Below are 57,671 nucleotides of genomic sequence, written 5' to 3' on the forward strand. Positions count from 1 at the left end.
GAAGAACAGTGCCCACAGCGTGGACCACACCAGCCAGATCGTAGCCATCCGCGGATCGCCGCGGGTCCACGCATCCCAGCCCACCGGCAGCGCAGTGATCGCGACGAACAGGCAATACCAGCCGAGTCCCGCGCCGCGCAGGCCGAACCAGTTCACCGCCGCGACATAGAGGTAGGTGAAGGCAAACAGCAGGCCGGAGCCGACGGCGAGGAAATCCGCCGGCGTCACCGCGCGGCTGGCGCCGAGTACGCCAGCCAGCGCGGAGAGCAAGCCGACCAGCAGGTTGAACACCGCGGCGTCTTTGGCCTCGATCCGGCCGGCGAGCGTGAGCCCGTTGATGGCGAGCACGAAACCGACGAAGAGAAGAACAACGCCGAACATGGGGTTTCCTTGCGCTGGGACGGGGTGCGGGGTGTGGGATTCGAGGTTCGAAACAGCGTGAAGGCCGCCAACTTCAGGGTAACGCCTGCGCCCCTTTGCCTGCGTGTCGTTCTGGCGGCTATCCGTTTTCGCGCAGCAGCTGCATCGGTGGCGTGCGGGTGACCTTGCGCGTGCCGAGCAGGCCGAACAGCATCACCGCAACGGCGCAACCCAGGGCGCCGAGCGCGAGCGGTGCGAGCGGTGACACGAAACCTTCGATATGGAACAGCGCGCGACCCAGCCACAGCCCGGCACCGGCGGCGCCGAGCGCAGCGGTGCTGCCGGCGATCAGGCCGAGCAGCGCAAACTCGCAACCGGCGGCGATGCGCAGTTGCGCGCGGCGCGCGCCCAAGGTGCGCAGCAAGGCCGCTTCGTGCCGGCGTTCCGCGGCACTGGCGGCCAGCGCCGCGGCCAGCACCAGCGCACCGGCAAGCAGGCTGAAACCGAGGATCCAGCGCACCGCGCCGCCGACACGGCCGATGATGCCGCGGATGCGATCGAGCACGTCGTCGACATCGACCAGGCTGAGGTTCGGGTAGTCGCGCGCCAGCCGCGCCATCGCCGGCGCGTGGCCACGGTCCAGATGGAAACTCGCCAGCCAGGTGTGCGGCAGGCGCACGGCGTGCCGTGGGTCGAGCAGCAGGAAGAAATTGACCCGGAACGAGCTCCAGTCGACGTCGCGAAAGCTCGTCACCGTGGCGTCGAGGCTGCCTTCGCCGACGTCGAAGCGCATGCGGTCGCCGAGCTTGAGCGCAAACAGGTCGCGCCAGGTGCGGTCCACCGATACCTCGGCTTGCCGTGGGTTGATATCGAACCAGTGGCCCGCCAGCACGCGGTTGGCCGGCGGCAGCGCGGCCGCCCACGACAGCCGCAGCTGGCGATCCGCCCACTCGTGGGCACGTGGGTCGGCAAGCTGCAGCTGGTCAACCGCCACGCCGTTGATCGCGACCAACTTGCCGACGGCCAACGGCATCATGTTGAGGTGCCCGCCACCGAGGTGTGCCACGGCCTGGGTGAACGCGTCGCGCTGGGTGTCCTGCAGGTTCAGCGCAAACCAGTTTGGGGTATCGGGCGGCAGCTCGCGGCGCCAGCCGTCGAGCAACGCCGGGGCCACCACGGCCAGCACCAGCAACGCGGTGAGGCCCAGGCTGAGCGCGGTGGCCTGGATCACGCTCAGGGCGCGGCGGCGTGCGAGCGCCGCCAGGCCCAGCCGCAGCGCGGGGTGCGCGCCGGGTGCCACACGCCGCGTCAGCCACAGCAGCGCGATTGCCAACGCGGCTGCCGCCACGGCGACGCCGAGCAGGCTGATGCTGAGGATCAGCGCCAGCTTGAGTGAATCACTCTGGCTCCAGATGAGGCCGACCGCGACCGCGGCCGGCAGCAGATACAACGCATCGAAGCGGCGCACGCGGCGCACCGCGCTGGCGCGGAACACCGCCACCGGCGGCACTTCGGCCAGCCGCAGCAGTGGCGGCAGCGCAAAGCCGGCGAGCACCGCCAGCGCCATGGCTGCGGCGCCGAGCGCCGGCCACACCGGCAGCACAGTGGGCAGCGCACCGAACAAACTGCCGGCAAACCGCCATGCGAGCTGCCCGACCGCCAGCGTGACCAGCACGGCCAGTGCCGTGACTGGCAGCGCGAGTATCGCGAGTGTGCCCAGCAGCAGCCCCAGCGTGCGCCGGCGCGAGGTGCCCAGCGCGCGCAGCAGCGCGACCTCCGGCGTCTTGCGCCGCGCGTAGCGCTGCGCCGAGAGGGCGATCGCCACGCCGGCCAGCAACGCGGCGAGCAAGGCGGTCAGGTGCAGGAATGTACCGGCGCGTTCGAACGCGCTGCGCATGCGCTCCCGCGTGCGCTCGGGCGTGATCAGCTCGGCGCCCTGCGGCAAGGTCTGCCGCTGTGCCCAGGTGCGCCATGCGCGTACCTCGTCCGGCGCGCCCGCCAGCAACAGGCGATGCGTGGCGCGGCTGCCGACGCCGAGCAGGCCGGCGTCCTGCGCATCGGCAAGGTTCATCAGTGCGCGCGGCGCGAGGGCGACAAGGGTACCGCCGTCGGGCTGCTGCACGATCCGCGCAGCGATGCGCAGGGTGCGGCCGCCAAGCTGCACGTCATCACCCACCCCAAGCCCCAGTGCCACCAGTGCACGATGGTCGAGATACACGCTGCCGGGCGCCGGACCATGGCCGATGCGCGTGGCGCCGTGCGCATCCGCCAGTGCGAGCTTGCCGCGCAATGGCCACGCCGCGTCGACCGCCTGCACATCGAGGAGCTGACTGCGCTCACCGGCAAACGCCACACTGGGGAAACCGGCGGCGCGGCTGGTGGCAAGCTGGTCACGCTGTGCCTGTTCGGCGAACGTCGCCGGCAGCGCCTGCGGGGCCGAGATGCCGATGTCGCCGCCGATCAGCTCCGCCGCGCTGGCCAGGATGCCGTTCTCCACCCGTGCCGCCAGCGTGGCGACGATGCCCAGCGCCAGTACGGCCAACAGCAGCGACCCGGCCAGCGTGCGCAGTTCCGGGAGCCGCCATTCGCGGCGCAGGTTGCGCAGGGACAAGCGCATGAGGTTCATGGGTGTGCTCCGGCGGCGCAGGCGATCCGTTCCCGTGCCGGATTGCACGCTTCTGCTTGCAAGCGGGCAAGCGGGTGGAGCTGTCGCCGCTGGTGCGGCGGGTGCGGCATCAGGGCGGTTTCGTGCGCCCTGCGGGCGCGCGAGCTACTTCTCTTTTGCTTGCCCAAAAGAGAAGTAGCCAAGAGAAAACGGCACCCCGCGGCGGCGCTTTTTGCCCATCCGTGGGCAAAAAGTGCGTGAGGCGGGGCCGGGCTTTTCGAGCGGGCTCCTGCCCGCACGAAAAGGCGAGGCCATCCCTGGCCTCGCCCCTGCGGGCTTTTCCGACCCCGCCTCACCGCCGCCGAGGGGCCCCAGGAAGAGCGGCGCGCGTCGTGCGCGCCAGAAGAAGCCAAAGCATCGCCCCTCCCGCAACTGGTGGTGCGCGGCTGTTCTGCTTTGGGCGCGCGGACGCACGCCTGCCCTTGTGGGGCCCCTATGGCGCGGCGGGTGGGCGGCGGGTAGTCCGCAGGATGGCCCGCACGGAGGCGGGCCAGTTTTCCGCCGGCACAGGGATGTGCCGTCGGAAAACCCCGCAGCCCACCCGCGCACCCGGAGGGCAGGATGCCCGGAGGGCGCGCCATCGGGGTGGCTTCTCTTTTGGCTACTTTTCTCTGGCCATTCAGAGAAAAGTAGCTCAGACGCCCGCAGGGCGTTCGAAACCGCTCTGATACTACGCATCGCGCCAGAGCCAGGTGGAAGCCCGCGATCGTTCCGCCAGCGACCCATTGGGATGAATCCCGGTCTGCAAGCGGGCGATGGGTGACGCGGAGGCGGTTGTTCCGGTTTCGAATCCGGCTGGGCTGCGTCACCGGTGAGCGCACGCTCATGCGCCGACCGTCGCCGCGGTTTCCACCACGCGGCCTTCGTGCAGCTCGATGTGCCGTGCGCAGCGCGCGGCGAGCTGGCTGTCGTGGGTGACCATCACCAGCGTGGTGTGGTGGTCGCGATTGAGCGCAAACAGGAGGTCGGCGATGTGGTGGCCGGTGCGCTGATCCAGGTTGCCGGTGGGTTCGTCGGCAAACAACACGCGTGGCGCGTGCACGAACGCACGTGCAATGGCCACGCGCTGCTGTTCGCCGCCGGAAAGCTGCGCTGGGTAATGTCGCCGACGTGCATCGAGCCCGACGGCGGCAAGCGCATCGCGGGCCTTGCGCCGCGCCTGCGCATCGCCCGCAAGTTCCAGTGGCAGCATCACGTTTTCTTCGGCCGAAAGTGCGGGCAGCAGATGGAACGACTGGAACACGAAACCGACCAGCTCGCGCCGCAGGTCGGCACGCGCTTCTTCATCCAGCGTTTCCAGCGCGTGGCCGGCAAGCCGCACGTGGCCGCTGCTGGGCGTATCGAGCCCCGCGAGCAGGCCAAGCAGCGTGGTCTTGCCCGAGCCCGATGCGCCAACGATGGCGAAGCTTTCCCCGGCCGCAACGCACAGGCTCACATCTTCGAGTATCGCCAGGGGGCCCTCGGGGCCGATCACCGACTTGCTAACATCACGGGCTTCGAGAATGGCTGGAGGCGTGTCGCGCATGCGTCGGTTCCTGATCGTGTTGCTGTGGCTGGCGGGCGGGGCCTTTGGCGTGCAGGCCGCGGGCGCGCGGACGGTGCTGGTGCTGGGCGATTCGCTGTCGGCTGCGCACAACATTGCCGTCGACCAGGGCTGGGTGCATTTGCTTCAGGCCCGATTGGCGAAGATGGGGCCGGGATGGACGGTGGTCAATGCCAGCATCAGCGGCGAGACCTCGCTGTCCGGACGCAATCGCCTGCCGGCGCTGCTTGCTACCTATCGCCCGCAGGTGGTGGTGATCGAGCTGGGGGCGAACGACGGCCTGCGCGGCCTGCCGCTCGACCAGCTGCGCGACAACCTCACCGCGATGGTCAGTGCGGCGCAGGCCACTCACGCCAAGGTGTTGCTGCTCGGCATCGAGCTGCCACTCAACTACGGCCCGCAGTATCGCGATGGCCTGCGCGCGGTCTATGCCGACCTGGCGCGGGAAAAACACGCGGCACTGCTGCCTTTCTTGCTTGAAGGCGTGGCGCTCGATCCGGCCCTAATGCAGCCCGACGGCCTGCACCCCACGGCGGCAGGCGAGCCGAAGGTGCTGGACAACGTGTGGCCGCTGCTGCAGCCGCTGTTGCGCTGACGCGTCTTCACGCGCGGCTCACCTGGCCTCCGTTTGACTTTCTTCACATTTGTGAAGCCAACGCGGAGAAGGCACATGAGCGGACGCGAAGAGCAAGCCGGTTTGATCCTGCTGGTCGAAGACAACCGGCAGATCGCCGAAGCCGTCGGCGAGTTTCTTGAAACCCGCGGCTACTCGGTGGATTACGCGGCCGATGGCCCGAGCGGCCTGCACCTGGCCGTGGCCAGCAGTTATGACGTGATCGTGCTCGACCTGATGCTGCCGGGGCTGGACGGCCTGGAGGTGTGCCGCAAGCTGCGCCACGACGCGAAAAAGTCGACCCCGGTGCTGATGCTCACCGCGCGCGACACGCTGGAAGACAAGCTCATCGGTCTCGAGGCCGGCGCCGACGACTACCTCGTCAAGCCGTTCGAGGTGCGTGAGCTCGAAGCGCGCCTGCGCGCGCTGATCCGTCGCGACCGCCGCCAGGTGTCGGCCGAGGTGTTGACCGTGGGCGACATGACGCTGGATACCGCCACCTTGCGCCTGACCCGTGCCGGGCAGGAGCTGACGGTGTCGCCGATCGGGCTCAAGCTGCTCGCGATCCTGATGCGCGAGTCGCCGCGCGTGGTCAGCCGGCGCGATATCGAGCGCGAAATCTGGGGCGACATGCTGCCGGATTCGGACACGCTGCGTTCGCACCTCTACAACCTCCGCCGCATCATTGACAAACCCTTCCCGCGGCCGCTGCTACATACCATCCATTCGGCCGGATATCGTCTCGCGGATCTCGATGCGGAAGTGGCGACGGCCGTCCAGACGGCATGAAATGCAGCAGATGGTGATGAAAGCAAGGGTGGAACGACGTGCGGCCGCGTGTCACGACGGCGTGTTTTGCCACCGCATTGCCTGGGTGTTCGCGCTGCAGCTGGCGCTGACCGTGGCGCTGTGCGTCGCGTTGGCGCGCGGCTGGCTGCCGCTGCCGCTCGTGCTTGGCGTGCTGGTGCTGGCGACGGTGGTGGCGTGGCGGGTGGCGCACCGCGCGTGGCTGCCGGTGCGCACGCTGGCCGGGCTGATGCGTGGCTGGCACGATGGCCAGTCCGACCCGTCAATACTGTGTCCCGAGCGTTTGTCGCGGCGCACCGATGCCGACCTTGCCGCGCTCACCGAGGCATTGCATGGTTTTGCCGCACGCATTGCCGATTACGGCACGCGCGAGCGCAACTTCACCCGTGATGCCAGCCACGAATTGCGCACGCCGCTCACCGTCATCCGCACCTCGGTCGACATGCTCGGCAGTGAGGACGGCATCAGCGATTCCGCCAAGCGTTCGGTGCGCCGCATCCATCGCGCCGCGCGCGAGCTGGAAGCCATGGTCGACGTGCTGTTGATCCTTGCGCGCGAATCCGACCCCGGTTGTGCGGGCGAGCGCTTCGTGGTGAACGACGTGCTGCGCCGTGAGTTGGATACTGCCAGCGAGCTGTTCACCGACGCCGCCATCCACTTGCGGCTGGATGAGCCGGCGCGGTTTGCGCTGCAGGGTTCGGTGCGTGCGTTTGCGGTGCTGTGCCGGCAGCTCATCCGCGACGCCTGCCGGCAGGCGGTATCCGGCCACGTGGTGGTCACCGTACTGCCGTCCGCATTGACCGTCAGCCACGATCCGCAAGCCGTCGCGCCACCGGTTGCGGCCAACGCACCCGCGAGTTTTGAGCTGGCCATCGCACAACGCATCAGCGCGCGTTATGCGTGGCCGCTCGAATTGCCCGCGGCAGGCAGCGCCGCGGTGACGCGCGTGCAGTTTCCCGACTCGCTGCCGGCGGCGGCGTAAGGTCGCGCGGCCTGTGGAGCTGGGAATGGGCAATCGAGAATAGGGAATGGGCAGGGCGCCTTGAGGTGAACCCTCATTGCGGTGCGCCTTTCTGATTTCCTATTCCCGATTCCCAGTCCTAGAGCTTCACCGCGAACGCACAGCCGGTTTTCGCCTTCACGTCGTCGAGCGTCGTGCCGGGGCTCAGCTCGATCAAGGTCAGGCCGCCCTTGGCCTTGTCCACTTCGAACACGGCAAGGTCGGTGATGATGAGGTCGACGACTTGCTTGCCGGTGATCGGCAAATCGCACTGTTCCTTGATCTTCGGCGAGCCGTCCTTCGCGCAGTGTTCCATCAGCACCACCACGCGACGCACGCCGGAAACCAGGTCCATTGCGCCGCCCGGGCCCTTCACCATCTTGCCCGGCACCATCCAGTTGGCGAGGTCGCCGTTGCGCGAGACCTCCATGCCGCCCAGGATCGACAGGTCGATGTGGCCGCCGCGGATCATGGCGAACGAGTCCACGCTGGAGAAGAACGCCGAGCCGGGGATGGTGGTGACGGTCTGCTTGCCGGCGTTGATCAGGTCGGGGTCGACCTGCTCCTCGGTCGGGAACGGGCCGATGCCCAAGAGGCCGTTTTCGGACTGCAGCACCACGTCGATGCCGGCCGGGATGTAGTTGGCCACCAGCGTCGGGATGCCGATGCCGAGGTTCACGTAGAACCCGTCGCGCAACTCCCTGGCCGCGCGCTGCGCCATCGCGATGCGGGTGGGGTTGGCCTTGCCGGTGGATTGCCCGGCCAGGGTCTTGATCTCGATCCGCTTCTCGTACTTGGCGCCCTGCACGATGCGGTCGACGTAGATCCCCGGCACGTGGATGTTGTTCGGGTCGAGCTCGCCGACCGGCACCAGATGCTCCACTTCGGCCACGCAGGTCTTGCCGCAGGTGGCGATCATCGGGTTGAAGTTGCGTGCGGTCTCGCGAAACACGAGGTTGCCCATGGCGTCGCCCTTCCACGCCTTGACGATGGAAAGGTCGGTGCGGATGGCTTCCTCCAGCACGTACTCCTTGCCGTCGAACACCTTGGTTTCCTTGCCTTCGGCCAGCTTGGTGCCGAACGAGGTGCGGGTGTAGAAGCCGGGGATGCCGGCGCCGCCGGCGCGCAGCTTCTCGGCCAGCGTGCCCTGCGGGGTCAGGTGCAGCTCGATCTCGCCGGCCAGCGTCTGGCGCTCGAACTCCTTGTTCTCGCCCACGTAGGAGGCATACACGCGCTTCACCTGATGGGTCTTGAGCAGCGGGCCCATGCCGAAGTCGTCGACGCCGGCGTTGTTGCCGACGATGGTGAGATTTTTGGTGCCGGCATCGAGCAGCGCGCCGATCAGGTTTTCCGGAATGCCGCACAGGCCGAAACCGCCGGCGGCAATCGTCATGTTGTCGAACAGCAGGCCTTCGAGCGCTTTCGCGGCGGAGGGATAAACCTTGTTCATTGCCATGCCTTCGTGTGCAAGGGAATAGGCTTGCAAGGATACGACGTATCGCATCGGCGCCGCGTCGTACTTAAGGGGCATGGCTGGTGGTGATACCCGTCACCGGCCGCGGATATACTGCGCCCGTGTCCTGGAGAAGCTGCGTGAACTTGCACCGCGTGTTGCTTGCCGTCGTGCTGTCGGGAATCGTTGCCGTGAGTGAAGCCGCCGTGCCACCGGTGCTGGTGATCCACGGTGGTGCCGGGGTGATCAAGCGCGATTTGACGCCGACCAAGGAAAAGGCGATCCGCGCCGCGTTGACGCAGGCGCTCGAAGCGGGCTACGCGCGGCTCAAGGCCGGCAAATCCGCGGTGGGCGCGGTGAGCGCCGCGATCGTCGTGCTCGAGGACGATCCGAACTTCAACGCCGGCAAGGGGGCGGTATTCACCCACGACGGCAAAAACGAGCTCGACGCGGCGATCATGGATGGCGAACGTCGTCGCGCCGGGGCGGTGGCCGGCGTGCAGCACATCAAGAATCCCATCCTCCTGGCGCGCGCGGTGATGGACAAGACACCGTACGTCATGCTCGCCGGCAGCGGCGCCGAGGATTTTGCGCGCAGCATTGGCATGCCATTGGTGGATGCGGCGTATTTCCGTACCGATGCGCGCTGGCAGCAATTGCAGAAGGCGCGCAAGGAAGACGCCAGCGGCAAACTGCACGCCGACGAGGGAACCGCGAAGCATTTCGGCACCGTCGGCGCGGTGGCGCTGGACGTCCACGGTCATCTTGCCGCCGGCACCTCCACCGGCGGCATGACCGACAAGCGCTGGGGCCGCATCGGCGATTCGCCGATCATCGGCGCCGGCACCTACGCCAACAGCGATTGCGCGGTGTCCGCCACCGGCTGGGGCGAGTTCTACATCCGCACCGTGGCGGCGCACGCGATCTGCATGCGCGTGAGCCAGATGCGCATCCCGATCCAGCGTGCGGCCGCGGTGGTGGTGAACCAGGAGATTCCCGCGCTCGGCGGCAATGGCGGCGCGATCGCGCTCGACGCACATGGCAACATCGCCATCCCGTTCAACACCGATGGCATGTACCGCGGCTGGATCGACGCCAGCGGCGTGCCGCACGTGGCGATCTACGGCGACGAGGACGACAGCACCGCCGAGCCGCCCGCGCCGGCCGCCAGCGTGCACTGAGTCAGCGCAGCAGTTTTTGCAGACGTGCGGGTGTCAGCTCGCCGCTGGCGCCGGCGCGCCGGCCATCGGCGTGGATGACCTCGGTGCGTGGCGTCTCGCCGCCCCATTGCGGATCGAGCAGGAAATTGAGGTGCTCGGGCGCCGCCTCGACATAGGCGCGCGCCGGATAGCCGTCCATATGCATCAGCTTCAGTCGCGCGGCGATCTGCGCATGCAGCGCGTAGCGGTCGGTGGCCACGGTGACGAGCTGGTAGTAGTCCGGTTGCGCCTGCACCGCCTTCGCCAGCGCCTGCATGTTGGCTTCGCAGTAGGCGCAATCGAGCGCCCAGATGGCAATGATGCGCGTGCCCTGCGCGGGCGGCTTGAGCAGGGCCGGGATGTCGCTGGCCGCGAGCGGCTGCAACGCGGGCGCCTGGGCCAGCGCGGGCATGGCGAGGGTGAACAGGGCGAGCAGCATCCAGCGGCGCATCAGCGTGCCCCCGTGTCGATCAGCTTGAAACCATCCGTGGTATTCCACGCTGCGTAGGCGTGGGCGCCGCGCAGCAGGATTTGCGGCGAACCGACGGCGTGGGTCGAGGTGGCGATCGTGCGTGGCGCCGCAAAGTGCAATCCGCCGTCGTCCGAGCGGCGCAGCATCAGCGCGTAGCCTTCAGCGTTCACCTGGTTCCACACGAGCCACACGGTGTTGCCATGCGCGGCAACATCGGCGTGGCTAGCGCCCGGCCCGCCGATTTTCAGCATGTGCCGCGGCGCATGGCCGGGATCGAGCTGGCCGTACCAGATCGTCGGTCCGTCTTTCGCTTCGTACCACACTGCGTGGCGCACCCCGTGCGCGTCGATCGCCAGACCCGGTCCGTGGTCGGGGCAGGCGGCCACCTGCCACTGGCTGAAGGTGGCGCGTTCGGCGTGTGCCGGTGCGGTGCCGGCAGGCAGCAGGGCAAAGGCGTGGTCGCGGATGTTGTCGCCGTAGATGCCGCGGAAGAACGCGGCGATGGTGCCATCCGGCGCCCGCGCCAGCGTCGTGCGGCAACATTCGCAACTGTGGTCCATCAGCTTGCGCTCGGGGGCAAAGCTGCGGCCGCCATCGCTCGATCGCGTGTAGTAGAACGCGAACCCCGCGTACGGCTTGCCGGCGGCTTTTGCCGCGGCGCTGTCGCGGCCGTCGATCCATGCCGAAACGATGTCGCCGTTGCCGGCCACCGCAAGCGAGTCGAAACCGCGCGTGGCCGGCGCGGTGCCGTGGTTGACCGTGATCGGCGCCGAGAAGGTCTTGCCGCCGTCGCCGGAACGCGCGAAGCGCACGTCGCCGACCCAGCCGGCGGCGGGCTTTTCCGTCCACTGCACGTAAACCGCGCCGGCCGGGCCGAAAGCGATCTTCGGCCGGTTTTCGCCGGTGGCGTAGACCGCCTCCGGCGCCGGGTTCACGGTCATCGGCGTGCCAAACGTTTTTCCAAGATCGGTGGAGCGCCGCAGCATCACATGCTCACCGTGGGCGCTGGCCAGCCATAGCGCGCCCTGCGCATCGAATGCGGCACTGGCGCCGAGCGCGGGGTCGCTGCCCATGTCCATTTTCATGGCACCGGCGTTGACGGCAAACGGCAGGAGACCAAGGCCAAACCAGAACCACGATCGGCGCCAGCGATAAAAGAATGAAGACATGACGGATTCCTCTGGGCGCGGTCAGTAGTGGTAGGTCGCGCCGACATACAGCGAGCGTGGCGCACCGGGGTTCAAGACGCCGTCAGTGGCGGTGACCCGATCGAATACACCAATGCTGGCGGCGTAGCGGCGGTTGGCGAGGTTGTCGGCCTGGGCGTATAGCTCCCAGCGACCTTGGCGCCAGCCACCGCGCAGGCCGAGCAGCGTGTGGCCGCCAACGCGGTAGCTGTTGGCGAAATCCGCGTAGCGGGTGCCGATGGCGTCGAGCGTGGGGCCGAGGAAATACCCGCCGGCAGTGCGCCACATGAGTTCGGCATGCAACGCGTAGCGCGGTGCCGAGGGCAGGCGATGGTTGCCGTAGTGCGGGTCGTGGCGGAACGAGAAATCGTTCCAGCTGGCGCTGACCAAGGGCTCCAGCCGGGTGCCGTTCGCGAGCGGCAGGCTGGCGCTGGCCTGTGCCTCGATGCCGGCGTGCACGGTGCGCGGCAGGTTCGTGGTGAGGCTGGTGCCGGGCGCGTTCGGGTTGTCGATCGAGAACACTTCATTGCGCAGGCGTTCGAGGTAGCCGGAAACACTCCAGTGCCAGCGTGGGCCGACACCGTGCCCGTCGCTGGCGGCGCGCATGCCCAGCTCGTAGCTCTCGCCGCGCGTGGCTTTGAGGCTGGTGGTAGGGCCGAGATCCATGCGCGCGTTGTCGAGGTCGAACGTGTTGGGTGATTGGTACAGGGTGCCGGCGCTGGCGTAGATCTGGCTGGCGGCGGTGAACTGGTGGATCACGCCCACGCGCGGATTGACGGCGCTGAACCGGTTGGTCTGGTTGCGCGGCGTGCGGTTGCCATGGTCGAAGCCGTCGACTTGGCGATCGATCAGGCGCGTGGTGGTGCCTTGCGCGCCGTACACCAGGGTCCAGCCCGGCGCAACCTGCCAGCGATCCATGGCGAACAGGTTGGCCTGGGTGGTGCGCTTGTTCACCAGCGCCTGCAGCTTGCCGCGGGTGCCGACCTCGTTCGCGTAGTTGCCGCCGCGGTTGGTGGTTTGCGCCAGGTTCACGCCGGCCACGATGTCGTGGTCGCCGGCATGCAGGTGGTAGCGCAGCATGCCGCCGGTGGTGCGTTGGGTGGTGTTGATGAGCAGACTGAAGACGTCCAGCAGCGGCGCATCCGGCGCCGGGCCACCGGGCACGTAGACATCGACGATCGGGTGGTACAACCGCTGCGCTTCGTTCGACACGCCGAACTCGAGCGAGCTGTCGTCGGTAAGGTTCCAGATGCCCTTGAGCGCGAGGCGCGCGGTGGTCACGTTCAACTGGTGATTGCCCAGCGCATAGGCCGGGTCGGCCTGCCACGGATCAGCGTGGAACTCGTCGCGCGTGAGCGCTCCCGGCAATTGCTGGCGATTGTTGATGTACGTGGCGTAGGCGCGCAGTTCGAGGTTTTCCGTGGCTTGCCAGCCGCCGTTGGCGTACAGGCTGTCGCGGTTCTGGTGGCTGTGCCGGCGATAGCCGTCGTGGTGCTTGGCATCCAGCGTGAGCATGCCGTCGTAGTTGCCGGTGACGCCGCCGGTGCTCAGTGTGGCCTCGCCGTTGCCGTGACTGCCGCCGGTGACCGACAGCGTGCGCGGGTCGCTGTTGAGCGCGGTGCGCGAAATGACGTCGATCGCGCCGCCCAGCGTGCTGGCGCCGTAGGTGAGGGCGTTGGCGCCATTGGCGACGATGAGGTTGCTTGCCATCCGCGGGTCGAGCATGCGGTTGTGGTTGTTGCCGTCGGCCGCGGAGACCGGCAGACCGTCCTGCAACAGCGCGACGCCGGCGTTGTCGTACGCAATCGAGTTGAGGTTGGAACCGCGGATGGACAGTGTGAGGTCGTCGCCGCCGGCATTGCTGTTGGCCATCACGCCAGGCACGTAGCGCAGCGCATCGGCAAGGTTGTTGATGGCGCGTCCCTTGAGGCTGGCGCCACTGGTGGCGTACACGCCACCGGGCACCTTGCGCGTGTGGGCGTTGGCGTCGCCACCATCGGTGCCGATCACGTAGACCGGGCCCAGTGTCACCGCCGAGTGCGCGTTGGCGTGGTCGCCCGCGCCTTGTGGCTCGGGGCTGTTCGCAGGCGTGGTGGCGGCGAGGGCGCCGCTGGGCAGCCCGGCAAGCGCCATGGCGACGGCCATGGCAAGCAACGACACACGCGGCGCCGCGCGAAAAGACTTCGACATGGAAAACTCCGAAAGAGATTTGCGTGCGCCACGAGCGACGCGCGCAGGGGTATCCGTACATTCAGAGCAGGGCGGGTGGCCCGCGGGCGCCAAGGCCGCGGTGCAGCCCCGCGGCAAAGTCGAAGTGGCGCGTGGCGCATGTCGGGCGATGGGCTGGTGCGATCGCCAGCAGCGCCACATACAGCGCCAGAGCCAGCATGCTGGCGAGCAGCGGGCAATACGGGCAGGTGCCGTTGTCCGGATGCGGGCCGTTGCCTCCTGGAGGCAACGGATGCCCGACGTGGTCGGCAAGGGCGACGGCCGCCGGCTGGTCCGGCATCGCCATTGCCGCGGTCATCGCCGCATGGCCGGACACCGTCATGGCGTGTGGCATGCCATAGTTGCCGGCACCCAGCACACCGAGCAAGCGGCCGGTGGTCGGCATCACCATCAGCAGCAGCATGGCCGCAAACGCGAGCCCCGTCAGCAGACGGCGCTGCGCATGCCGGCGACAAGCGACGAGGCGTTTCAGCGGACGGCGAAGCATGGGCTCGGTTGCGATGGATGGGGGTGCGGCATCGCCACCGCGGCCGCGCCAGCAGCGGACAGGGTTGCGATGACAGAACGTGTACGCACGCCAACTCCGAGAGTGAACGCGAGAAGGCTAGCAGCGCGGCCGTGAAGGAACAGGTGGCGTGATGTCGCGGCGCGCGCCGACGTGTGCGCGCCAGCGTGGATCAACTTTCGCTGTCGGGCCGCTCGCGCACCGGGTGCTTGCCGAGTTTGCGCTGCAGCGTGCGGCGGTGCATGCCGAGCCGACGTGCGGTTTCGGAGATGTTGCCGTTGCACTCGGTCAGCACGCGCTGGATGTGTTCCCATTCGAGGCGGCGCAGGGCCAGCGGCGCTTCCGGAGCATCCGGCACGTCCTCGTCCTCTTCGCCGTTGTCGCCGTCCAGCAGCACGCGCACCACGGCATCCGCGTCGACCGGCTTGGCGAGGTAATCGTGGGCACCGCGCTTGATCGCCTCCACCGCGGTGGCGATCGAGGCGTAGCCGGTGAGCAGCAGGATGCGCATGCCCGGCACCAGCGTGTGCAATTCGGGGATCAGACGCAGACCGTTTTCCTCGCCGAGTTTCAGATCGAGCACGCAGTACGGCGGGTGGTGGCGGCGTGCGAGCATGCGTGCGTCGCCGAGGTTGGTGGCGGCGATCACCTCAAAGCCGCGCGAGCCGAGTGCACGCGCAAGCACGCGGACGAAAGTGGCGTCGTCGTCGACCAGCAACAGGGTACGCGGCGTGGCGGTGGACAGCGGTTCGGTCATGGGGAAGCGTTCCGGCAGATGGACACCGCATTTTGCCGCATGCGCGCGAAGGCCGCGCGTATCTGGCGGTTTCAGGCTGGTGAGAAGCCATTCGTCTGATGCCGCCGTTGCCGACTGCCGCTGGCGGCGGCACGTCGCGCGAAAGCGGCGGTCGCCCGGCTCAGTGCGGCGAAACCACGTCCAGCGGCAGGCGCAGGCAGACCAGCGCGCCAGCATCGGTGTTGCGCGTGACCAGCTCGCCATTCAACCGCTCGGCGGTGGCCACGGCCAGCGTGAGGCCGATGCCCAACCCGGTCTGCTTGCCGGATGCGCCCAGCTGCGTGTCGTTGTCGGTGGCATTGAAACCGGGGCCGCGGTCGATCACGAAAAATTGCAGCCAGTCGCCGTCGCAATCCGCCTGCAGCAACACTTCGTGCGAGTCGCGCAGGGCGGAGGCGTCGGCGGCGTTGTTCAAGAGGTTGAGCAACGAGTGGCGCAGGCCCGGTGGCACATGCAGCGTCAGGTGGCCGGTGGTGTCGTCCACCTGCACATCGAGCTCGGCCTCCGGGCGCAGCAATTGGAAGCGCTCGGTGCAGCTGTGCAGGAAGTGCGCCACGTCGATCCGTTCCGGTTCCTGCGACAGTTGCGCCTGACCGAACGCCACCATTTCGCGCAGGATGTCGCGGCAACGGTCCACCTGGCCTTCAAGCAAAGCCAGGTCCTCGGCCAGTACCTCGTCGTCGGCATGCTCGCGGCGCAGTTCGGGCAGCAGCGTGCGCATGGTGGACAGTGGCGTGTTGAGCTCGTGTGCGGCGCCGGCGGCCTGGGTGGCAATGGCGAGGATGCCTTCGTCGCGCAGCGCGCGCTCGTGCACACGCTGGGTCGCCAGTTGCTGCCTGCGCAGCGCGCGCGCGAGGCGGTTGATGAAAAAGCCCAGCAACAGCGCGGTGATGACAAAGTTCACGCCCATGCCGATCACGTGCAGCGAGTAGCCGTCGTCGTACTCGCCGTCGAGCACCGGCAGCGGTACGTGCCAGCGCATCAGCACCAGGTAGGCGGTGCCGGCGATCGCGGCCACCGCCAGGATGGCGCGGATCGACAGGGTTGCCGCCGACAGTGCGATCGGCACCAGCAGCAAGGTGACGAACGGGTTGTTCGCGCCGCCGGTGAAGTACAGCAGTACGCCAAGCACCAGCGTATCCACGCCCACGTGCGCGATGGTTTCCGCCTCGCTTACCGGCCAGGCACGCGTGAGCCGCCATGCCGCGAACACCGCGAACGCGGCCAGCACGCCAATGCTGGCCAGCAGTTGCGGCAGCGGCAGGCGTAGGTGCAGCCAGAACGCACTGACCAGCACCGCACCGGTCTGCCCGGCGATGGCGCACAAGCGGAGCCACGCCAGTGCGCGCGCCAGCGCAAACGGGCCGATGCGGTTTTGCAGCGTGCGTCGCGCCGGCGAGCGCCGGGGCAGGGCAGCAGCGTTTGTGCGTGCGGTGCCCGGCATGTGGCTTATTGCTCGCTGGCAACGGCGGGCAGGCCTTCGGCGCCGACCGGCAGTTTGACCTGGCCGTTGGCGTGCGCCGCGTCCAGCTTGCGAATCAGGGGCAAGGCCGCCAGCGCAATCACGGTGCACCCCACGCCCGCGGCGCCGAGCCAGTTAAACAGACTGGTGTAGATCGGCATCATCTGCACCGGGTCGGTAATGGTCGCCGGCACGCTGGCGAACGAGGCGACGATGCCGCCCAGGTACTGCGCCACGCCGGACGCGACGTAGTACGCACCCATCATGAAGCCGCCCATCCGTGCCGGCACATAGCGCGCCACGAAGGCGAGGCCAAGGCCGCTGGTCAGGAGCTCGCCGAGCGAGGCAAAGCCGTAGCCCCACACCATCACCCACGAGCTGGTCTTGCCCGGCGCCACGGCGAAGTGGCCGGCCGCGCCGTAGATGAAAAAGCCCAGTGCCACGGCGAGAAAGCCGAACGCGAACTTCGCCGCGATCGAGAAATCGCGCTTGCGCCGCGCCAGCCGGGTGTAGGTGATGGCGAGGATCGGGCTCAGGATGAAAATCCAGATCGGATTGAACGCCTGGAACTGCGCCGGATCCCAATCCCACAGGTGGATGCCGAACACGTTGAACGCCGGGTCGACGCTGCGCAGCGCGAACAGGTTCAGCGAGGTGGACATCTGCTGGTAGAAGATGAAGAAGAACACCGTCTCGATCACCAGGATCAACGCAATCGCCAGCCCAGGCTTCTCGCGCACGTCGGATTTGCTGATGAGGTAGGCAAAGATGCCCAGCACGCAGGCGCCGGCGACGTACACGAACGCTTTTGCCACGGTGCCGTAGCGCAGGATGATGGTGGACAGAAACACCACCACCATGCCGCCAGCCAGAACGGCGAGGAGCTTCCACAGCTGCATCGGCTTCGCGTCTTCCTCGGTGCCGATGTGGTTCAGCGTGTGCCGCATCACCGCGTAGTTGCCCAGGCCCACCAGCAGACCCACGCTGCACACGGCAAACGCGATGTGCCAGCCGAGTCCGTCACCGAACAGCTTGGCGGCGTTGTCGCCCAGCAGCCAGGTGAGCTGGCCATCGAACGGTGTGTTGAAGTAATTCTTGATGACCGGCGTGGCCAGCATCGACAACGTGGAGCCGATGTTCACCGCCATGTAGTAGTAGGTGAAGGCGCTGTCGATCTTGCTGTCGTCACCCTCGTAGATCTTGCGCACCAGGTTGCCGGCGTTGGCCTTGAACAGCCCGTTGCCGACCACGATCACGCCCAGCGCCACGAACAGGAAATTGGAACTGTGCGCCGGCACCACCATCAGCGCGTAGCCCAGCGCCAGCACGAACGTGCCCAGCAGCATGGTGTGCCGGGTGCCGAAAAACTTGTCGCCTACCCAGCCGCCAATCGCGGGGGAGACGTAGATCAGCGCTGCCGCGGCGCTCCAGGTGAGGTTGGCTGGTGTGTCCTGAAACCCGAGCCGCTGCACCATGTAGTAAATGATGAGCGCCTGCATGCCGTAGTAGCCGAAGCGCTCCCACATCTCGATCAGGAACACCGTGCTGAAAGAGCGCGTCTGTGAAACCGGGTGATTCAGGGTTGCCATGCGTCGTTTCCGTGCCTTGGGAATGCCGCGGCCGCGCAAGCGCGGCCGCCGGGTCGAGGGGCTGAACAAAACCACAACCGGTGAAGGGTAACCGATCGGTCCGCGTGGCTCCGCTGCGGCGCAATATGCGAGGGTGGGATTGGGGATCAGGGATTCGTAACGGCACGGTCGTGCGAGATCGGGCTGGAGCGGCGTTCCTGCAGGTCAGACTTCAGCCCGATGTGCTCCGTGTGGGGAGCGGGATGAACCCGACCTGCAGGTGGTGGACCCATGGAACGCCCAGGACTTGCCGGGCCAATGGCATCATGGCGGCTTCGATCGTGCGTCATTACGGGAACCATCTGCCATGCCGAACAGCGGCTTTCGCGGCAATCCGCAACAACTCTGGAACGCGCTGCGCTGGTCGCTGCGGGGTTTGTGCGCCGGCTGGCGCCATGAGGCCTCGTTCCGCCTCGAAGTGCTGCTTGCCGCTGTGCTGGTACCGCTGGGCCTGTGGCTGGGCGATGGTGCGCTGGAAAAACTGGCGCTCGTCGCCCCAGTTTTTCTCGTGCTTGCCGCCGAACTGCTCAACTCCGCGATCAAGGCCGTGGTCGATCTTGTCAGCCCCGACTTCAACGAACTCGCCGGCCGCGCGAAGGATCTCGGCTCCGCCGCCACCTTCGTGCTGATGGTGCTGACGGGAGGGAGCTGGGTGGTGGTGCTGGGCGCGCGCGCGTTTTAGGAAAGCCTCCTGCGTCTGCAGACATGACGCAGGTGTATCGGCAACCACTCAGGTGGCAAACGCCACCGTCCCGCGCATCGGTGCACTTGATTCGGGGCGAAAAAGGTCGCCGAAGAAAGTGGCGGTAATTAAAAGTGGAGCGGGCCCTTGCGGGCCCGCTCCGTGTACGTACGATTTTTGCTGCCACTCAGAACTTCTGGTTGTACGACAGGAAGTAGTAGCGGTCGATGTCGAACGCCGGCAGGTAGGCGGCGCTGCCGGTGCCGGCGCCGACGACGTTGTAGTAGAACGGCCCCTTCTTGTTGAAGAGGTTGTTCACGCCGACGCTGACCGAGGCATTCCACGGCAGCTTGTAGCCGAAGCGGATGTCGTTGAACGCCACGGCGCCCTTGTTGCTGGCGCCGAAACCGCCGATCCACGGATTGGTGTAGTGCGGTGCGTTGCACTCGGTGGTTGCATCCCAGCAGGTGTCGCGCAAGCCGCTGAAGTAGCGCAGGGTCCAGCCGGCGCTGTAGTTGCCGAGGCTCCAGTCCACGCCCAGGTTGGCGCGCAGGCGGAACAGGCCCTGCATGCCGGAATCCCAGCCGGCCAGCGTCTGGGTCGGGTTGCCCGGACCGGTCTGCAGGTCGTACTTGGTCAGGTAGGTGGTTTCCAGCGACACGGCGAACTGGCCGTACGGCAGCTGCGGCAGGCGGTAGTGGGCGCCGAAGTCGTAGCCTTCGGTCTTGAGCGAGCCCAGGTTGGCCATGCTTTCGTTCAGCGCGGTGATCTTGCCGCTCGCATCACGCGTGAAGCGGTTGCAGAAGGCCGGATCGTTCTGCACGTAGCAGTAGTCGAGGATGTCCGAGGCGACCACCGACGAGATCGTGTTGGCCAGCGTGATGCGGTAGTAGTCCAGCGTGAAGTCCAGGCCCGGCACGTAGTGCGGGCTGTACACCAGGCCCAGGGTGCGGGTGGTCGAGGTTTCCGGCTTGAGGTGCGAGTTGGAACCGGACAGGAACGGCACCGGCGTCTGGCCACCGGCCTTGCTGTCGATCAGCTTGCCCGCCTGATCCACCTGACGGTAGCTGGCCGGCACGCCCGCAGCCGCGCAGGTGGCGGCCACGGTCGGATTGGATGCTGCCGCGCCGTACGCGCTGTCGCATGGGTCGAGGAAGGTCTCGAAGCTCTGGCCGGTGCCGCCGTACAGGTCGGACAGCGTCGGCGCGCGGAAACCTTCCGCGTAGGTGCCGCGCACCAAGAGGTCTTCGAACGGCTTCCAGCGGAAGCTGTACTTGTTGTTGGTGGTGCTGCCGAAGTTGCTGTAGTGCGAGTAGCGGCTGGCGATGTTCACCGCCAGCTCCTGCGCGCCGGTCATGCCTTGCAGGATCGGCACGTCGAGTTCGGCGTAGGCCTCGTTGGTGGTGTATTTGCCGTTGGTCGGCGCACTGGCGAGGTCGGTGGAGTAGCCGGAGGAGGCGAACTGGTCCGGCGTGAACCAGCCGGCGAGGCGGCGGTGCTCGACGCCCACGGCGAGGTTCACAGTGCCGGCCGGCAGGTCGAACACGCCGCCGCTGACGTTGGCGGTGAAGTCGCGCGTGGTGTTCTGCGCCGAGGCCTGCTCGATGCCGAACACGTAGTTGCGCACGGCGTCGGTGGTAGCGGCCGGGCCGGCCAGCAGGTTCCAAGGCGTGCAGCCGTTGGCGCGGTCATCGGCGCTGGCGCAGACGATCTGGCCGTCGACCACGGAGGTCGGGCCGAGCGCCTTCTGCGCGTTGAGCAGGTTCAGGTTGCCGGTGGTGAGCTGGTGGATGCTGGCGTTGGAGTAGCTGTAGTCCGCATCCCAGCTCCACTCCTGGCTGCCGAGCGTGAAGTAGCCCTGCGCGCCGAGGTTGAAGTGCGACATTTTCACGTTGTTGCGGCTGATGCGCGGCACTTCCACCGTGCGGCGGAAGAACTCGACGTCCTGCCCCGGGAACGGGTTGTAGGTGTTCTGGCCGGAGATCACGGTGTACTGGTTCACGCCGCTCTGGAACGGGTAGCCAGCCAACTGCGAGGAGGAGGTGCGTTCGCTGTAGTTGCCCGCCGCGTGCAGCGAGATGTTGTCGGTGAGGTTGTAGCGGTGCTGCACGAACAGGTTCTTCAGGCGCGTCGGCGCGCGGAAGGTCATGTCCTGCTGGGTGTTGTACTTGTCGGCCGTGCTGGTCGGATCGTACAGGTGGTAGTTGGCGAGGTTGCCGGTGTCGGTCGACCCGTGGTTGATGACGTAGTCCTGGCCGGTGGCCGGATCGACCACGCGGCCGTACTGGCCGAGGCCCCAGCCGACGTTGGCGTGGCGCGGGCCGTAGCTGGTGCGCGTGAGGTCGCGCTCGCGGTCCCACATGGCGTCGGTGTTCTGGTAGCTGGCGGTGAACACCGTGTCGGACTTGTCGGTGTGGCTGCCGAAGGTCAGGTCATACGCCTGCTGCTGGCCGTCGCCTTTCTGGTTTTCGCCGTACTGCACGTTGGCTTCCGCGCCGTTGAAGTGGTCGCGGGTGATGATGTTGACCACGCCGCCGATGGCGTCGGAGCCGTAGATCGACGAGGCGCCGTCCTTCAGTACCTCGATGCGCTCGATGATCGAGGTCGGGATGGTCGACAGGTCGGTCAGGCCGTCGATATCGGTGCTCCAGCGCCGGCCGTTGACCAGCACCAGCGTGCGCTGCGAACCCAGGTTGCGCAGGCTGGTGTAGGTGCCGCCCACGGCCGGGCCGGAGGACAGCGTGTCCTGCGCGGTGAGGTCGGGGGTGTTGGTGGAAACCATGCGCTGCAGCACAGCGCTGACGTTGGTCAGGCCAGTGGCGGCGATCTGTTCACGGCTCAGCGCGACGACCGGCTGCGCGGTCTCCACGTCCACGCTGCGGATGCGCGAACCGGTGACGGTAACGGTATCCAGCGTCTTTGCCTTCGCCGGTGCGGCGGTGTCATTGCCCTGGGCGGTGGTGTCCTGCGCAGTGGCCGACCACGCGGTCAGCACCAACGCGGCTGCAATGGCCGAAGCCAGCAGTGTCTTGTTTTTCATTATGGGGAAAACTCCGAGCACAAACGTCCCGTGCTGCCGGCGCCGAGCGGCGGCAGGTGGGATCTTGGGAACGGTGCGCCGTGCCTGGGGAGGGCTGGCGCACCACGGCATCGTCAGGCTTGGGGGAGAGACGATGTGGCGGCGACCTTAAGCAAATCTTTGCAATTGCGCAAGGGATTGACGACGCGGTTTTTCGGGCGGAGTCCCGAGTCCGAAAGCTTGCGACGAGCGGGAAATTGGAGGTCGAAAATGGAGGATGGGGAGAGCGTTTGCCGTGGCCGTGATGGGGGATGCGGGAGGCGGTAAAACCGCTCGCGGCAAGCAATGGAACTTCTGTAGGTCAGGCTTCAGCCCGACGAGCCTGGAGGTGGGATTCGGGCTCCGGGATTTGGTAGAGCCCGTGGCAAGCAGCGTGACTTCCGTGGGTCGGGCTTCGGCCCGACCGCGCCGCCAAGACCCGGTCGGGATGAAGTCCGATCCACGAAGCCACGGATCACGGTGCTGCGGCGCCCTTGCCGATGTACTTGGCGAGAAACGCCTGCATCGTGTCCAGTCGCTCGATGTTGTTGGCTTCATTGTAGAAGCCGTGGCCCTCGTCGGATTTTGCCAGCCACTCGTACGGCTTGTGCGCGGCGTCGAGCGCGGCCCGCATCGCCTTGGCTTGCGCGAACGGCGCGCGCTGGTCGGCCTTGCCGTGGATCAGCAGTACCGGCACGCCGATCTGGCTGGCGAGCCGGTCGGGCGAGTTGGCGGCGAGCGCGGCGTCATCCTTGCCGATCACGGTGGTGAGATAGCTGCGGCCCGCAGCGCGCTCACGAATGTCGCCTTTCTCGTACATCATCGGCAGGTCGTAGATGCCGGCATAGCCGATCGCGCATTTGAACAGCTGCGGTGCGCGGATCACCGACATCAGCGCGGAGTAACCGCCGAAGCTGCCGCCGTACACGCACACGCGGGCCGGATCGGCATAGTGCTGCGCTTCGGCCCACTGCACGCCGTCGATCAGATCCTGCTGGATGCGGGTGCCCCACTTGAGGTAACCCGCCTGCTCGAAATTCACGCCGCGGCCGCCGGAGCCGCGGTAGTTGACCTGCAGCACCAGGTAACCGCGGTTGGCAAGGAATTGGGCGTCGGCATCGAACCCCCAGGTGTCGCTCGGCCCGTGCGGGCCGCCGTGCGGCAGCAGCACCATCGGCAGGTCGTGCATGGCGACACCGTTCGGCACCGTGAGGATGGCTTCGAGTTCCAGCCCGTCGTCGGCCCTGAACCGCATGGGTATGCGCTCAGCCATTTGTGCCGGGTTGATCCACGGCGCGGCGGCGAACAGCTTGCGCACTTTGTAATGGTCGGTATCGATCAGGTAATAGGTGCCGGGGTCGCGGTCGCTGTCCACGCTGAACAGGAGCTCCTTGCCGTCCTCGCTGAAGTCGATGAAGTCGACGGACTCGCCGGGAAACTTCTGGCTGATCGCCATGTGCAACTTTGCCGCCGGCAAGTTCGGTGCGGTGTAGATCGGTTGCGGAGTGCCGGTGGCGGGGGTGACGGCAAATGGCTGGCGCGGTGGTGCCGTCCATTGTGTGTCGTGCACGTTGCCGAAGGCGTCTTTTGCCAGCACCGAGCGGTCATTGCCATCGGGCAACTGTTCGACCAACTCGGTGGGGCCGCCGTTCTGGCCGACCATGGCGTAGATGTGCCGACCATCCGGCGCGGTGGCGAACGGCGCGAAGAATTTGCCGGTCTGGGCCGGGTCGAGCTTGGCCCAGTGGTTGCCGAGGTTGCGATAGGCCACGTGTTCGGAGTGGTCGTCGGTGCCGAACGCGAATTGCGCCTTGCCGTCTGGCGTGACCAGGAAGCTCATGCCGCCGACGCCGATCTCGGCGATCAGGCGCCGCGCGTTTTTCACCGCGTCGACGTCGTACAGCACGCTTTGGCCGTCGCGGTTCCAGGTGGCGGCATCGAGATAGAAATGGCCGTTGGCCGTGGGCGGCAGGCTGGCGACGGTACCGAAGCCGTGGTCGGCCTGCCGCGTGTCGCCGCGGCTGCCGAGTCCCGACTGGTAGCCGTAGAGGTAATCCTGATGGGTGCCGTCCACATCGGTGGCGAGGATCTCGCCGGTGCGCATCGGTGCATCGAGCGAGCCGAACTGCTTGGCTTTTTCCACCACCAGTCGGGTCGCGCTGACCCAGGCAACGTCGGCGGGCAGTTCGTATTTGGGCAGGCGCAACATGCTCACCGGCTTGCTCATGTCGGCGACGCGGAAAATCACCAGCGCGTGGTTGTCGCCATCGTCGGAACGCACGGCAATGTACTGGCCATCCGGCGACAGCCGCGGCATCGACAGGTTGGCGTGCCGCGCGAAATCCGCGACGGGGACTGGTTCGACGGCAAGCGTGATGGTCGGCATCGACAGGCACGCCGCGATCAGCGCGACACGCACGGTGTACGAGAATTTCATCCGTGTTTCCCCCTGGTTGGGCAGCCGCGGCAGATACCCCCCAGTACCGGTGCGCGCGGTGCGTGGTGCAGTGTAACCGGCAGTCGCCGGTACGGCGCAATGACGTGCGATTACCTCGCGCAAGCCCTTGCGCGGCATCCTGATCGGTATCGCGGCAGGTTGTCGCCGGCTTGCGTTGGTGCCGCCCACACGCATAGCCTTGGCGTTTCGGTTTTCGCGTACCCATGTCCATGTTGCAGCCTTTCGTCGACGCGATTGACCCCGTCGCTTTCCATCTTGGCCCGGTGCAGGTGCATTGGTACGGGCTCATGTATCTCGCCGGCTTTTTCGCCGCCGTGTTCCTCGGCGAATACCGCCGCCGCAAGGGGCGGCTGCCGGTGGGGCGCGAGGCGGTGAGCGACCTGTTTTTCTACGCGATGATGGGCGTCATCGTTGGCGGCCGCGTGGGCTACATGCTGTTTTATTACGCCGGCGGCCTGCGCTGGATCTGGACCGATCCGCTCGCTTTGTTCCGCGTCTGGGACGGCGGCATGAGTTTCCACGGCGGCCTGCTGGGCGTGCTTGCGGTCGGCCTGTGGTGGTCGCGGCGGCACCTGCTGCACTTTTTCGACACCGTGGATTTCGTGGCGCCGATGGTGCCGATCGGTCTTGGCCTCGGGCGCCTCGGCAACTTCATCAATGGCGAGCTGTGGGGCAAGCCGACCACGCTGCCGTGGGGCATGATCTTCCCCGGGGCGCACGGCGAGGACGTGGCCTACGCTGCCGCACACCCGGCGCTGCAAGCACAACTTGCGCAGTGGGGCGGGTTGGTGCGCCACCCATCGCAGCTGTACGAAATGCTGCTCGAAGGCGTGGTCTTGTTCGCCGTGCTGTGGGTGGTGTCGCTGAAACCGCGCCGGCGGTATCTCGTTTCCGGTCTGTTCGCGCTGCTCTACGGGTGCTTTCGCTTCGCCATCGAATTCGTGCGCCTGCCCGACGTCCAGCTGGGCTACCTCGCCTTTGGCTGGGTGACCATGGGCCAGATCCTCTCGTTGCCGCTGATCGCCGTGGGCCTGTGGCTGCTGTGGCTCTCCCGTCGCGCCCCGGTGCCGCCGCTGGCGGAGCAGGCGGCGTAACAGCTGCCCTCGCGACTTGCCACCTCAGCCCAAACGGCTGGGGCGGCTTCGAGGCGCCACGTCGTCGGTTTCCTGCTGGAAGCTTGTGGGGGTGAATCCCGACCCACGGTGGCACAGGCGCGGTTTCGTGGGGCGGGCTTCAGCCCGCCGGTTTCTCGCGCGCCGCTGCGTGCGGCGGATCGAAACCGGTTCCACGCGATCAATGGTGTTATGCCGCCCGTGCCAGGGCGGAGTCAGCTTTTCGACCGACGCGGCGGCGCGGCGGCGCCACCGAGCAGCGAGAGCTGCAGGCGTTCGAGCTCGGGCGGGTCGCGTTCGAGTTTTTCGATCTCCTCGCGAAACGCCTGCACGTCCTCGAACTTGCGATACACCGAGGCGAAGCGCACGTAGGCCACCTGGTCGAGTTTCTTCAGCTCGCGCATCACCAGCTCGCCGATCTGGCGCGACGGCAGCTCGCGCTCGCCGCTCTTGCGCAGGTCCTTGATGACCTCGTGCACGGCGTTGTCCACATCGCTGCTCGCCACCGGGCGCTTCTGCAGCGCGCGCTCGAAACTCGTGCGCAACTTGCGCTCGTCAAACGATTCGCGCCGCTCGCCGCTCTTCACGATCGTCGGCAGCTTGAGCTCCGCCGTCTCGAAGGTATTGAAGCGCTCCCCGCACGCCGGACACTCGCGCCTTCGCCGCACGGTGGAACCGTCCTCGGTGAGCCGCGAGTCGATCACGCGGGTGTCTTCGTGCTGGCAGAAGGGACAATGCATTTGGGGGCGGGATTCGGGATGGGGGATTCGGGATTCGAAAGAGCCGTGGACTCGCGGGGTTCAGGCTTTGCCAAATCCCCCATCCCGTATCCCGAATCCCGGCTCCTCAGCCATACACCGGGAATTTCCTGCACTGGGCGACGACTTTCTCGCGCACGGTAGCAAGGACGGTTTCGTTCTCCATGTCGTCGAGCACGTCGCAGATCCAGCCGGCGAGTTCGATGCAGTCGGCTTCCTTGTAGCCGCGGGTGGTGACGGCCGGGGTGCCGACGCGCAGGCCGGAGGTGACGAACGGCTTTTGCGGGTCGTTCGGCACGGCGTTCTTGTTGACCGTGATGTGCGCCTTGCCCAGTGCCGCTTCGGCCGCCTTGCCGGTGAGGCCCTTGGCGATCAGGTCGATCAGCATGAGGTGATCCTCGGTGCCGCCGGAAACGATCTTGTAGCCGCGCGCCATGATCGTCTTCGCCATTGCCTTGGCGTTCTTCGCCACCTGCTGCTGGTAGGTCTTGAACGCTGGCTCCAGCGCTTCCTTGAAGGCCACCGCCTTGGCGGCGATGACGTGCATCAGCGGGCCGCCCTGGATGCCGGGGAACACGATGGATTGCAGTTTCTTCTCGATCTCCTCGCCGGCGCCCTTGGCGAGGATCACGCCGCCGCGCGGGCCGCGCAGGGTCTTGTGGGTGGTGGTGGTGACCACGTGCGCATGCGGCAGCGGGCTCGGGTAGACGCCGGCGGCCACGAGGCCGGCAACGTGCGCCATGTCCACGAACAGGAAAGCCCCGACCTTGTCGGCAATGGCGCGGAAGCGTGCCCAGTCCATCACCTGCGAATAGGCAGAGAACCCGGCCACGATCATCTTCGGCTTGTTTTCCACCGCAAGGCGCTCGACCTCGTCGTAGTCCACCAGGCCTTCGGCGTTGACGCCGTACTGCACCGAGTGGAACAGCTTGCCGGAAACGTTGACCTTCGCGCCGTGGGTGAGGTGGCCACCGTGCGCGAGGCTCATGCCGAGGATGGTGTCGCCCGGCTGCAGCAGCGCGAGATACACCGCCTGATTGGCCTGCGAGCCGGAATGCGGCTGCACATTGGCGTAGTCGCAGTCGAACAGCTTCTTCACTCGCTCGATCGCCAAGCGCTCGGCCACGTCCACGTACTGGCAACCACCGTAGTAGCGGTGGCCGGGGTAGCCTTCGGCGTACTTGTTGGTGAGCTTGGAGCCCTGCGCCTCCATCACCGCCGGACTCGCGTAGTTTTCCGAGGCGATCAGCTCGACATGGTCTTCCTGACGGCGGCCCTCGTCGGCGATGGCCTGGGCCAGTTCAGGGTCGTAGCTGGCAAGCGTGACGTCCTTCGGAAACATGCTGACCTCGGTCGGGTGGTGGAAAAGCAGGATTCGAAAGTGTAGCGCCCGCGTGCGCGGGCGACCACCGAACCCGGCGTGTTGCCGGCACATACGGCCACGAACGTGGCGCGATCACGCTACAATGCCCGGCTTTGCGGTCGCATCGTCTGACCGCTCCGCCCCTGCCTTGTCGGAGCCGCCATGCAGTACATCTACACCATGAACGGGGTGAGCAAGATCGTCCCCCCGAAGAAACAGATCATCAAGGACATCTCGCTGTCGTTTTTCCCCGGCGCCAAGATCGGCCTGCTGGGCCTGAACGGCGCCGGCAAATCCACCGTGCTGCGCATCATGGCCGGCGTGGATACCGATTTTCAGGGCGAGGCGCGCCCGCAGCCGGGCATCAAGGTGGGTTACCTCGCGCAGGAGCCGCAGCTCGACCCGGACAAGACCGTGCGCGAGTCGGTCGAGGAAGGCGTGGTCGAGATCCTCGACGCCAAGAAGCGGCTGGAAGAGGTGTACGCCGCCTACGCCGAGGAAGGCGCCGATTTCGACAAGCTGGCGGAAGAACAGAGCAAGCTGGAAAACTTCCTGGCCGCGAACGACGCCGACGCGCTCGACCGCCAGCTCGAAGTGGCCGCTGATGCGCTGCGCCTGCCGCCGTGGGACGCGAAGACCGGCCCGCTCTCCGGCGGCGAGAAGCGCCGCGTGGCGCTGTGCCGCCTGCTGCTGTCCAAGCCCGACATGCTGCTGCTCGACGAGCCGACCAACCATCTCGACGCCGAGTCGGTGGACTGGCTGGAGCAGTTCCTGCACGACTACCCCGGCACCGTCGTCGCCGTCACCCACGACCGCTATTTCCTCGAGCACGCGGCGGAGTGGATCCTCGAACTCGACCGCGGTCGCGGCATCCCGTGGAAGGGCAACTACACCGAGTGGCTGGAGCAGAAAGACGCGCGCCTGAAGCAGGAAGCCAACCAGGAGAAATCACGCCAGAAGGCGATCGAGAAGGAACTCGAATGGGCGCGCTCGGCCTCGAAGGGCCGCCAGTCCAAGGGCAAGGCGCGCCTGAAGCATCTGGACGAACTGAATTCGGTCGACTACCAGAAGCGCAACGAAACCAACGAGATCTTCATCCCGCCGGGCGAGCGCCTGGGCACCGAGGTGATCGAGTTCAAGAACGTCTCCAAGGCGTTTGGCGACCGCCTCTTGATCGATGATCTGTCGTTCAAGGTTCCGGCCGGCGCCATCGTCGGCGTGATCGGCCCGAACGGCGCCGGCAAGTCGACCATGATGAAAATGATCACCGGCGTCGAACAGCCGGATTCCGGCGAGGTGAAGCTCGGCCACACGGTGAAGCTCGCCTACGTCGACCAGTCGCGCAGCGCGCTCAACCCCAAGAACAACGTGTGGCAGGAGGTTTCCGACGGGCTGGACATCCTCACCATCGGCAACTTCGAGATCCAGTCGCGCGCCTACATCGGCCGCTTCAACTTCAAGGGCACCGACCAGCAGAAGATCGTCGGCAACCTCTCCGGTGGCGAGCGCGGCCGCCTGCACATGGCCAAGACGCTGCTGCAGGGCGGCAACGTGCTGCTGCTCGACGAGCCGTCCAACGACCTCGACGTGGAAACCCTGCGCGCGCTGGAAGACGCACTGCTGGAATTCCCCGGCTGCGCCATCGTCATCAGCCACGACCGCTGGTTCCTCGACCGCATCGCCACCCATATCATTGCCTTCGAGGGCGATTCCCACGTGGAATTCTTCCCCGGCAACTACAACGAGTACGAGGCGGACAAGAAGCGCCGACTGGGCGATGAGTCGGGGCCGACGCGGGTGCGGTACAAGAAGTTGGCCTGAAAGCCGGGATTCGGGATGCGGAATTGGGGATGCGGCAGGGCGAAAAGCTCGCGGGTCGCCGCTTTGTCCAATCTCGAATCCCGCATCCCGAATCCCGAGGTTTTCCAATGCACTTCATGCAATCCCTGCAGCACGCGTGGCAGCGCAACCACTCGCTGGTGTGCGTGGGGCTGGATCCTGATCCGGCAAAGTTCCCGGTGCACCTCGCAGGCAAGCCGGAGGCGGTGTTCGACTTCTGCGCCGCGATCGTCGACGCCACCGCCGATCTGGTGTGCGCGTTCAAGCCGCAGATTGCGCACTTTGCCGCCTTGCGTGCCGAAGGCGTGCTGGAACGGCTGATTGCGCACATCCACGAAAAACACCCCGGGGTGCCGGTGATCCTGGACGCGAAGCGCGGCGACATCGGTTCGACCGCACAGCGCTATGCGATCGAGGCGTTCGAGCGGTACGGCGCCGATGCGGTCACCGCCAACCCGTATCTCGGGTACGACTCCATCGCACCGTTTCTCGAGCACGCGGACAAGGGCGTGGTGCTCCTGTGCCGCACCTCGAACCCGGGCGGCGCGGATTTCCAGGCGCTGGATTGCGGTGGCGCGCCGCTCTACCTGCGCGTGGCGGAAACCATCGCGGCGAAATGGGACGCGCACGGCAACTGCCTGCTGGTGACCGGAGCGACCTGGCCGGAGGAACTGGGCAAGGTGCGCGCCGTGGCGGGCGACATGCCGCTCCTGGTGCCCGGCATCGGCGCGCAAGGCGGCGACGTGGCCGCCGTGCTGCACCACGGCCTTACAACCAACGGCACCGGCCTAGTCATCAGCTCCTCGCGCGCCATCCTCTACGCCGGTCACGGCGAGGATTTCGCGCAAGCCGCGCGCACCGCCACCACGCAACTGCGCGACGCCATCAACGCGCACCGCTGAATTTTGGCGCCCGCGTGTCGGGTTGAAGCCCGACACAGGTTTCGCCAGCGACGCGGTTTCGGTACGTGCGGCATCTGTCGGGCTGAAGCCCGACCCACGAAAGTGCCTTCCTCGCCGTTTACCGCTCTTCCAAATTCCGAATCCCGTATCCCCAATTCCGGCAGTATCGCCACACGCACCTTTGGTGCACTGCGGGCGCGCCCCTACAATGGCCGTTTCGTCATTGCCGCGCGCGCCAGCCCATGGAAAAGAGTTTCGAACCCGCCGAGATCGAGTCCCGCTGGTATGCGCGCTGGGAGGCCAGCGGCGCGTTCAAGCCGTCCGGCCATGGCGATCCGTACTGCATCCTGCTGCCGCCGCCGAACGTCACCGGCACGCTGCACATGGGGCACGCGTTCCAGCAGACGGTGATGGACATGCTGGTGCGCCACCAGCGCATGCGCGGCCTGAACACGCTGTGGCAGGTGGGCACCGACCACGCCGGCATTGCCACCCAGAAGATCGTCGAGAACCAGCTCGCGACCGAAGGCAAGACGCGCCACGACCTTGGGCGCAAGGCATTCGTCGACCGCGTGTGGCAGTGGAAAGAGCAGTCCGGCTCCACCATCACCCACCAGATGCGCCGGCTCGGCGTGGCCGCCGACTGGTCGCGCGAACGCTTCACCATGGACGAGGGCCTCTCGGCCGCCGTGCGCAAGGTGTTCGTGGAGTGGTACCGCGCCGGCCTCATCTATCGCGGCAACCGCCTGGTGAACTGGGACCCGGCGCTGGGCACCGCGGTGTCCGATCTGGAAGTGAACAACGTCGAGCGCGACGGCCACATGTGGTCGATCCGCTACCTCACCACCGATGGCAAGGACAGCGTGGTGGTCGCCACCACCCGCCCGGAAACCATGCTCGGCGACGTCGCCGTGGCGGTGCATCCGGAAGACGCGCGCTACGCCCACCTCGTCGGCAAGACACTGATGCTGCCGCTGGTTGGCCGCGAAATCCCGGTCATTGCCGACGAATACGTCGACCGCGAGTTCGGCACCGGCTGCGTCAAGATCACCCCGGCGCACGACTTCAACGACTACGCCGTGGGCGCGCGGCACGGGTTCGCGCCGATCACCATCTTCACGCTGGGCGCCAAGGTCAACGCCAACGGCCCGGAAAAATACCGCGGGCTGGACCGCTACGAAGCACGCAAGCGCATCGTGGCCGACCTCGACGCCGCCGGCCTCCTGGTCGAGATCAAGGATCACAAGCTGCAGGTGCCGGTGAGCCAGCGCTCGGAGGCAGTGATCGAGCCGATGCTGACCGACCAGTGGTTTGTCGACCTGACGCGCGACACCCTGCCGGATGGCCGCCCCGGCGGCCGCCGCGCCATCACCGAACCGGCGCTGGACGCGGTGCAGTCCGGCGCGGTGAAGTTCGTGCCGGAAAACTGGACCACCACCTACATGCACTGGCTCGACAACATCCAGGACTGGTGCATCAGCCGCCAGCTCTGGTGGGGCCACCAGATTCCCGCGTGGTACGACGAGGCCGGCAACATCTTCGTCGGCGAGGACGAGGCGGACGCGCGCGCGCACGCCGCTACCGCGCCGGTCGGCGCGCTACGGCAAGACGAAGACGTACTGGATACCTGGTTCAGCTCCGCGCTGTGGCCGTTCTCCACCCTCGGCTGGCCGCTCGATCGCCCGGTGAAGAACGCGCACGGCGACACCGTCGCCAACTGGGCTACCGACAAGGTGTTCCTGCCCAGCGCGGTGCTGGTCACCGGCTTCGACATCATCTTCTTCTGGGTCGCGCGGATGGTGATGACCACGAAGTACTTCACCGGCGAGGTGCCGTTCCGCGAGGTGTACATCAACGCCATCGTGCGCGACGCCGAAGGCCAGAAGATGTCCAAATCCAAGGGCAACACGCTCGACCCGCTCGACCTCATCGACGGCATCGAGCTCGAACCCCTGGTGACGAAGTCGACCAAATCGCTGTTGATTCCGCAGGTGCGCGACAAGGTCGAAAAGCGCATCCGCAAAACCTATCCCGACGGCATCAAGCCGATCGGCACCGACGCGCTGCGCTTCACCTTCGCCGCGCTGGCCAGCTACAGCCGCACTATCAATTTCGATTTGAAGCGCGCGGAAGGCTACAAGGCGTTCTGCAACAAGCTGTGGAATGCCGCGCGGTTCGTGCTGCTCAACAGCGGGGATTCGGGATGCGGGATCGGGGATTCGAAAAAGCCGGTGACCGAGGCGGAGCGGTGGATCCTGACGCGCTTGTCGCAGACGCTGGCCGAGGTCGAGGGGCACTTCGTCTCGTACCGCTTCGACCACTTGGCGCAGGCGCTGTACGAGTTCGTGTGGAACGAGTATTGCGACTGGTTCCTCGAACTTTCCAAGCCGGCGTTGAATGGCAATGACGCAGCTGCCGCGGCATCGACGCGGTACACGCTGCTGGTGGTGCTGGAAGCCGTGCTGCGCGCGCTGCATCCGGTGATTCCGTTCATCACCGAGGAAATCTGGAAGGATGTCGCGCCGCATCTCGCGCTCACGGAAAGCGGCGTGCTGGCGCGCCCCTACCCGCGCGCTGACGAGTTCGCGCGCGACGACGCCGCCACCGCGGAGATCGAGTGGTTCAAGGCGGTGCTTTCCGGCGTGCGGAAAATCCGCTCGGAAATGAACATCGCGCCCGGCAAGGTGATCCCGCTGCTGCTGGCCGACGGCGAAGCCGGCGACCGCACGCGTGCCACGAAGTTTGCCGAACAGATCGCCTTCCTCGCGCGTACCGAAGCCCCGAAATGGATCACGCCAAGCGCCGCCGAACCGGCCAGCGCCGCGGCCGTCGTCGGTTCGCTGCGCGTGCTGATCCCGCTGGCCGGCCTGATCGACCTCGACGCCGAGAAAGCCCGCCTCGCCAAGGAAATCGCCCGCGTCGCCGGTGAAATCAAGAAGTGCGAAGGCAAGCTCGGCAACGCCAATTTCGTCGCCCACGCACCGGCCGAAGTCGTCGCGCAAGAGCGCCAACGCATCGCGGATTGGAACACCCAACTCGCCGCCTTGCGCGAACAGGCGGCGAAGCTGGGATGATGGGCGGAGGTCGGTGGCGCGCGTCCTGCGGCGCCCCTTGAGGGTAGGATTTCAGCCCGACGGGCGGTTGCGTCACCAGCCGGGGGGCTGCGTTGGATGCAGCTCAAATGCTGGTGGCAGCTCCGCCAACAGCCCGCCAGGATGAATCCTGATCTCCGAAGGTGCGGCCTTGCGGCAACCGGGCGCACTCGGAGGGCGCACGCAGTCAGTTTGCTGCGGCGCCGACCGCAAGAAGATCCTCTTGGAGGAAGGCGCTCGCGGCGCACTGCGCTGTGACATCATCCAAAACCTCGTTCTCGCCGCAGTCTCCAGCATGAGCTTTTCCACCCTTGATCACCTGCACATGGCGCATGCATTGCGTCTCGCCGCGCGCGGGTTGTACACGACCACGCCGAACCCGCGCGTGGGCTGCGTGCTGGCGCATGGCGAGCGGGTGGTCGGCACGGGGTGGCATCAGCGTGCCGGTGAGCCGCATGCCGAGGTGTATGCGTTGCGCGCAGCCGATGCGCTGGCGCGCGGGGCGACGGCGTATGTCACGCTCGAACCGTGCTCGCATTTCGGGCGCACGCCGCCGTGTGCGGATGCGTTGATTGCGGCCAGTGTGGCGCGGGTCGTGGTGGGGGCGGAGGACTCCAATCCGAAAGTGGCGGGGCAGGGGCTTGCGCGCCTGCGTGCCGCCGGCATCGAAGTAGAGACCGGTTTGCTGCGCGATGCCTCGCGCGAGCTCAACGTGGGGTTTTTCAGCCGCCTCGAACGCGGTCGCCCATGGGTGCGGGTGAAGCTGGCAATGAGCCTTGACGGGCGCACCGCGTTGGCCGATGGCGAGTCGAAATGGATCACCGGTGCAGCGGCACGTGCCGATGTGCAGCGTTGGCGTGCGCGCAGCAGCGCCATCCTTACCGGCAGCGGCACGGTGCTGGCCGATAACCCGCGCCTCACGGTCCGGCCGGATGAGCTGACGCCACTGGGGTACCAGGAAAACGAACAGACGCATGCGGCAACGCCACTTCCCGCGTCGACGCCGGCGTTCGTGCCCCCCTTGCGCGTCGTGCTGGATCGCCGGTTACGGACACCGGCGGGCTTCCACCTGCTGGATGGCGAGGCGCCGACGCTGGTGCTGCACGCGCCTGCTGCGTTGCCGGTCGACACGCGTTTCTCGCAGGTGGAGCTTGCCGACACTCCCGAAACCGATGGCGTGCTGGATTTGCGCGCGATCCTTGCCGTGCTTGCCGCCCGTACCTGCAACGAGGTGCAGGTCGAGTCGGGCCCGGGGTTGTGCGGCGCGCTGTTTGCGGCCGGGTTGGTCGATGAGTTGTTGTTGTATGTCGCGCCGGTGCTGCTCGGCGATGCTGCGCGGCCGTTGCTGAACTTGCCGCCGCTGACCGACATGGCACGGCGTTGGCACCTGCGGCTCAGCGAGCAACGCCAAGTTGGTGACGACTGGTGCTTGCGTTTGCGGCCAGAGCTGCCTGCAGGGTGAGGCCCGGGATTTGAGATACGGGATACGGGATTTGGAAGAGCCGCTTGCGGCCAGCGGCGAAGCTTTCATGGGCCAAAGTTCGGCCGACAGCCTCGCGCGAAAGGCGCGTCGGGTGAATCCCGCCCCACAAGGCGCGGGGGTTTTGTGGGCCGGGCTGGCGGATCAACTTCCTGGCAGCAGTTGCACGCCAAGCCGCCCCGGGTGCTCACGTACGATGTGCCACGGCAGGATCGACCAATGGTCGTTGGCTTCGCAGACGCGGGCCACGCGGGCGAAAGAGGGGCCGATGAACAGGCCTTTGGGCGTCATGTGCCAGCTCACGAATTGCCACGCGCTGGGGTCGTCGTATTCGCATTCGTCCTCGCTGAGTGCCGAGGACAACACCTTTGGATAGAACTGCCGCCACTGCCGCACCAGCCAGGGTGCCAAGTGGTGGTCGCGATAATCCGACCATGCTTCGAAGCTGGCCGAGCCGGGCGCCGGGTTGTCGTCGGCGTCCGTGAAGTAATGCAGCGGCTTGCCCTTGCCCACCCACAGGAGGTCTTCCAGCGCCAGCGGCTGGGCCGTGTGCGCGTCGAGGTTGATCGCCGCGTCGCCGAAATCGGGGTGGGCGCCACCGCAGTAGTAGTCAGTGAACACACTGACGCTGACGAGGTTCGCCGTGAGCAGACGCGGTGTCACCGTCTGGTCGTAATTGCCATCGTTGAAATGGTTGAACAGGCATTCGTAGTAGCTGCCGGCCTCTTCCCACATCCGCCCCATCAGTACCTGGTTGATGCGCGCAAGTTCGGCGGGTGGATAGCCGTCCAGGATCTCGAGGAATACGATGCCGGCAGCGGGCACGTGCCACCACTGCAGAGTGTGGCCCATGAAGGTTTCGCGCTTGCCGGCTTGCGGCTTGAGCCCGGCCAGGCGCAGGTAGCCGTAGCGGTCGCTGGCGTAGAGCTGCTTGAGCCAGGGCGGGGTGTCGGCGGCGGGGGATGCGACCTTGGCCGGCTGCAAGGTGATGGGCAGGGTCTTGCCCTTGGCGTCTTGCCAGCTGCCGCGCCAGCCACCATCGGCTTGCCGCTCCAGGGTGGCGCGCGGGCCAGTGGTGTCGTCCGGCCAGCCTTCGTGCAACTGCAGGTGATCGCTGCCCAACTTGCCCGACAGGGCGATGTCGCGGTGGTGGCGCACGTAGAAATAGCGGCCGGCCGTGACGGCGTTGTCGCCGGGCGTGAGCTCCAGCACGATCGCTTGCCGGCCCAGCGTGCCAGTGTAAACCTCGGGTGCGGCGCCCTCGGCGTGCGCGGCCGGCAATCCGAACCCGGCCAGCAGGGCGACGAACGACAACAGCCAGCCGTATCGCTGCATGCGCATGGGGAACTCCTTGGCGTGGATGCCCATGATGCCGTAACGCGCTGGCGTGCATCGGGGCGGCATGGGGCGCGGTGCCGGCGTGCTAAGCTGCGCAGGCCGGTTCGCCGGCAAGCGTCTTCAGGGCGGGGCGAAATTCCCCACCGGCGGTAGGCTCTTGAGGCATGGGCGGTGGAAACACAGGCGGCGGCAATCGTGCCGCACCGGTGTTTCCGGCGTCATGTTCCGGGAGCGAGCCCGCGAGCGCCTTCGCCGTAGCGAAGGGTCAGCAGATCCGGTTAGATGCCGGAGCCGACGGTCAAGCTGCTTCGATGGTGAGGCGGCCCACAGTCCGGAAAAAAGAAGACGGCTCGACGCGCGCGAGCGTGTCGGCCTCAGCCTTGGGACGTTCTCGCTGAACCTTGCGGAGAACGTTTCATGCCTCGATTCCTGCGGTTTTGCGCCTTGCCGGCTGGGGGGCGCTGATGTTCACCGGCATCATTCAAGCGGTGGGGCGCATTGCCCGGCTCGAACCACGCAGCGGCGATTTGCGCCTGCACGTGGACACGCAGACGCTCGACCTTGCCGACGTCGCTTTGGGCGATTCCATTGCCGTTTCCGGCGTCTGCCTCACCGCGATCGAACTCACGGCGCGCGGCTTTGCCGCGGATGTGTCGAACGAAACCCTGGCGCTCACTACGCTGGGTGCGCGCAAGGTCGGCGATGCGGTGAACCTGGAAAAAGCCCTGCGGCTTGCCGATCGCCTCGGCGGCCACCTCGTTTCCGGCCATGTCGATGGCCTTGGCAAGGTGGTTGCCGTCACCCGCGACGCGCGTTCGCAGCGCTGGCAGTTCGAGGTGCCGCAGCGCATCGCGCGCTACATCGCGGCCAAAGGCTCGGTGTGCATCGACGGTACCAGCCTCACGGTGAACGAGGTCGCCGGCAACCGCTTTGGCGTGAACCTCATTCCGCACACGGTGGATCACACCAGCTTCCACGCCCGCCGCATCGGCGATGCCGTCAACATCGAAGTCGACCAGATCGCGCGCTACGTCGAGCGCCTGCTGCATGGCGACGACGCCCCCACGCTCGACGCGTCCTTCCTCCAGCGCCACGGCTACACCTGAGTGGCTCCATCCCGCCACGCCGTCGCTTTTCCGAATTCCATATCCCACATCCCGAATCCCATGCCCTTCAACTCCATCCCCGAAATTCTCGCCGACATCCGCGCCGGTCGCATGGTCGTCATGCTCGACGACGAAGGCCGCGAGAACGAAGGCGATCTCATCATGGCCGCGCAGTGCGTGCGCCCCGAAGACGTCAACTTCATGACCCGCGAGGCGCGCGGCCTGCTGTGCCTCACGCTTACCGCCGAGCGCACGCACCAGCTCGGCCTGCGCCCGATGGTGGCCGACAACACCTCGGCCTACCACACCAACTTCACCGTCTCGATCGAGGCGGCCGAAGGCGTCACCACCGGCATCTCCGCGTTCGACCGCGCGCACACCATCCAGACCGCCGTGCGCCACGACGCCGGCCCGCGCGACCTGACCCAGCCGGGGCACGTGTTTCCACTCACCGCGCAGCCGGGCGGGGTGCTGACGCGCGCCGGGCATACCGAAGCGGGCTGCGACCTTGCCGCGCTGGCCGGGTTGGAGCCGGCGTCGATCCTGATCGAGATCCTGCACGAGGACGGCACCATGGCGCGCCGCCCCGAGCTGGAGGTGTTCGCGCACAAGCACGGGCTCAAGATCGGCACCATCGCCGACCTCATCCGGTACCGTCTGCAAACCGAAAAGACCGTGGAGCGAGTGCATGAGGAAGACGTGCAGACTGCCCACGGTGCCTTCCGCCTGGTGGCTTATCGCGACCTCGTGCATCACGGCCTGCACTTTGCGCTGGTGCGCGGCAACGTGGGCGACGGCGCGCCGGTGCTGGCGCGCGTGCATGTGCGCAACACGCTGGGCGATGTGCTGCACCTTGAGCGCGACGACCTCGGCATGGATGTGGGCGCTGCGTTGCAGCGCATTGCCGCCGAGAACCGCGGTGTGCTGCTGGTGCTGACCGGCGAGGACACCCCGGAGCTGATGCTGTCGCGCCTGGCCGGCACCCAGCCCGCGCTGGCGCCAGGCGACGCCTCGCAGCGCGAATGGCGCCAGCTCGGTCTCGGGGCACAGATGCTCGCCGATCTTGGCGCGCGCAAGTTGCATGTGCTCGGCACCCCGCGCAAGCTCGTCGGGCTGGCCGGCTTCGGGCTGGAAGTGGTCGATTACGTTTGACGCCGACGACCCGGGCAAAGTCGATTTTCCTTGCACGTGACGCACAAACCAGGCAATTCAGAGGAAATGGGCTCTGACCTCGCACCATCACCATTCCGCATGCCACACATCCGCCTGATCGCTCCCTCTGGTTATCCGCACGATCGCGCGGCGATGGATCGCGGCGTGGCCCGGTTGCGGGCTGCCGGTTGTGTGGTCGAGGGGCTCGAAGTGCTCGAACGCAGTCGGCTGCGTTTTGCCGGCAGCGACCCCGAACGCGCGGCGGATCTCAACGTGCTGGCCACCGTCGACCGCTTGCCGGACATCGCACTGGCGACCCGCGGCGGTTACGGCGCCACGCGGCTACTGCCGCATCTGCACTACGCGGCGCTGGGCGAACGTCTTGCCGGCACGCCCTCGGTGCTTGTCGGCCACAGCGATTTCACCGCGATCCAGCTCGCGCTGTACGCCAAGGCCGGGCTGGTGACGTTCGGCGGGCCGATGCTGGCGGCCGACTTCGGCGCGGAGACGGCGAGCGATTTCACCCTGTCGCAGTTCTGGGCCACCGTGCGCGCACCGCGGGCCAGCGCCACGTGGTCGACGTCCGGCGAGCAGTCGATCGACGTCGAAGGGCCGCTGTGGGGCGGCAATCTCGCCATGTTGTGCAGCCTGCTCGGCACACCGTATTTTCCCGCCGTCGACGACGGCATTCTGTTCGTCGAGGATGTCGGCGAGCCGCCGTTCCGCATCGAGCGCATGCTTTACCAGTTGCAGCTGGCCGGCGTGCTGCCACGCCAGCAGGCGCTGCTGCTGGGTACCTTCACCGATTGCCGCACTGGCGGCCGCGACAACGGCTACGACCTCGCTGCGGCGTTTGCGCACGTTCGGCGCATTGCCGGCATTCCGGTGCTGGACGGCCTGCCGTTCGGGCATGTTCCCGACAAGCTCACCCTACCGTTTGGTGCACCGGCGCGGTTGCGCGTCGATGGCAGCGCGGCGCGGCTGGATTGCTCCGGGTATCCACACTTGCCGCCGGCGTAACGCCGGGGGGTCGCCTTCCGGTTCTTGCCTACCGGTTTGCCGCCAGCGCCAGATAGCGCCGATGCAATGCCGCCACGGCGGCATCCAGTGCCGCCGCGTCGCTGCTGTTGTCGATCACGTCGTCGGCGATGGCGCGGCGTTCGGCGCGGCTGGCCTGCTGTGCCAGCATGCGCTGCGCCAGCGGCAGGCCGATGCCGTCGCGCTGGGTAAGGCGGTCGAGCTGTGTGGTTTCCGGCGCGTCTACCAGCAGTACGCGGTCCACCCAGCGATAGTGGTCGAGGTTGCGGGCCAGGAGCGGGATGGCAAGCAGGCAGTACGGTGCGGTCTCGGCCAGCGCGCGCTCGTGCAACCAGGCACGCACCCGGGGATGGATGATGCCTTCAAGCGTGGCGCGTGCGGTGGCATCGGCAAAAATGCGCTGGCGCATTGCCGCGCGGTCGAGCGTACCGTCCGCGGCGAGCACGCCTGGCCCGAACGCTGCCACGAGGGCGGCAAGGCCTTCGCTGCCGGGGGCAATCACTTCGCGTGCTGCCACATCCGCGTCGTGGACGGGGGCGCCGAGGGCGGCGAAGCGCTCGGCCACCGTACTCTTGCCGGAGGCGACGCCGCCGGTCAACGCCACGAGGTAACTGTGCACGGCGGCACTCATTGCAAACCAGTCAGTTGCAGGTAGGCGTACAGCAGCCGGTCGCCAGCAATGAACCACACCCAGCCGGCCATGGCGATGAACGGGCCGAACGGCATCGGCACGCCGCTTTCGTGGCGTCGGGTGGCGATCAACGTGCCGCCGACGATGGCACCGATGAACGAGGACAGCAGCACGATCGGCAGCAGCGCCACCGGCCCCATCCAGGCGCCGAGTGCGGCCAGCAGCTTGAAATCGCCGTGGCCCATGCCTTCCTTGCCGGTCACCAGCTTGAACAGCCAGTACACGCTCCACAGGCTGAGGTAGCCGATGGCGGCACCGATGATGGCCGCGTGGCCGGTGACGAACAGCGGCACCAGTGCCAGCAGCAGGCCGACCCACAACAGGGACAGGGTGATCTGGTCGGGCAGCAGTTGCACGCGGAAATCGATGCCGGAGAGCGCGATCAGGCTCCAGGTGAGCCCGAGCCCGGCCAGCGCCGGCCAGGTCGGCCCCAGTTTCCACACCACGACGGCGCTGGTGATGCCGGTCAAGAGCTCCACCAGCGGGTACTGGATGGAAATGCCTGCCTTGCAATAACGGCAACGCCCGCGCAGAAACAACCAACTCAACACCGGGATGTTGTCCAGCGGCGACAGTGGGTGCCCGCAATGCATGCAATGCGAAGGCTCGCGCACGATGCCCGGCGGCAGCGGGGCCGTATCGCCCTCCATTTCCAGCACGTCGCGCGCCTCGCGTCGCCACTCCGCTGCCATGCGCTCGGGCAGGCGCAAAATCACCACATTCAAGAAACTGCCGACGATCAGGCCAAGCAAGGCGGCAAGGGCGATCCAGACGGGAAGCGGGAGATCAGGCATGCGAAAACTGAGGCCAAAGTATGGGTTGTGGCGCAGAAGCTGAAACGCCGGCATCCCGATCCACGGTATGCATCGGCGCGCACTGGCGTGCGCATGATCCCCTCGTCAAAGACAGCATTGCGCGTTGGCGCGTGTGTCGGGGCGAATGCACGGTGGTGCGACCGTGCCGCGTGCCGTAATGAGCGGCGCGGGTACGGGCACGCTGCCGCAGGGTTTCAGCCAACCGTCCCGGCCAGCTTGAAGATCGGCAGGTACAGCGATACCACCATGCCGCCGACCACCACGCCGAGGATCACCATGATGAGCGGCTCAAGCAAGGTGGAGAGTGTATCCACGGCGTTCTCCACTTCTTCCTCGTAGAACTCCGCCACCTTGAACAGCATGCTGTCCAATGCGCCGGATTCCTCGCCGATAGCGGTCATCTGCACCACCATGTTGGGAAACAGGTTGGTCTGGCGCATGGCGAGCTGCAATTGGTGGCCAACGGAAATATCGTCGCGCATCTGCTTCACGGCCTCGCCGTAAATGATGCTGCCGGTGGCGCCGGAGACCGAATCCAACGCCTCGACCAGCGGCACGCCAGCGTGGAAGGTGACGCCGAGTGTGCGCGCGAAACGGGCAATGGCCGATTCACGCATGATCTTGCCGAACACCGGCAGTTTTAGGGTGACCCGGTCCAGAAAGTGCGCAAACTTCACCGACCGACGTTTGCCCGCAACCAAGCCCACGATGGCGCCAACGATGATCAGGATCACCAGCCACCACCAGCTCTTCATGAAGTCGGATGCACTGATGACCATCTGGGTCGGCGCCGGCAGTGCCGCGCCGGCGTCATGGAACGTCTGTGCAAATACCGGCACCACGAACAGCAGCATGATCATGCTGACCAGGAAGGCCACCGCGATTACCATCATCGGGTAGAACAGTGCCTTCTTGATCTTCTTTTTCAGCGCCTCCGTACGCTCTTTGTACGTTGCCACCGTGTCCAGCACGGTGTCGAGCACGCCGGAGGCTTCGCCCGCGCGCACCAGGTTGCGGTACAACTCGTCGAACTGCACCGGGTGACGGCCCAATGCCTCGTGCAGCGACTGGCCGCCTTCCAGCCCCTGCTTCACGTCGTTCAGCATGTTCTTGAAGCGAACGTTTTTCTGACCGTCGGCAATGATGTCGAAGGCCTGCACCAACGGTACGCCGGAGGTCATCATGGTGGCGATCTGGCGGCTGAAAACCGCCACGTCGCGCGGCTTGACGCTGCTGCCAGTGGCACCGAACAGCGGCTTCGCGCGCTCCTTTACGGTTTGCGGGTTCATGCCCTGGCGGCGCAGCTCGGCCTTGACCAGCGAGGCGTTTTTCGCCGGCATGTCGCCTTTCATGCGCTTGCCGCGCTTGTCCAGCGCCACCCATTCGTAGATCGTGAGTTTGCTGACCGCGGCGCGCTGGGCGCCAATCGCATGCAGGTCGTTCTTTACAGTAGCCGCTGGCATGCCTGTTCCCCCTTGATGAGTGCGAGCCGGCTTATTCACCGTCGACCCGTGCTGAAACCGAAGCTTAGGATACTTTTTTACGGTAAAACCGTGGTGCTTGCCGCAGCTTCAGGTGCCCGCCGGCCAAGATGCGTACCCTATCGGTGCGGCGTCAATCCTTGGTCACACGGTCGATCTCGGTCAGGCTGGTCACGCCCTGCTTGACCTTGAGCAGCGCCGAGGCACGCAGGTCGTTCACTCCCGCCTGGCGCGCCACCTCGGCGATCTGCAGCGCATTGCCGCCCTCAAGGATGATCTTCTGGATCTCTTCGAGCATCGGCATTACCTGGTAAATGCCCAAGCGCCCCTTGTAACCCTCGGTGCATTCGTCGCATCCCACAGCCTCGTACAGTGTGAGGCCGGCGTCGATGTCGGCCTCGGTAAAGCCTGCATCCAGCAGCACCTGCCTGGGCAGGTGCTGCTCGCGCTTGCAACTATGCAGGCGGCGGGCCAGGCGCTGGGCAATGATGAGCGTCACCGACGAGGTGATGTTGTACGCCGCAATGCCCATGTTCATCAGGCGCGCCACGGTTTGCGGGGCGTCGTTGGTATGCAGCGTGGAGAGCACCATGTGGCCGGTCTGCGCCGCCTTGATGGCAATTTCGGCGGTTTCCAGGTCGCGGATTTCGCCCACCATGATCACATCCGGGTCCTGGCGCAGGAACGAGCGCAGTGCGCTGGCAAACGTCATGCCGCGCTTGGCGTTCTGCTGCACTTGGTTGATGCCTTCCACGCGGATTTCGACCGGGTCTTCCACCGTGGAGATGTTGCGCTCCGCCGTGTTCAGCATGTTGAGCCCGGTGTACAGCGACACCGTCTTGCCCGAGCCGGTGGGGCCGGTGACCAGCACCATGCCGTAGGGCTTGTGGATGGCGTCCACGTAGAGCTTTTGCTGATCCGGCTCGTAGCCCAGCTTCTCGATACCGATCTTCGCCGCCGAGCTGTCCAGGATACGCAGCACGATTTTTTCGCCAAACAGCGTGGGCAGGCTGCTCACGCGAAAGTCGATCGCGCGGTTCTTGCTGAGGTTGAGCTTGATGCGCCCATCCTGTGGCACGCGTTTTTCGGCAATGTCGAGCTGGGCCATCACTTTGAGGCGTGAAGCGATGCGGCTGGCGAGCTTCAGCGGCGGGCTGGCCACCGCGCGCAGCATGCCGTCGATGCGCACGCGCACGCGGTACTGGCTTTCGTACGGTTCGAAGTGGATATCCGACGCGCCGCGGCGGATCGCATCCACCAGCACCTTGTTGACGAACTTGACTACTGGCGCATCGTCGATACCGCTGGCGTCCACGCCCGTGTTTTGTGATTCGTCGCCGTCGCTGCCTTCAGTGCTCAGTTCATCCAGATCGTCGCCGCCGAGGTCGGGCATGACGTCGTGCATGCTCGACAGCGCCACGTCCACTGCGCGGTTGAGCTGCGCGCGCTCCACCAGGATCGGCTCCACCATGCACGCGGAGTGGAACTTGATCTCCTCCAGCGCGTTGAGCTGCATCGGGTCCGCAATACCGACAAACAGGCGCTTGCCGCGCTGAAACAACGGCAGTGCACGGTGCTTGTTGATCAACTCCTCGCTGAGGAGATTCAGCGGCATGCGCGCCGGGATCATCGCCGATACGTCCATCATCGGCATGCCGAACTCCTGCGACAGCAGGCGTAGCAACTGGTTGCCATCCACCAGGTTGTGGTTGAGCAGCCAGGTGGTGAGCGTGGCACGTTGCTGGTTGCTGTCCTGCACCGCGCGGCGGGCGTCAGCCTCGGGCAGCAGGCTTTCGGCCACCAGCCGGCGGGCAAGCCCGGTCAAGCCGGCAAATGACGGTTGCGTAGCAGTCGACATGAAGAGTAGGCCCCAAGTGCTTGACGCACCGAATCTACCGCACTGCGTGGCGCAGGTCATCCGCGGCGACCGTTCATCTCCTGCGGTATCCCGACCGGCCGGGATTGGGAATACGGATCGGGGATACGCAAAAGCACGGGGCACCGATGCCTTCTGCGGTGCTCGTCCCGCCACGTTATGATGCGCGCTCTACTCGGGGGATCGACCGTTGTGAGCCGTCTCAGCATTGTCCTGCCAGCGAAAAACGAAGCCGCGGCGCTGGTCAGCCTGCTGCCACAGCTGCGCGAGGCTTGGCCGGAAGCCGAAATCATCGTGGTTGACGACGGCTCCAGCGACGACACCCGACGCATTTGCACCGACGCAGGCGTTTCCTGCCTGAGTTCTCCGTACTCCATGGGCAATGGCGCTTCCATCAAGCGCGGCGCACGCGCGGCCAGCGGCGACATTTTCGTGTTCATGGATGGCGACGGCCAGCACAGCGCCGCCGACGTGGCGCGGCTGCTGCAAAAGCTGGATGAAGGCTATGACATGGTGGTCGGCGCCCGTGACTGGGGCAGCCAGGCCGGGGTAGGGCGCGGCGTTGCCAACACCCTGTACAACTGGCTTGCCACGCGCATGACCGGTCATCAAGTCGCCGACCTCACCTCCGGCTTCCGTGCCGTGCGGGCCGAGAAATTCCGCGAATTCCTGTACCTGCTGCCCAACGGTTTTTCCTACCCCACCACCAGCACCATGGCGTTTTTCCGCAACGCCTACCCGGTGGCCTACGTGCCGATCAAGGCCGCGCAACGCATCGGCAAAAGCCACATCAAGCCACTGCGCGACGGCCTGCGCTTCCTGCTCATCATCTTCAAGATCGCCACGCTGTACTCCCCGCTCAAGCTGTTCGTGCCCACCAGCGCGGTGTTTTTCCTGCTGGGCTGCGTCAACTACGCCTGGACCTTTGCCCAGGACGGCCGCCTCACCAACGGCAGCACCTTGCTGTGGAGCGCCGCCGTGATCGTGTTCCTGATCGGGCTGGTGTCCGAGCAGATCACCGCGTTGACGTATCGGCGCGATGGTTGAGGCCGTCCGGTTGGATCCTGCGATAAAGAAGGCGCGCGTGCTGGCATTGACCACGTCGTATCCGTTGCGTCCAGGCAGCTCCGCTGGTGTGTTCGTGCAAAGCCTTTACCGTGGTCTGTCGGTTCACTGCTCGATCGACGTGGTTTGCCCTGCCGGCATCGATTCGGCAGCCGTGGTGACAGACGCCACGGGGGGGGATATACGCATCCATGCGACCCGGTATGCGCCACGCAAGTGGCGCACGCTGGCGCAGCAATCTGGCGGTGTGGTTTCGGCGGTGCGACGTGCACCGTGGCGTGCGCTATTGCTGCCCGTCATGCTGGGAGCATTATTCTGGCGTTGCCTGAGGTGCGCAGCCGGAGCTGATTTGATCCATGCAAACTGGGCGATTTGCGGCGTGATGGCGGGCGTCGCAGGTCGTCTGCGTGGAAAGCCGGTGGTCACAACGCTGCGAGGCAGCGATGTGGCACGCGCTGCGCGGTCACGCCTGGATTGCTTGATTCTTGATCTAGCCGTGCGATACAGCCGAATCGTGATTTGCGTTTCCGAAGCCATGGCCAAGCGCTTGCGCCAGCAGTATCCGGAGCGCGCGTCCGATGTCCATGCGTGCCTCAACGGCGTGGACGAAAGATTCCTCGAAATCGAAAGGCTACCGGCTACGGACGACGTGCTGCGGGTGCTGGCCGTGGGCAATCTCATTCACCTCAAGGGGTTCGACGTGTTGATCGAAGCGGTGTCACGATCCCGCCATCGCGCGCAAATGGGCGTTTGCGTTGTCGGCAGCGGTCCCGAGCACGAGGCACTGATGGCGCTGGCCAACAGCCATGGGGTGGCTTCTCGTTTCGACTTCGCAGGCAGCGTGCCAGTCGAGGCCATGCCCGCCCGGTTTTCCGCAGCCGATGTGTTTGTGCTTTCCAGTCGCTCGGAAGGCCGCCCCAATGTGGTGGCGGAGGCGCTCGCCAGTGGCCTGGCGGTTATCAGCACCGATCTGGACGGCGTGCGCGGCATGGTTGATGACGGAGACAACGGTTGGTTGGTGCCGGCCGGCAACGCCGATGCGCTTGCGGCCGCGCTCGATGCCGCATTCGAGGATCGCATGGAACTGCAGCGCCGGAGCGAACGTGCGCGTGCAACTGCACGTAGGCGTATCGGCACCTGGGCGGACACCGCACGTTGTTACAACGCGCTGTTTCAGGTAGCCGTGGGATCGCATGCTCAACGGCACCCATCATGTGCGGAATAGCTTTTCTGCGCGCGCCGGCGTTGTTGTCGGAAGCCCGCGCCCAACGCATGGAGGTGGCGTTGCGGCAACTTGAGCATCGCGGCCCCGATGAAACCGGGCGCTTCGCGGGCGGTGATTTCGTGGCCGGCCACACGCGGCTGGCCATCATCGACCTTGCCGGCGGGCATCAGCCCGTGCGCGACCCAAATGGCCGCTGGCTGCTGGTGTTCAACGGTGAGATTTACAACTACCGCGACCTGCGCGCGCGCTTGCAGGGGCGCTGGGACTTCCGCGACGACAGTGATACCGAGGTGCTGCTGGCCGGCTTGGTTGTCGAGGGGGCGGGGTTTGTCGAGCAGCTTGATGGCATGTGGGCTTTCGTGCTGCACGACCTGCAATCCGGTACGTCGTTGCTGTCGCGCGATCGTTTCGGCAAGAAGCCGCTGTATTACCGCCAAATGGGTACGTTGTTCGCCTGTGCGTCCGAGTTGCCGGCGCTGGCGGCGCTGACACCGGATGTACCGGTTCACGAGGATGCTTCAGGCATCGCAGACTATTTTCGTTACGGCTACGCGCTGCCGGGCAAAACCTGCGTTGCGGGTGTCAACGAGGTACTGCCTGCACACATGCTGTGGCGGCATGCGGATGGCTCGATCGAGCAGAAGCGCTACTGGTCGCCTTCGACTGAACCTTGGAAGGGTGGTTTCGACGAGGCGGCCGCGCAGGTGCGCGAACTGCTAACCCAAAGCGTGCGCCGACGCCAGTTGGCGTCCGACGTCGAGGTCGGCGCGTTTCTTTCCGGTGGGGTCGATTCGACGACGGTGTGTGCTCTCGCGCAGCAGTCGGGTTTCGGCCAACTGCAAACCTTCACCGCGGGCTTTGCCGAGCCAACCTACGACGAGCGCGGGCCGGCGGCCCGCGCCGCCGCCGAACTGGGCACTTTGCATACTGCCGAACAGATCATCCCGGAGGTTGCGGTCAAGCTGGCAACCGAGCTTCCTGCTCGCATCGGCCAACCCTTTGGCGATTCGTCGCTGGTACCGAGTGCGCTGGTGGCATCGGTCGCGGCGAGGCATGTCAAGGTGGTACTGACGGGCGACGGTAGCGACGAGATCTTCGGTGGCTACGCCCGTTACGCAGGGCGCCTTTTGCGTCAGCGGTACCGCCGTATGCCCGCCGCCTTGCGCGTTGTCATTGAACGCGCCGTGCTGGCGACGCCCGAGCCCTATGCGCATCACAGCGGCAGCCTGTTGAAGCGCGCGCATTTGTTCGTGCGCCTGGCGCGCGAAGCTGCAGGCGGCTACATCGGTCCACCAGCCATCCGCGACGACACGCTCGCCCGGTTGGTGCCGGGGTTGGGGCATGGCAATGCCACGCCTGACCTGCCGTGGCCCGATGACCCTGACGAAATACGCCACATGTTGCTGATGGATGCGCTGGTATACCTGCCGCAGGACATCCTGCAGAAGGTCGATCGCACAACCATGATGTATTCGCTGGAAGCCCGCAGTCCGTTTCTCGACAAGGATCTGTTCGAATTTGCCGTGCGCGTACCTTGGCAATGGCACTTCAACGGCTTGCACGGCAAGCGCCTGCTGCGTGCCGCCATGCGCGGGCGCGTACCGGATTTCGTCTGGTCACGGCGCAAGCAGGGGTTTGCCTCGCCCGTAAGTCACTGGTTGCGCGACAAGCTTGGCGATGACCTGCTGGCGATGGCGCATTCCGGCAACACCGGCGTGGTAAATCCCACAGGATTGCGCGTATTGCTGGACGAACACCGCGCACAGCGAGCGGACCATTCGCAGCCGCTGTGGCTGGCTTACGCGTACCTGCGCTGGCGCGCGGGCTTGGCAGGTTGAATCGCGTGACCGCGCGCGCCGACCGTCTGCTGTTGGTTCTGCCAAGCCTCGAGCGTGGCGGGGGTGAACACGTACTGCTGGAGCTGGCGCGCGCATTTGTCGCCGCAGGCCGGGAGGTGCACGTGGCGGCCCTGCTCGGTGGTGGTCCGTTGCGCAATCAGGTTCCTAGCGGTGTGACGCTGCACGAACTCATAGGCACAGACTATGTGGCTAAGGGTTTTGGTTTGGCGTGGCGAGCCTTTCCGAAATTGGTTTTGCTGGTGCGCACGCTTCGCCCCGACGCCGTGTTGAGCACCATCACTGGTACCAACCTGTTGACGGTGCTCGCGTGTATGCGCGCGCGTGCTGGCTCGCGGGTGGTTTTGCGAGAAGCATCCAGTTTGGTCAATGCACGCAGCGTGCTGAAGCGCGCGGCCATGCGCTGGCTGTATCGGCGTGTCGATGCGGTCGTGGCTGTCTCTACCGGCGTTGCGGAGGATTTGCGCCGTTTGGGTATTCCGGATGGGTGTATCCACGTGATCCACAATCCAGTGGATTGCCAGCGTTTGCGGCGACTGGCGGAGATCGGCCCTTCATTTCCGGAAGCGACTAAGGCCCCGTACATTATCGCGCTGGGACGCTTGACCGAAGCCAAAGACTATCCCTCTCTCCTGCAGGCTTATGCATCTAGCAAGTTGCGCTGGACGCATCGACTGGTGATTGTCGGAGGTGGCGAGCTGCTCGACCATCTGCACGACCTGGCACGTGAGCTGGGCGTTGCCGACCACGTTTTGCTGGCTGGAGAAATAGGCAACCCGTTTCGTGTACTTGCCGGTGCTGCGCTGCTGGTACTGTCCTCGCGTTGGGAAGGCTACCCGAACGTGTTGCTAGAGGCCTTGGCGTTGGGTGTACCGGTGGTGGCAACGGATTGCCCTCACGGCCCGCGCGAGATCTTAGATGATGGCCGCTATGGGCACCTAGTGCCATTAGGTGATGCAGAGGCCTTGGCCGCTGCGATGGACGTAGAGTTCCAACGGCCTGTACCTTGCCGATTTGACGTCTTGCTTGGCTTCCACAATCCTCGGATCATTGCGTCCAATTATTTAGGGCTACTGGATGGTGTAGGCGTTAAAACTGCATGACCAGGATTTCGGGTGGATCGTGCGTGCTGGCAACAATCACGGTGTTCCTATATGAGTTTGACTGATAAAAGTCGAGCGATCGAGCGTTTGCACCAGGGGCAATGCACGGCACTGGAGCTGGGTTGCGGTCCGCGCAAACGTCATGCTGGTGCAATTGGTATCGATAGGCTCGATTACGTCGGTGTGGATCTTGTTGGTGATGTTTTAGAAGCGTTGCGTTCTTTACCTTCTGCGTGCGTCCAATCCGTTTACGCTTACCACTTCTTCGAACACGTGGCGGACCTTCCGCCTCTGCTGGAAGAAGTAGCACGAGTATTAAGACCGAATGGTTGCCTTGATGTCGAGGTTCCTCATTTCGCAAATCCTTATTTTTATTCCGACCCGACACACGTTAAGTTTTTCGGTTTGTACACGTTTTCATACTTGTCAAAAGATGATCTTTTCCATCGCCGTGTACCACAGTATGGTCGCAGGCCTATTTTTGAACTGGTCGATGTAAGGCTGGATTTCGACTCGCCCTTCCTTCTTCGCGGAATGGTTAAGAGAGCGTTGGGTTCGTTATTTAACTTGACGCGCTGGTTACAAGAGTTTTACGAAGAAAACCTGTGTTATGTCTTCCCATGTTACCAACTGCATTTTAGTTTGCGCTGCCTACCGTTGGAGGACGGGAGGTTAATGAATAGGAGTGACTAAATATCCCATCATGGTTGGTGGACCTTTTTACCTGCCGACGGACGGAAAATGGCGTATAGGACGATAACGTTACTATGGGCTTAGTTTCGGTTCTCTTTTGTAGAGGCGATTGGGCGTGCAGTGGCTGATACTTGGTTCCCTGTTGAGGTACGGGACGGAGCGCAAATGCCTGTAAAAGTAAGGTTGTTATCGAAGTTTTCGCGATTTGGCGCAAGCTCGCGATTGCGCATGCTGCAGTACGTCCCGCATCTTTCCCACTTGGGCGTAACGGTGGATCACCGTCCATTATTGTCCGACATGTATGTGCGCGCGTTGTTCGCAGGGAGCCGATATCGGTCGCGGACTCTGGCCATGGTTGGTTATGCGAACCGTATTGCAGAGCTACAAACTTCTGCTGCGTATGACCTAGATTGGATTGAGGGCGAATTGCTGCCGTTCGTCCCCCGAATAATCGAGAAGGTACTTGCATGGAGGCGACGCCCATTCGTCGTGGAGTACGACGATGCGTTGTTCCACCGTTATGGACTATCCGCGAGTGCGGTCGTGCGCACGGCGCTTGGGCGTAAAATTGGCGCAGTTATGCGCGAGGCGACCTATGTGATCGCCGGCAATGATTACTTGGCAGAATACGCGCGACGTGCCGGGGCGGAGCGAATCGCTATCGTTCCGACGGTTGTAGATGCAGCTCGGTATGTGCCTAGAGCGCACTGTAATCGGGGGCGGTTGGTCATTGGTTGGATCGGCTCACCGGTAACTCAGCACTATCTCTATGAACTACGCGATGTGCTTCGAGAGATCTGTGCACGCCACGGGGCTGTTGTGATGTTGGTCGGTGCAAGCCCGGATGCCGCGAAACATCTTGTGGGTGTTCCTTTAGACTGCGTGGCATGGTCCGAGCACAACGAACCAGACCTCGTCGCCGCTATGGACGTCGGTATTATGCCCTTGCTCGATGGCCCTTGGGAGCGTGGCAAGTGCGGCTACAAACTGGTCCAGTATATGGCGTGCGGTTTGCCCGTTGTAGCATCTCCGGTGGGGGTGAATCCTGACCTTGTCGAATCCGGGGTGACTGGATTTCTTCCATCCGACCTTGGTGAATGGGTAAATGCTTTGTCGTCGTTGCTTGGTGATGCAGCGACCCGCACGCGAATGGGGGAGGCTGGCCGGCTTCGAGTTGAACGCGAGTTATGCGTGGATGTTCAAGCTCCACGGTTGGCCAGCATCATGCACGAAGTCGCCGGTCGATAGTTGGTCGTACCCGCATTCGGATGGCTGGGACCCCGGTCCGGTGGCGCACTGGATGTGGGGATTTCACATGGTGCACAACGGACGGAAGGGTGCCTAATCGTCACCCTTCCAATGTCGGTGCCGTTTGTCGCAGGATCACTGCGATCCCAACGGCGGCCATGGTCCATTCGGAGCACGCCAACGCTAGCGCCATGCCCAAGGTTCCATATCGTGCACTAAGCACGATGGCGGCTACGATCAGAACCGCCAATCCCGCAAGTTCGAATCCAACGCGTGTCCACGGCTTGCCAAGTGCCATCATCGTGGTTCCTGCGATCATACGAAGCGTTAAGCCGGGTACAACAATGCAAAGCCAGCGGATGTTCTGGCCCAACCCTTTATATTGTGCGCCGAACAGCCAGTCGAACAGCGGGGTTGTTAGCCATAGTATCGTGGCAACCAAGGATGCATATGCGGCACCTGCAGCCAGTATCCAGAGCAATAGCCTTCTGGTGTGCGCCGGTCTGTGTCGACCTTCCCGGAATAGTCGTGGCAGTGCCGCGCTCATCATTGCGTTGACCGGTAAGGTGCTGGCTACGATGATGCGAGTGCCGACTGCGTAGATGCCTGCAGAGGCCAGCGGTAGCAACTTGGCAGCTAGCGTTTTGTCGAGCTCGCCTGGACCGCTGGCGGTAATGGCCAGCGCGGCGTAACCGACAGTACTTCGAAACTCGGCCATGCGTGGCGCGCGCCACTGCTTGGGGCTGGGCCAAGCAGCCGGGAAGGTTCTTATAGCCAGTACCAGTGCTGCCAATGAGATCAATGGGTAGACTGTGGCGTACGCATTGAGAGGATCGGCGGGATGCGCTAGCACGATGCAACCGGCGGCCACGAGACGTAGCATCAACGGCAATGTTCTCAGCAGTTGTGACCGCGCGATGCGCCCGAGGCCGTGATGCTCGTAGACAGTGAGTGTGAACAGCGGTTGCAGTAGCAGCTCAGTGGCCCCGATGGCCAATAAGACCGACAAGCTAATGCCCGGGATGCGCAATGCCAGTAGGGAAATGGCAAAAAATACGCCCAGGAGTAGGGTTCCGAAGGCAAGCGTAGTCGGAATTGCGTACGCCAAAACCTCGCCGCGTTGCGACGCGTCCTTTGCCACTTCACCGAGCAGCACGATGTGGGTACCGAAGGTCGCAAACGTTCCGAGCAACACCGCGAGCGCAGCTACCCCTGCGAACGCACCGAACCGGTTTGGACCAAGCATTCCTGCGACCAAAAGCAGTGTGCCGGCCTGTACCAAGAGGTAAAGACCCAATGCGAGGGTAGTACGCATTGTGCCGCGCGCGATCGAGCCTTTGGGCATGGTTTTACGGCGAGTTACGCTGTCGGCAGCGTTTGGGGGCCAATTCAACCCCGACGTTTTTGCAGCGCGATGGATCATCGCCGCAGATCAATCCACCATCTGAAATCACCCGTGTGTGCGTGACCGTGGATATGTTTGCAAGATTGGCCAAGTCGATATCCCTACCTGCCATTGTGTCTAACCCACGAGTAGGTTTAAATAATGGCAGTTGGTCGAATGGTCGGTCATGCCAAATGCCCGAGTCAATGTTGTTGTTTGAGCACTGTGCTGGCATACCGAAGCCGCTGCAGGGGTAGACCGCCAGCTGATCCGGTAGGTGCTTGCGCGGCACGCTCAAAACTGGGGGTAGGTTGCCTTTAAGCGATCTGATCCCGGCTTCCTGTTGGTCACGCCACATCGGCATAAACCTCGTCGATGGAAAGTCTTGCACCCGGCCATGTCAGCGCTATCTCGCCTTGATCCACGTAGCCCACAAGCCACTCATTGTTGCACCGGTACACCTTCATACGCCGTGACTCCCGCCCTGCGCGCATGTGGGCGTGTGGCTGGTATGTGTCTGGTAAGCGGGCAGTTTCTTGTGGCGGTCGATGTGAGCGACGGAGAGATTGCTCACCTTTGCCAACGGGCAAACGGAACGACTGAAACAAACGTCATTGTCGTTGCGTGCGTGCAACAGCAAGTTTGAGTGGTAGAAGATAGTTTTGCCACCGATCTCCAACCATAACTTCATGCCCGACGTGAACGACTTGCAAGGTTTGCGTCGTGCTGACGGAGCAAGTGCTATCGCATTGACCGTCAAACCCTGCGTGCGGCTTGCATCTGTCAACACACACGATAGCCCGTTGGGGTGCTCATCGACGCTGACCAGTATCTTGGGCGAGATCGATGCGAACATGGCCGGCTCCTCTATCGGTGCGAGAGTGAAGTTTACATCGCGGCCAAAGTGCTATTTCCTATGGGGCGTCGTACGTTGGTCGCTGTCTCCCCGCAGCAAAGCCGCCACCTCCGCAATGTCGCGGTCGAGCCGCCCGCCAATGTTGAGTGCTTGCAGTGCGTGCAGCTGGCCTGCAACTTCGTCGTAACGCCCTTGCGCCGCCAGCATGCGGGCCAGGGTGATGTGGTAGGCGGGTTCTTGTGGTCGGGTGGCTGCGGCACCGGCGGTCATGTGCTCGCCCAATACGTGATCGCCCAGCACGTTCCACGCGTATTCCCCGTACATAGCTTGCAGGCGGGCGCTGGGATGGGGGTGGGCGAGGGCGGCTTCGAAGGCAGCGGTCATGCGGTCGGTTGGCAGCGGGCACTGCTTGGTTTGCGCGCAATGCGCCAGCGCGCCCAATGAGCTTTCATCCTGCACACCCGGTTTGCGCACTTTGAGCTTGGCAATCAGGCTGTCCCACCACTGGCTTTTCAGCGGCAGCCCCATGCGCGAGTTCATGAAGATCAGCGCCTGCTGCGGCAGGATCGACGATTCGGGAAAGCTGGCTGCGCGCTCCAGTGGCGCGTAGGCCGCCTGCGTATAGGGTGAGGTGGGGTCGTAGTGGGAGTAGACGATGTAGGTGCGCCCCAGCTCGTATTGGGCGCGCGGCGAGTCAGGTGCACGCTCGGCGAGGGTTTGCGCAAGGCGTAGCGGTTCACCCCACGCCCAAGCGGTTTTTGCGGTCAGCCCGCCCCACCACGCGAACAGGCAGGCGAGCAGCACGAGTTTGGCGAAGCGGCCGAACGCGGCGGTGCGTGTTTTTGATGGTTGGCGCCACCAGCCGGAGAGCCACGGCACCACCACCAGCATCAATCCCAAGCTCGCAAAATAGTTGCGGTGCTCGTACACCAGCTCCAGCGGGATCACGGTGCCGGTGAGCAACTGACATGCGAGAAACCAGGCAATGCCGAGCGCGGCCAATGGGTGGCGCCGGCGCAGCACGGGCACACAGGCGATCAATGCGCTGATGCCGACCAGCGCGGGCAACGTCGTCCACGGCACCAGCAGACTTTTCGAAATGGGAAACTGGTCGTGATAGAACGACAGCGCGTGCGGGGTGGGTAGCAGCGTCCACCAGACGTAATCGCACACCGCGCGCGCTTCGCTCAGCAGGCGTTGCCCCAGGGCGAAATCCCGGGTGGCCCAGTTGGCCGCGGATAGCACCTGGGGCAGCAGCCAGACCAGCCCAACGATCAGCGGCAACGCCAATACCGCCACAAACAATCCAATCACGCGACGGTCCGGTCCAGCTTGCACCGTGTCGGTTCGCCGAAAGCGGAAAACGATCCACTCCACGAGGAATGCGTACAACGGCAGCATCACTGCGGTTTCTTTGGTGGTAAGGCCAAGGACGGTGCCGCCGATCAGGCTGGCCACGCCAAGCAGAAACCCATGGCGTGGCGCGGCGCTCAATGACTTGCGGCGCCCGGCCACATACCCGATCAACCCCAGCAACACGAACACGTTCGCCATGCTCTCCTCGCGCTGCACCACGTACAGCACGGCGGTGAGGTTGATCGGCAGTAGCAGCCACGCTGTTGTTACCAGCGCAGCGACGACTCCGATGCGTGTGCGTGATGCGCCCTGCGCAAAATCACCCTTCGAAGGAGCAGCCTCCGCCGCGACTGCCTTGGCAGAAGCGGCTTTGGGGGGGCGAGAGGTCGCGGTGAGCAGCATCCTGGCCAACACGAACACCGCCACGCCATTCAGCAGATGCACCACAAGGTTGAACAGCTTCCACCCGAACGGGTGCAGCCCGCCTGCGAGGTAGTTGGCGGCAAAGCTCAGCGACGCCAATGGCCGTTTGAACTCACTGGCCGGTGAGGAAAGCGCCGCGCGCACCAAGGCCGGCACGCTGGCTGCATGAGGCTGCACGCCTGGGTTCTCGACAATGTTGGGGTAGTCGTCGAACAACCAACTGCCGGAAAGGCCCGGCGAGTAGGCCGTAGCGGTGGCAAGCAGCACAATCAGCAGCAGCCAGTGAAGCCGGTGCGCCCTTGGGGGAATGCTCATGTGGCTCAAGTAGGAGACCGAAAGTCTCTATTTTGCGGCATACCGCATGACTTGGGTCAGTCCGTCTTACCCGCCCGCGTACTGGTTGATTGCAGCTGCAAGCTTTCGATCTGGGAGATATCCGCCGCGTTGATTGCACGGTCATTGACCAGCAGTCGGCGTAACAGCGGCAACCTGCTGTAGCTGGTGTTGCGGAGCACGGCGATGGCTTGGCCGTACAGTCCGGCGCTAACCAGATACTTGGCTTCCATGCGGGGGATATTGGCATTCGGGTCGTTCTGGTAGGTGGCCTGAAGTTCGTGGATCGCCAGGTCGAGGTTGCCTTGGCCGACCGCCCAGTAGTGCTTCTGGTAGTGCAGATATCCCGCCGCGACGCCATTGTTGCGGTAAGCGGGATTGGCTAACAGGGCATCGTTGAGTTTCAGCCAGCTCTGGGGTGTGAGAGCGGGACATTGCCCGTCGTCGGCGAGCAGACGCATTGGTTCCATGCCTTCCATGCCGCCCTGATCGAAGTGGATCGTCAGCAAGCGTGCGTCTAGACGATCCAGATCGGCTTGGGTGAGGCTGCCCAGCTTGCATTGGACGAAGACTTGATTTATGGCCAGCGAGGCATTGTTCGGGTGTCGCCGTGCTGCGTGGTTGAGCACTTGCATTGCCGCATTCAACTGACCGTGCTTGTAGAGCCGTTCGGCGAGGTAGGTCTGCGCACGCGCGGAGTCAGGCTGGTTGTGGGCCCAGGTCAGCGCCAAGCTGTCCTCAGAGGTGTACGCGCGGGCACTCAGCCAAGTGGTGAAGCCACAAGCCAGCAACCACGCGCCACCCAGCACGCGAGCCATGCGTTGCAGCCGGCCTTGGGGAAAGCGCGCTACCGCCAGTGCCAGAGCCAACATGGGGCCAACCAGCGGCACGTAGTTACGATGCTCGAAATACAGTTCGAGTGTGATCGTGGAGCTTTCCAGTATCTGGCCGCCCAGATACCAGAGCACGGCCAGCGCGAACAGCGGCCAGCGGCGCAACCCGGCCAAGGCGGCGACCAGGGCGCTGAGCAGGATGAGCAGCGACGGCAAGGTCGTCCATGGCGAAAGCAGGCTGCGTGAAACGGTGTAGCCGTCGTGATAAAGGCCGTAGTGGCCGAAGTGCGGCAGGAAGATCTTGTACAAGTAATTGAACAGGATCCGCGGCTCGGTAAGCAGCCGCTGCCCCACGGTGAAGTCACGGGTGCCTTGGTGCCCCCATTCGGCGGGCAGAATCCACAGCAGGAAGCAGAGCACGAACAATACGACCGGCCAGATCAGCAGCCGTCGCAGCCAAGCAAGCGGTAGCGGTAATTGCCGCACTTCCGCACGCAGTACGGTTGCATCCAGCACCAATGCATACAGCGGCAATAGCACACCGTTCTCTTTGCTCAGGAAGGCCAGCAGCATGCATGCGCCGAGCCCCAGCGTCATCCAGGCGCCGCGGCGCCAAGTGGGTAGCGTGTTTTCCAGCAGGCCACGCAGATAAGCCAGCATACCCAGCAGGGTAAACATGGCCATCAGGAGGGTCATGCGTTGCACGATCAGCACTACGCCAGAGAGCTGGATCGGGTTCAGCAGCCACGCCGCCGCAGCGAGGATGGCGACCAGGTCGGCGCGGCGCTCGAACGCACCTGAACTTGCCAAGTTGGATAACCACCGGGGCGCGACGCGTCGAACCAAGGCGAACACCAGCACGCCGTTGAGTAGGTGGACACCTACGTTGACCAGCCGGAACGGGAACGGGTGATCCGGCCAAGAAGCCTTCTGCAGCAGGAAACTCAGCATGGCCACCGGTCGGCCGGGAAATTGACGCGGCTGGGACAGGTAGATGCCCAAGTCGCGCCAGCTCAAGACGTGGCTGATGCTGGACAATGCAGCAAGGTTGGGGAAGTCGTCGAACAGGAACGGGCCGTGCATGGCCGGCCAGTACACTAGGGTGCAGACGAACAACAATGCGGCTAGCCATAGCC

General features: G+C 65.2%; 43 protein-coding genes and 1 riboswitch (2 of these 44 running past the window's edge). Of the genes, 19 read left to right on the forward strand and 24 right to left on the reverse strand.

Translation table 11 applies throughout. The annotated features are described in order from the left end of the window. The 3 genes from AC3WP6_RS04600 to AC3WP6_RS04610 form a co-directional block, all read right to left on the reverse strand. Positions 1-381 carry the 5' portion of an AmiS/UreI family transporter gene (locus AC3WP6_RS04600; RefSeq protein ID WP_492626617.1) on the reverse strand. It extends 114 nt beyond the left edge of the window, so 381 of the gene's 495 nt are visible here — the first part of the coding sequence; the start codon lies at positions 379-381; the stop codon falls past the left edge of the window. Positions 382-499: 118 nt separating this feature from the next. Continuing rightward, entirely contained in the window at positions 500-2,986 is a 2,487-nt protein-coding gene (locus AC3WP6_RS04605) for an ABC transporter permease (protein ID WP_492626618.1), read from the reverse strand. 862 nt (positions 2,987-3,848) lie between these two features. Next, complete coding sequence (locus AC3WP6_RS04610) at positions 3,849-4,550, reverse strand: ABC transporter ATP-binding protein (RefSeq protein ID WP_492626619.1); 702 nt, start codon at positions 4,548-4,550, stop codon at positions 3,849-3,851. On the opposite strand from AC3WP6_RS04610, the gene AC3WP6_RS04615 reads away from it, so the two are divergent. From AC3WP6_RS04615 to AC3WP6_RS04625, 3 genes are all read left to right on the forward strand, one after another. Then, entirely contained in the window at positions 4,549-5,163 is a 615-nt protein-coding gene (locus AC3WP6_RS04615; RefSeq protein WP_492626620.1) for an arylesterase, read from the forward strand. The two genes, AC3WP6_RS04610 and AC3WP6_RS04615, sit on opposite strands and share 2 nt — an antisense overlap. Before the next feature lie 75 nt (positions 5,164-5,238). Continuing rightward, a complete protein-coding gene (locus tag AC3WP6_RS04620; RefSeq protein WP_492626621.1) occupies positions 5,239-5,970 on the forward strand; it encodes a response regulator transcription factor in 732 nt (243 codons plus the stop codon). 16 nt (positions 5,971-5,986) lie between these two features. Further along, a complete protein-coding gene (locus AC3WP6_RS04625) occupies positions 5,987-6,970 on the forward strand; it encodes a sensor histidine kinase (protein WP_492626622.1) in 984 nt (327 codons plus the stop codon). A gap of 118 nt (positions 6,971-7,088) precedes the next feature. Here the strand turns inward: AC3WP6_RS04625 and AC3WP6_RS04630 are convergent, their stop codons facing one another. Further along, positions 7,089-8,438, reverse strand: coding sequence for a 3-oxoacid CoA-transferase subunit B (locus AC3WP6_RS04630; protein WP_492626623.1), 1,350 nt, complete (start codon positions 8,436-8,438; stop codon positions 7,089-7,091). Between the two features lie 143 nt (positions 8,439-8,581). Between AC3WP6_RS04630 and AC3WP6_RS04635 the strand changes: the two genes are divergently transcribed. Then, positions 8,582-9,622 carry an isoaspartyl peptidase/L-asparaginase family protein gene (locus tag AC3WP6_RS04635; protein WP_492626624.1) on the forward strand — a complete coding sequence of 347 codons (1,041 nt, stop codon included), beginning with the start codon at positions 8,582-8,584 and terminating at the stop codon, positions 9,620-9,622. Between the two features lies 1 nt (position 9,623). Here AC3WP6_RS04635 and AC3WP6_RS04640 read toward each other — a convergent pair whose 3' ends face one another. The 7 genes from AC3WP6_RS04640 to AC3WP6_RS04670 form a co-directional block, all read right to left on the reverse strand. Beyond that, entirely contained in the window at positions 9,624-10,091 is a 468-nt protein-coding gene (locus AC3WP6_RS04640) for a thioredoxin domain-containing protein (protein WP_492626625.1), read from the reverse strand. Next, positions 10,091-11,281 carry a sialidase family protein gene (locus AC3WP6_RS04645; protein WP_492626626.1) on the reverse strand — a complete coding sequence of 397 codons (1,191 nt, stop codon included), beginning with the start codon at positions 11,279-11,281 and terminating at the stop codon, positions 10,091-10,093. The genes AC3WP6_RS04640 and AC3WP6_RS04645 overlap by 1 nt, the downstream gene beginning before the upstream one ends. A 21-nt stretch (positions 11,282-11,302) precedes the next feature. Beyond that, on the reverse strand, positions 11,303-13,489 hold the full coding sequence (locus AC3WP6_RS04650) for a TonB-dependent receptor family protein (protein WP_492626627.1): 2,187 nt from the start codon (positions 13,487-13,489) through the stop codon (positions 11,303-11,305). 61 nt (positions 13,490-13,550) lie between these two features. Then, entirely contained in the window at positions 13,551-14,015 is a 465-nt protein-coding gene (locus AC3WP6_RS04655) for a hypothetical protein (RefSeq protein WP_492626628.1), read from the reverse strand. Between the two features lie 190 nt (positions 14,016-14,205). Then, positions 14,206-14,790, reverse strand: a complete 585-nt coding sequence (locus tag AC3WP6_RS04660) for a response regulator transcription factor (RefSeq protein WP_492626629.1) — start codon at positions 14,788-14,790, stop codon at positions 14,206-14,208. A gap of 160 nt (positions 14,791-14,950) precedes the next feature. Further along, entirely contained in the window at positions 14,951-16,273 is a 1,323-nt protein-coding gene (locus AC3WP6_RS04665; RefSeq protein WP_492626630.1) for an ATP-binding protein, read from the reverse strand. A gap of 5 nt (positions 16,274-16,278) precedes the next feature. After that, positions 16,279-17,880, reverse strand: coding sequence for a peptide MFS transporter (locus tag AC3WP6_RS04670; RefSeq protein WP_492626631.1), 1,602 nt, complete (start codon positions 17,878-17,880; stop codon positions 16,279-16,281). Positions 17,881-18,226: 346 nt separating this feature from the next. Here AC3WP6_RS04670 and AC3WP6_RS04675 point away from each other — a divergent pair, with 346 nt between their 5' ends. After that, entirely contained in the window at positions 18,227-18,601 is a 375-nt protein-coding gene (locus tag AC3WP6_RS04675; protein WP_492626632.1) for a diacylglycerol kinase, read from the forward strand. Between the two features lie 187 nt (positions 18,602-18,788). On the opposite strand, the gene AC3WP6_RS04680 is transcribed toward AC3WP6_RS04675, so the two are convergent. Both AC3WP6_RS04680 and AC3WP6_RS04685 read right to left on the reverse strand, forming a co-directional pair. Beyond that, positions 18,789-21,641 carry a TonB-dependent receptor plug domain-containing protein gene (locus tag AC3WP6_RS04680; RefSeq protein ID WP_492626633.1) on the reverse strand — a complete coding sequence of 951 codons (2,853 nt, stop codon included), beginning with the start codon at positions 21,639-21,641 and terminating at the stop codon, positions 18,789-18,791. Between the two features lie 493 nt (positions 21,642-22,134). After that, on the reverse strand, positions 22,135-24,096 hold the full coding sequence (locus tag AC3WP6_RS04685; RefSeq protein WP_492626634.1) for an alpha/beta hydrolase family protein: 1,962 nt from the start codon (positions 24,094-24,096) through the stop codon (positions 22,135-22,137). Positions 24,097-24,326: 230 nt separating this feature from the next. On the opposite strand from AC3WP6_RS04685, the gene lgt reads away from it, so the two are divergent. Continuing rightward, positions 24,327-25,211 (forward strand): prolipoprotein diacylglyceryl transferase, encoded by an 885-nt coding sequence (gene lgt / locus AC3WP6_RS04690; protein WP_492628634.1) that lies wholly within the window; start codon positions 24,327-24,329, stop codon positions 25,209-25,211. Between the two features lie 233 nt (positions 25,212-25,444). Here the strand turns inward: lgt and nrdR are convergent, their stop codons facing one another. Beyond that, a complete protein-coding gene (gene nrdR, locus AC3WP6_RS04695) occupies positions 25,445-25,969 on the reverse strand; it encodes a transcriptional regulator NrdR (RefSeq protein ID WP_492626635.1) in 525 nt (174 codons plus the stop codon). Between the two features lie 106 nt (positions 25,970-26,075). After that, positions 26,076-27,329: a serine hydroxymethyltransferase gene (gene glyA / locus AC3WP6_RS04700; RefSeq protein WP_492626636.1), complete on the reverse strand. Its 1,254-nt coding sequence runs from the start codon at positions 27,327-27,329 to the stop codon at positions 26,076-26,078. Positions 27,330-27,512: 183 nt separating this feature from the next. On the opposite strand from glyA, the gene ettA reads away from it, so the two are divergent. The 4 genes from ettA (at position 27,513) to ribD (ending at position 34,645) form a co-directional block, all read left to right on the forward strand. Continuing rightward, positions 27,513-29,171, forward strand: coding sequence for an energy-dependent translational throttle protein EttA (ettA, locus tag AC3WP6_RS04705; protein ID WP_492626637.1), 1,659 nt, complete (start codon positions 27,513-27,515; stop codon positions 29,169-29,171). Between the two features lie 107 nt (positions 29,172-29,278). Then, complete coding sequence (gene pyrF / locus AC3WP6_RS04710) at positions 29,279-30,091, forward strand: orotidine-5'-phosphate decarboxylase (protein ID WP_492626638.1); 813 nt, start codon at positions 29,279-29,281, stop codon at positions 30,089-30,091. A gap of 242 nt (positions 30,092-30,333) precedes the next feature. Then, on the forward strand, positions 30,334-33,165 hold the full coding sequence (locus AC3WP6_RS04715) for a valine--tRNA ligase (RefSeq protein ID WP_492626639.1): 2,832 nt from the start codon (positions 30,334-30,336) through the stop codon (positions 33,163-33,165). A gap of 313 nt (positions 33,166-33,478) precedes the next feature. Continuing rightward, on the forward strand, positions 33,479-34,645 hold the full coding sequence (gene ribD, locus AC3WP6_RS04720; RefSeq protein WP_492626640.1) for a bifunctional diaminohydroxyphosphoribosylaminopyrimidine deaminase/5-amino-6-(5-phosphoribosylamino)uracil reductase RibD: 1,167 nt from the start codon (positions 33,479-33,481) through the stop codon (positions 34,643-34,645). Positions 34,646-34,807: 162 nt separating this feature from the next. On the opposite strand, the gene AC3WP6_RS04725 is transcribed toward ribD, so the two are convergent. Then, positions 34,808-36,004 carry a hypothetical protein gene (locus tag AC3WP6_RS04725; RefSeq protein WP_492626641.1) on the reverse strand — a complete coding sequence of 399 codons (1,197 nt, stop codon included), beginning with the start codon at positions 36,002-36,004 and terminating at the stop codon, positions 34,808-34,810. Positions 36,005-36,113: 109 nt separating this feature from the next. Then, a riboswitch (FMN riboswitch) is annotated at positions 36,114-36,352 on the forward strand. Between the two features lie 113 nt (positions 36,353-36,465). On the opposite strand from AC3WP6_RS04725, the gene AC3WP6_RS04730 reads away from it, so the two are divergent. The 3 genes from AC3WP6_RS04730 (at position 36,466) to ldcA (ending at position 39,279) form a co-directional block, all read left to right on the forward strand. Continuing rightward, positions 36,466-37,107, forward strand: coding sequence for a riboflavin synthase (locus tag AC3WP6_RS04730; protein ID WP_492626642.1), 642 nt, complete (start codon positions 36,466-36,468; stop codon positions 37,105-37,107). A 60-nt stretch (positions 37,108-37,167) separates the two neighbouring features. After that, positions 37,168-38,259: a 3,4-dihydroxy-2-butanone-4-phosphate synthase gene (gene ribB / locus AC3WP6_RS04735; protein WP_492626643.1), complete on the forward strand. Its 1,092-nt coding sequence runs from the start codon at positions 37,168-37,170 to the stop codon at positions 38,257-38,259. Between the two features lie 99 nt (positions 38,260-38,358). Beyond that, positions 38,359-39,279, forward strand: coding sequence for a muramoyltetrapeptide carboxypeptidase (ldcA, locus tag AC3WP6_RS04740; protein ID WP_492626644.1), 921 nt, complete (start codon positions 38,359-38,361; stop codon positions 39,277-39,279). A gap of 28 nt (positions 39,280-39,307) precedes the next feature. Here the strand turns inward: ldcA and coaE are convergent, their stop codons facing one another. From coaE to pilB, 4 genes are all read right to left on the reverse strand, one after another. Next, a complete protein-coding gene (gene coaE, locus AC3WP6_RS04745; RefSeq protein ID WP_492626645.1) occupies positions 39,308-39,928 on the reverse strand; it encodes a dephospho-CoA kinase in 621 nt (206 codons plus the stop codon). After that, positions 39,925-40,782: a prepilin peptidase gene (locus AC3WP6_RS04750; protein ID WP_492626646.1), complete on the reverse strand. Its 858-nt coding sequence runs from the start codon at positions 40,780-40,782 to the stop codon at positions 39,925-39,927. The genes coaE and AC3WP6_RS04750 overlap by 4 nt, the downstream gene beginning before the upstream one ends. Positions 40,783-40,997: 215 nt before the next feature. Then, positions 40,998-42,266: a type II secretion system F family protein gene (locus AC3WP6_RS04755; protein ID WP_492626647.1), complete on the reverse strand. Its 1,269-nt coding sequence runs from the start codon at positions 42,264-42,266 to the stop codon at positions 40,998-41,000. A 151-nt stretch (positions 42,267-42,417) separates the two neighbouring features. Continuing rightward, positions 42,418-44,142, reverse strand: a complete 1,725-nt coding sequence (gene pilB / locus AC3WP6_RS04760) for a type IV-A pilus assembly ATPase PilB (RefSeq protein WP_492626648.1) — start codon at positions 44,140-44,142, stop codon at positions 42,418-42,420. Positions 44,143-44,352: 210 nt separating this feature from the next. On the opposite strand from pilB, the gene AC3WP6_RS04765 reads away from it, so the two are divergent. The 6 genes from AC3WP6_RS04765 to AC3WP6_RS04790 all read left to right on the forward strand — a co-directional run bounded on the left by AC3WP6_RS04765 (position 44,353) and on the right by AC3WP6_RS04790 (position 51,350). Beyond that, positions 44,353-45,207 carry a glycosyltransferase family 2 protein gene (locus tag AC3WP6_RS04765; protein ID WP_492626649.1) on the forward strand — a complete coding sequence of 285 codons (855 nt, stop codon included), beginning with the start codon at positions 44,353-44,355 and terminating at the stop codon, positions 45,205-45,207. Further along, the gene (locus AC3WP6_RS04770; protein ID WP_492626650.1) at positions 45,200-46,450 is read left to right on the forward strand and encodes a glycosyltransferase; all 1,251 of its coding nucleotides are present in this window, start codon (positions 45,200-45,202) and stop codon (positions 46,448-46,450) included. The genes AC3WP6_RS04765 and AC3WP6_RS04770 overlap by 8 nt, the downstream gene beginning before the upstream one ends. Then, positions 46,438-48,288 carry an asparagine synthase (glutamine-hydrolyzing) gene (asnB, locus tag AC3WP6_RS04775; RefSeq protein WP_492626651.1) on the forward strand — a complete coding sequence of 617 codons (1,851 nt, stop codon included), beginning with the start codon at positions 46,438-46,440 and terminating at the stop codon, positions 48,286-48,288. The genes AC3WP6_RS04770 and asnB overlap by 13 nt, the downstream gene beginning before the upstream one ends. A 5-nt stretch (positions 48,289-48,293) precedes the next feature. Next, positions 48,294-49,409 carry a glycosyltransferase gene (locus AC3WP6_RS04780; RefSeq protein WP_492626652.1) on the forward strand — a complete coding sequence of 372 codons (1,116 nt, stop codon included), beginning with the start codon at positions 48,294-48,296 and terminating at the stop codon, positions 49,407-49,409. Positions 49,410-49,460: 51 nt separating this feature from the next. Beyond that, positions 49,461-50,102: a methyltransferase domain-containing protein gene (locus tag AC3WP6_RS04785; protein ID WP_492626653.1), complete on the forward strand. Its 642-nt coding sequence runs from the start codon at positions 49,461-49,463 to the stop codon at positions 50,100-50,102. Between the two features lie 228 nt (positions 50,103-50,330). Further along, entirely contained in the window at positions 50,331-51,350 is a 1,020-nt protein-coding gene (locus AC3WP6_RS04790; protein ID WP_492626654.1) for a glycosyltransferase family 4 protein, read from the forward strand. A gap of 100 nt (positions 51,351-51,450) precedes the next feature. Here AC3WP6_RS04790 and AC3WP6_RS04795 read toward each other — a convergent pair whose 3' ends face one another. From AC3WP6_RS04795 to AC3WP6_RS04810, 4 genes are all read right to left on the reverse strand, one after another. Next, entirely contained in the window at positions 51,451-52,773 is a 1,323-nt protein-coding gene (locus AC3WP6_RS04795; protein ID WP_492626655.1) for a lipopolysaccharide biosynthesis protein, read from the reverse strand. A gap of 424 nt (positions 52,774-53,197) precedes the next feature. Further along, a complete protein-coding gene (locus tag AC3WP6_RS04800; RefSeq protein ID WP_492626656.1) occupies positions 53,198-53,590 on the reverse strand; it encodes a hypothetical protein in 393 nt (130 codons plus the stop codon). A gap of 51 nt (positions 53,591-53,641) precedes the next feature. Beyond that, on the reverse strand, positions 53,642-55,684 hold the full coding sequence (locus AC3WP6_RS04805) for a tetratricopeptide repeat protein (protein WP_492626657.1): 2,043 nt from the start codon (positions 55,682-55,684) through the stop codon (positions 53,642-53,644). Positions 55,685-55,740: 56 nt separating this feature from the next. Next, on the reverse strand, positions 55,741-57,671 hold the 3' portion of the coding sequence (locus tag AC3WP6_RS04810) for a hypothetical protein (protein ID WP_492626658.1). 22 nt of this gene lie beyond the right edge of the window; the window shows 1,931 of its 1,953 coding nt (coding positions 23-1,953); its start codon lies off the right edge, out of view; it ends in the stop codon at positions 55,741-55,743.

The organism is Rhodanobacter sp. FW106-HT46G03 (assembly GCF_058789895.1).

Excerpts from the sequence above, each read along its gene's own strand:
- AC3WP6_RS04645 (WP_492626626.1), bottom strand. The coding sequence starts at position 11,281 with ATGTCTTCATTCTTTTATCGCTGGCGCCGATCGTGGTTCTGGTTTGGC.
- nrdR (WP_492626635.1), bottom strand. The coding sequence starts at position 25,969 with ATGCATTGTCCCTTCTGCCAGCACGAAGACACCCGCGTGATCGACTCG.
- AC3WP6_RS04610 (WP_492626619.1), bottom strand. The coding sequence starts at position 4,550 with ATGCGCGACACGCCTCCAGCCATTCTCGAAGCCCGTGATGTTAGCAAG.
- AC3WP6_RS04750 (WP_492626646.1), bottom strand. The coding sequence starts at position 40,782 with ATGCCTGATCTCCCGCTTCCCGTCTGGATCGCCCTTGCCGCCTTGCTT.
- AC3WP6_RS04655 (WP_492626628.1), bottom strand. The coding sequence starts at position 14,015 with ATGCTTCGCCGTCCGCTGAAACGCCTCGTCGCTTGTCGCCGGCATGCG.
- AC3WP6_RS04755 (WP_492626647.1), bottom strand. The coding sequence starts at position 42,266 with ATGCCAGCGGCTACTGTAAAGAACGACCTGCATGCGATTGGCGCCCAG.
- AC3WP6_RS04805 (WP_492626657.1), bottom strand. The coding sequence starts at position 55,684 with ATGAGCATTCCCCCAAGGGCGCACCGGCTTCACTGGCTGCTGCTGATT.
- AC3WP6_RS04660 (WP_492626629.1), bottom strand. The coding sequence starts at position 14,790 with ATGACCGAACCGCTGTCCACCGCCACGCCGCGTACCCTGTTGCTGGTC.
- AC3WP6_RS04800 (WP_492626656.1), bottom strand. The coding sequence starts at position 53,590 with ATGTTCGCATCGATCTCGCCCAAGATACTGGTCAGCGTCGATGAGCAC.
- coaE (WP_492626645.1), bottom strand. The coding sequence starts at position 39,928 with ATGAGTGCCGCCGTGCACAGTTACCTCGTGGCGTTGACCGGCGGCGTC.
- AC3WP6_RS04675 (WP_492626632.1), top strand. The coding sequence starts at position 18,227 with ATGCCGAACAGCGGCTTTCGCGGCAATCCGCAACAACTCTGGAACGCG.
- AC3WP6_RS04680 (WP_492626633.1), bottom strand. The coding sequence starts at position 21,641 with ATGAAAAACAAGACACTGCTGGCTTCGGCCATTGCAGCCGCGTTGGTG.
- lgt (WP_492628634.1), top strand. The coding sequence starts at position 24,327 with ATGTTGCAGCCTTTCGTCGACGCGATTGACCCCGTCGCTTTCCATCTT.
- AC3WP6_RS04785 (WP_492626653.1), top strand. The coding sequence starts at position 49,461 with ATGAGTTTGACTGATAAAAGTCGAGCGATCGAGCGTTTGCACCAGGGG.
- AC3WP6_RS04665 (WP_492626630.1), bottom strand. The coding sequence starts at position 16,273 with ATGCCGGGCACCGCACGCACAAACGCTGCTGCCCTGCCCCGGCGCTCG.
- AC3WP6_RS04795 (WP_492626655.1), bottom strand. The coding sequence starts at position 52,773 with ATGATCCATCGCGCTGCAAAAACGTCGGGGTTGAATTGGCCCCCAAAC.
- AC3WP6_RS04620 (WP_492626621.1), top strand. The coding sequence starts at position 5,239 with ATGAGCGGACGCGAAGAGCAAGCCGGTTTGATCCTGCTGGTCGAAGAC.
- AC3WP6_RS04725 (WP_492626641.1), bottom strand. The coding sequence starts at position 36,004 with ATGCGCATGCAGCGATACGGCTGGCTGTTGTCGTTCGTCGCCCTGCTG.
- ribD (WP_492626640.1), top strand. The coding sequence starts at position 33,479 with ATGAGCTTTTCCACCCTTGATCACCTGCACATGGCGCATGCATTGCGT.
- AC3WP6_RS04670 (WP_492626631.1), bottom strand. The coding sequence starts at position 17,880 with ATGGCAACCCTGAATCACCCGGTTTCACAGACGCGCTCTTTCAGCACG.
- AC3WP6_RS04770 (WP_492626650.1), top strand. The coding sequence starts at position 45,200 with ATGGTTGAGGCCGTCCGGTTGGATCCTGCGATAAAGAAGGCGCGCGTG.
- pilB (WP_492626648.1), bottom strand. The coding sequence starts at position 44,142 with ATGTCGACTGCTACGCAACCGTCATTTGCCGGCTTGACCGGGCTTGCC.
- AC3WP6_RS04615 (WP_492626620.1), top strand. The coding sequence starts at position 4,549 with ATGCGTCGGTTCCTGATCGTGTTGCTGTGGCTGGCGGGCGGGGCCTTT.
- ribB (WP_492626643.1), top strand. The coding sequence starts at position 37,168 with ATGCCCTTCAACTCCATCCCCGAAATTCTCGCCGACATCCGCGCCGGT.
- AC3WP6_RS04715 (WP_492626639.1), top strand. The coding sequence starts at position 30,334 with ATGGAAAAGAGTTTCGAACCCGCCGAGATCGAGTCCCGCTGGTATGCG.
- AC3WP6_RS04630 (WP_492626623.1), bottom strand. The coding sequence starts at position 8,438 with ATGAACAAGGTTTATCCCTCCGCCGCGAAAGCGCTCGAAGGCCTGCTG.
- pyrF (WP_492626638.1), top strand. The coding sequence starts at position 29,279 with ATGCACTTCATGCAATCCCTGCAGCACGCGTGGCAGCGCAACCACTCG.
- ettA (WP_492626637.1), top strand. The coding sequence starts at position 27,513 with ATGCAGTACATCTACACCATGAACGGGGTGAGCAAGATCGTCCCCCCG.
- AC3WP6_RS04640 (WP_492626625.1), bottom strand. The coding sequence starts at position 10,091 with ATGCGCCGCTGGATGCTGCTCGCCCTGTTCACCCTCGCCATGCCCGCG.
- asnB (WP_492626651.1), top strand. The coding sequence starts at position 46,438 with ATGTGCGGAATAGCTTTTCTGCGCGCGCCGGCGTTGTTGTCGGAAGCC.
- ldcA (WP_492626644.1), top strand. The coding sequence starts at position 38,359 with ATGCCACACATCCGCCTGATCGCTCCCTCTGGTTATCCGCACGATCGC.
- AC3WP6_RS04650 (WP_492626627.1), bottom strand. The coding sequence starts at position 13,489 with ATGTCGAAGTCTTTTCGCGCGGCGCCGCGTGTGTCGTTGCTTGCCATG.
- AC3WP6_RS04605 (WP_492626618.1), bottom strand. The coding sequence starts at position 2,986 with ATGAACCTCATGCGCTTGTCCCTGCGCAACCTGCGCCGCGAATGGCGG.
- AC3WP6_RS04685 (WP_492626634.1), bottom strand. The coding sequence starts at position 24,096 with ATGAAATTCTCGTACACCGTGCGTGTCGCGCTGATCGCGGCGTGCCTG.
- AC3WP6_RS04730 (WP_492626642.1), top strand. The coding sequence starts at position 36,466 with ATGTTCACCGGCATCATTCAAGCGGTGGGGCGCATTGCCCGGCTCGAA.
- AC3WP6_RS04625 (WP_492626622.1), top strand. The coding sequence starts at position 5,987 with ATGAAAGCAAGGGTGGAACGACGTGCGGCCGCGTGTCACGACGGCGTG.
- AC3WP6_RS04790 (WP_492626654.1), top strand. The coding sequence starts at position 50,331 with ATGCTGCAGTACGTCCCGCATCTTTCCCACTTGGGCGTAACGGTGGAT.
- glyA (WP_492626636.1), bottom strand. The coding sequence starts at position 27,329 with ATGTTTCCGAAGGACGTCACGCTTGCCAGCTACGACCCTGAACTGGCC.